58 protein-coding genes, 1 tRNA gene and 1 pseudogene (1 of these 60 running past the window's edge) are annotated in these 57,671 nt (G+C 42.9%); 20 read left to right on the top strand and 40 right to left on the bottom strand.

Going from position 1 to position 57,671, the window contains the following annotated elements; genetic code table 11:
• Window positions 1–93 precede the first annotated feature (93 nt).
• The gene (locus OV592_RS03970; RefSeq protein ID WP_406610475.1) at window positions 94–1,335 is read left to right on the top strand and encodes a multifunctional CCA addition/repair protein; all 1,242 of its coding nucleotides are present in this window, start codon (window positions 94–96) and stop codon (window positions 1,333–1,335) included.
• Window positions 1,336–1,424: 89 nt separating this feature from the next.
• Here the strand turns inward: OV592_RS03970 and OV592_RS03965 are convergent, their stop codons facing one another.
• From OV592_RS03965 to folB, 3 genes are read right to left on the bottom strand one after another with little or no spacing between them, the layout of a single operon-like run.
• On the bottom strand, window positions 1,425–2,225 hold the full coding sequence (locus OV592_RS03965) for an undecaprenyl-diphosphate phosphatase (protein ID WP_406610474.1): 801 nt from the start codon (window positions 2,223–2,225) through the stop codon (window positions 1,425–1,427).
• A 24-nt stretch (window positions 2,226–2,249) separates the two neighbouring features.
• A complete protein-coding gene (folK, locus tag OV592_RS03960; protein WP_016403349.1) occupies window positions 2,250–2,738 on the bottom strand; it encodes a 2-amino-4-hydroxy-6-hydroxymethyldihydropteridine diphosphokinase in 489 nt (162 codons plus the stop codon).
• Window positions 2,738–3,103, bottom strand: a complete 366-nt coding sequence (gene folB, locus OV592_RS03955; RefSeq protein ID WP_406610473.1) for a dihydroneopterin aldolase — start codon at window positions 3,101–3,103, stop codon at window positions 2,738–2,740. The genes folK and folB overlap by 1 nt, the downstream gene beginning before the upstream one ends.
• Window positions 3,104–3,226: 123 nt before the next feature.
• Here folB and plsY point away from each other — a divergent pair, with 123 nt between their 5' ends.
• A complete protein-coding gene (plsY, locus tag OV592_RS03950) occupies window positions 3,227–3,820 on the top strand; it encodes a glycerol-3-phosphate 1-O-acyltransferase PlsY (protein ID WP_406610472.1) in 594 nt (197 codons plus the stop codon).
• 32 nt (window positions 3,821–3,852) lie between these two features.
• Here the strand turns inward: plsY and tsaD are convergent, their stop codons facing one another.
• Window positions 3,853–4,875, bottom strand: coding sequence for a tRNA (adenosine(37)-N6)-threonylcarbamoyltransferase complex transferase subunit TsaD (tsaD, locus tag OV592_RS03945; protein WP_406610471.1), 1,023 nt, complete (start codon window positions 4,873–4,875; stop codon window positions 3,853–3,855).
• 221 nt (window positions 4,876–5,096) lie between these two features.
• Here tsaD and rpsU point away from each other — a divergent pair, with 221 nt between their 5' ends.
• From rpsU to OV592_RS03910, 7 genes are all read left to right on the top strand, one after another.
• On the top strand, window positions 5,097–5,312 hold the full coding sequence (rpsU, locus tag OV592_RS03940) for a 30S ribosomal protein S21 (protein ID WP_016403353.1): 216 nt from the start codon (window positions 5,097–5,099) through the stop codon (window positions 5,310–5,312).
• A 16-nt stretch (window positions 5,313–5,328) separates the two neighbouring features.
• Window positions 5,329–5,772, top strand: coding sequence for a GatB/YqeY domain-containing protein (locus tag OV592_RS03935; RefSeq protein ID WP_406610470.1), 444 nt, complete (start codon window positions 5,329–5,331; stop codon window positions 5,770–5,772).
• Between the two features lie 87 nt (window positions 5,773–5,859).
• Window positions 5,860–7,620, top strand: a complete 1,761-nt coding sequence (dnaG, locus tag OV592_RS03930) for a DNA primase (protein ID WP_406610469.1) — start codon at window positions 5,860–5,862, stop codon at window positions 7,618–7,620.
• Window positions 7,621–7,767: 147 nt separating this feature from the next.
• Complete coding sequence (rpoD, locus tag OV592_RS03925) at window positions 7,768–9,591, top strand: RNA polymerase sigma factor RpoD (RefSeq protein WP_016403356.1); 1,824 nt, start codon at window positions 7,768–7,770, stop codon at window positions 9,589–9,591.
• Between the two features lie 112 nt (window positions 9,592–9,703).
• A tRNA-Ile gene (locus tag OV592_RS03920) sits at window positions 9,704–9,780 on the top strand.
• 258 nt (window positions 9,781–10,038) lie between these two features.
• Window positions 10,039–10,263: a helix-turn-helix domain-containing protein gene (locus OV592_RS03915; protein ID WP_338624039.1), complete on the top strand. Its 225-nt coding sequence runs from the start codon at window positions 10,039–10,041 to the stop codon at window positions 10,261–10,263.
• 232 nt (window positions 10,264–10,495) lie between these two features.
• Window positions 10,496–10,720: a helix-turn-helix domain-containing protein gene (locus tag OV592_RS03910; RefSeq protein WP_084681974.1), complete on the top strand. Its 225-nt coding sequence runs from the start codon at window positions 10,496–10,498 to the stop codon at window positions 10,718–10,720.
• 709 nt (window positions 10,721–11,429) lie between these two features.
• Here the strand turns inward: OV592_RS03910 and OV592_RS03905 are convergent.
• The 3 genes from OV592_RS03905 to OV592_RS03895 all read right to left on the bottom strand — a co-directional run bounded on the left by OV592_RS03905 (window position 11,430) and on the right by OV592_RS03895 (window position 13,640).
• Entirely contained in the window at window positions 11,430–12,671 is a 1,242-nt protein-coding gene (locus OV592_RS03905) for a type II toxin-antitoxin system HipA family toxin (protein WP_338624037.1), read from the bottom strand.
• Window positions 12,664–12,939, bottom strand: a complete 276-nt coding sequence (locus OV592_RS03900; protein WP_338624035.1) for a helix-turn-helix transcriptional regulator — start codon at window positions 12,937–12,939, stop codon at window positions 12,664–12,666. Before OV592_RS03900 ends, OV592_RS03905 begins: the two co-directional genes overlap by 8 nt.
• Window positions 12,940–13,250: 311 nt before the next feature.
• The gene (locus tag OV592_RS03895) at window positions 13,251–13,640 is read right to left on the bottom strand and encodes a helix-turn-helix transcriptional regulator (protein ID WP_406610468.1); all 390 of its coding nucleotides are present in this window, start codon (window positions 13,638–13,640) and stop codon (window positions 13,251–13,253) included.
• Between the two features lie 448 nt (window positions 13,641–14,088).
• Here OV592_RS03895 and OV592_RS03890 point away from each other — a divergent pair.
• Window positions 14,089–14,673 (top strand): annotated as a pseudogene (locus tag OV592_RS03890) (recombinase family protein).
• Window positions 14,674–14,810: 137 nt separating this feature from the next.
• On the opposite strand, the gene OV592_RS03885 reads toward OV592_RS03890, so the two are convergent.
• The 6 genes from OV592_RS03885 to dpdA (OV592_RS03860) form a co-directional block, all read right to left on the bottom strand.
• Window positions 14,811–15,011, bottom strand: coding sequence for a hypothetical protein (locus OV592_RS03885; protein ID WP_338624031.1), 201 nt, complete (start codon window positions 15,009–15,011; stop codon window positions 14,811–14,813).
• A 156-nt stretch (window positions 15,012–15,167) separates the two neighbouring features.
• Window positions 15,168–15,797, bottom strand: a complete 630-nt coding sequence (gene folE, locus OV592_RS03880) for a GTP cyclohydrolase I FolE (protein ID WP_338624029.1) — start codon at window positions 15,795–15,797, stop codon at window positions 15,168–15,170.
• A 5-nt stretch (window positions 15,798–15,802) separates the two neighbouring features.
• Complete coding sequence (gene queC, locus OV592_RS03875; protein ID WP_338624027.1) at window positions 15,803–16,486, bottom strand: 7-cyano-7-deazaguanine synthase QueC; 684 nt, start codon at window positions 16,484–16,486, stop codon at window positions 15,803–15,805.
• A gap of 9 nt (window positions 16,487–16,495) precedes the next feature.
• A complete protein-coding gene (gene queE / locus OV592_RS03870; RefSeq protein WP_338624025.1) occupies window positions 16,496–17,161 on the bottom strand; it encodes a 7-carboxy-7-deazaguanine synthase QueE in 666 nt (221 codons plus the stop codon).
• Window positions 17,148–18,260 (bottom strand): DGQHR domain-containing protein DpdB, encoded by a 1,113-nt coding sequence (dbpB, locus tag OV592_RS03865; protein ID WP_338624022.1) that lies wholly within the window; start codon window positions 18,258–18,260, stop codon window positions 17,148–17,150. Before dbpB ends, queE begins: the two co-directional genes overlap by 14 nt.
• Window positions 18,257–19,474 (bottom strand): tRNA-guanine transglycosylase DpdA, encoded by a 1,218-nt coding sequence (dpdA, locus tag OV592_RS03860; RefSeq protein WP_406610467.1) that lies wholly within the window; start codon window positions 19,472–19,474, stop codon window positions 18,257–18,259. The genes dbpB and dpdA (OV592_RS03860) overlap by 4 nt, the downstream gene beginning before the upstream one ends.
• 114 nt (window positions 19,475–19,588) lie before the next feature.
• On the opposite strand from dpdA (OV592_RS03860), the gene OV592_RS03855 reads away from it, so the two are divergent.
• The 4 genes from OV592_RS03855 (at window position 19,589) to OV592_RS03840 (ending at window position 24,254) form a co-directional block, all read left to right on the top strand.
• Complete coding sequence (locus OV592_RS03855) at window positions 19,589–20,521, top strand: DUF6884 domain-containing protein (protein WP_338624018.1); 933 nt, start codon at window positions 19,589–19,591, stop codon at window positions 20,519–20,521.
• Window positions 20,514–21,914 (top strand): tRNA-guanine transglycosylase DpdA, encoded by a 1,401-nt coding sequence (gene dpdA / locus OV592_RS03850; protein ID WP_406610466.1) that lies wholly within the window; start codon window positions 20,514–20,516, stop codon window positions 21,912–21,914. The genes OV592_RS03855 and dpdA (OV592_RS03850) overlap by 8 nt, the downstream gene beginning before the upstream one ends.
• A 5-nt stretch (window positions 21,915–21,919) precedes the next feature.
• Window positions 21,920–23,119: a DGQHR domain-containing protein gene (locus tag OV592_RS03845; RefSeq protein ID WP_338624014.1), complete on the top strand. Its 1,200-nt coding sequence runs from the start codon at window positions 21,920–21,922 to the stop codon at window positions 23,117–23,119.
• Between the two features lie 250 nt (window positions 23,120–23,369).
• The gene (locus tag OV592_RS03840) at window positions 23,370–24,254 is read left to right on the top strand and encodes a 6-carboxytetrahydropterin synthase (protein WP_338624012.1); all 885 of its coding nucleotides are present in this window, start codon (window positions 23,370–23,372) and stop codon (window positions 24,252–24,254) included.
• A 589-nt stretch (window positions 24,255–24,843) separates the two neighbouring features.
• Here OV592_RS03840 and OV592_RS03835 read toward each other — a convergent pair.
• Together OV592_RS03835 and OV592_RS03830 are read right to left on the bottom strand one after the other, a co-directional pair.
• Window positions 24,844–25,758: a hypothetical protein gene (locus OV592_RS03835; RefSeq protein ID WP_406610465.1), complete on the bottom strand. Its 915-nt coding sequence runs from the start codon at window positions 25,756–25,758 to the stop codon at window positions 24,844–24,846.
• A gap of 28 nt (window positions 25,759–25,786) precedes the next feature.
• Window positions 25,787–26,080 (bottom strand): Lrp/AsnC family transcriptional regulator, encoded by a 294-nt coding sequence (locus OV592_RS03830; RefSeq protein ID WP_406610464.1) that lies wholly within the window; start codon window positions 26,078–26,080, stop codon window positions 25,787–25,789.
• 141 nt (window positions 26,081–26,221) lie between these two features.
• Between OV592_RS03830 and OV592_RS03825 the strand changes: the two genes are divergently transcribed.
• From OV592_RS03825 to OV592_RS03815, 3 genes are all read left to right on the top strand, one after another.
• Window positions 26,222–27,193, top strand: a complete 972-nt coding sequence (locus tag OV592_RS03825; RefSeq protein ID WP_406610463.1) for a DMT family transporter — start codon at window positions 26,222–26,224, stop codon at window positions 27,191–27,193.
• A gap of 2 nt (window positions 27,194–27,195) precedes the next feature.
• The gene (locus OV592_RS03820; RefSeq protein WP_406610462.1) at window positions 27,196–28,380 is read left to right on the top strand and encodes an aromatic amino acid transaminase; all 1,185 of its coding nucleotides are present in this window, start codon (window positions 27,196–27,198) and stop codon (window positions 28,378–28,380) included.
• Between the two features lie 127 nt (window positions 28,381–28,507).
• Complete coding sequence (locus tag OV592_RS03815) at window positions 28,508–29,383, top strand: alpha/beta hydrolase (RefSeq protein ID WP_406610461.1); 876 nt, start codon at window positions 28,508–28,510, stop codon at window positions 29,381–29,383.
• Here the strand turns inward: OV592_RS03815 and OV592_RS03810 are convergent.
• From OV592_RS03810 to OV592_RS03705, 22 genes are all read right to left on the bottom strand, one after another.
• Window positions 29,354–29,821: an acyloxyacyl hydrolase gene (locus OV592_RS03810; RefSeq protein ID WP_406610460.1), complete on the bottom strand. Its 468-nt coding sequence runs from the start codon at window positions 29,819–29,821 to the stop codon at window positions 29,354–29,356. The genes OV592_RS03815 and OV592_RS03810 overlap by 30 nt on opposite strands.
• Window positions 29,822–29,955: 134 nt before the next feature.
• On the bottom strand, window positions 29,956–30,375 hold the full coding sequence (locus tag OV592_RS03805; protein ID WP_406610459.1) for a hypothetical protein: 420 nt from the start codon (window positions 30,373–30,375) through the stop codon (window positions 29,956–29,958).
• Window positions 30,376–30,404: 29 nt separating this feature from the next.
• Window positions 30,405–31,484 carry a methyltransferase gene (locus OV592_RS03800; protein WP_406610458.1) on the bottom strand — a complete coding sequence of 360 codons (1,080 nt, stop codon included), beginning with the start codon at window positions 31,482–31,484 and terminating at the stop codon, window positions 30,405–30,407.
• A gap of 21 nt (window positions 31,485–31,505) precedes the next feature.
• Window positions 31,506–32,735 (bottom strand): beta-ketoacyl-ACP synthase, encoded by a 1,230-nt coding sequence (locus tag OV592_RS03795; RefSeq protein WP_406610457.1) that lies wholly within the window; start codon window positions 32,733–32,735, stop codon window positions 31,506–31,508.
• Complete coding sequence (gene fabG, locus OV592_RS03790; protein ID WP_406610456.1) at window positions 32,732–33,463, bottom strand: 3-oxoacyl-ACP reductase FabG; 732 nt, start codon at window positions 33,461–33,463, stop codon at window positions 32,732–32,734. The genes OV592_RS03795 and fabG overlap by 4 nt, the downstream gene beginning before the upstream one ends.
• A gap of 1 nt (window position 33,464) precedes the next feature.
• Window positions 33,465–33,926 (bottom strand): hotdog family protein, encoded by a 462-nt coding sequence (locus tag OV592_RS03785; protein WP_221074790.1) that lies wholly within the window; start codon window positions 33,924–33,926, stop codon window positions 33,465–33,467.
• On the bottom strand, window positions 33,919–35,127 hold the full coding sequence (locus OV592_RS03780) for a beta-ketoacyl-[acyl-carrier-protein] synthase family protein (protein ID WP_406610455.1): 1,209 nt from the start codon (window positions 35,125–35,127) through the stop codon (window positions 33,919–33,921). Before OV592_RS03780 ends, OV592_RS03785 begins: the two co-directional genes overlap by 8 nt.
• A complete protein-coding gene (locus tag OV592_RS03775; RefSeq protein ID WP_406610454.1) occupies window positions 35,120–35,692 on the bottom strand; it encodes a DUF3261 domain-containing protein in 573 nt (190 codons plus the stop codon). Before OV592_RS03775 ends, OV592_RS03780 begins: the two co-directional genes overlap by 8 nt.
• Window positions 35,689–37,965 (bottom strand): MMPL family transporter, encoded by a 2,277-nt coding sequence (locus OV592_RS03770; protein WP_406610453.1) that lies wholly within the window; start codon window positions 37,963–37,965, stop codon window positions 35,689–35,691. Before OV592_RS03770 ends, OV592_RS03775 begins: the two co-directional genes overlap by 4 nt.
• Window positions 37,958–38,605, bottom strand: coding sequence for a LolA family protein (locus tag OV592_RS03765; protein WP_406610452.1), 648 nt, complete (start codon window positions 38,603–38,605; stop codon window positions 37,958–37,960). Before OV592_RS03765 ends, OV592_RS03770 begins: the two co-directional genes overlap by 8 nt.
• A complete protein-coding gene (locus OV592_RS03760; protein ID WP_406610451.1) occupies window positions 38,605–39,030 on the bottom strand; it encodes an acyl-CoA thioesterase in 426 nt (141 codons plus the stop codon). Before OV592_RS03760 ends, OV592_RS03765 begins: the two co-directional genes overlap by 1 nt.
• Window positions 39,030–40,622: a histidine ammonia-lyase gene (gene hutH / locus OV592_RS03755; RefSeq protein WP_406610450.1), complete on the bottom strand. Its 1,593-nt coding sequence runs from the start codon at window positions 40,620–40,622 to the stop codon at window positions 39,030–39,032. The genes OV592_RS03760 and hutH overlap by 1 nt, the downstream gene beginning before the upstream one ends.
• Window positions 40,619–42,298, bottom strand: coding sequence for a glycosyltransferase (locus tag OV592_RS03750; protein ID WP_406610449.1), 1,680 nt, complete (start codon window positions 42,296–42,298; stop codon window positions 40,619–40,621). Before OV592_RS03750 ends, hutH begins: the two co-directional genes overlap by 4 nt.
• The gene (locus OV592_RS03745; protein ID WP_406610448.1) at window positions 42,291–42,650 is read right to left on the bottom strand and encodes a thioester dehydrase; all 360 of its coding nucleotides are present in this window, start codon (window positions 42,648–42,650) and stop codon (window positions 42,291–42,293) included. The genes OV592_RS03750 and OV592_RS03745 overlap by 8 nt, the downstream gene beginning before the upstream one ends.
• On the bottom strand, window positions 42,647–43,981 hold the full coding sequence (locus OV592_RS03740; RefSeq protein ID WP_406610447.1) for an AMP-binding protein: 1,335 nt from the start codon (window positions 43,979–43,981) through the stop codon (window positions 42,647–42,649). The genes OV592_RS03745 and OV592_RS03740 overlap by 4 nt, the downstream gene beginning before the upstream one ends.
• Window positions 43,974–44,543 carry a hypothetical protein gene (locus OV592_RS03735; protein WP_406610446.1) on the bottom strand — a complete coding sequence of 190 codons (570 nt, stop codon included), beginning with the start codon at window positions 44,541–44,543 and terminating at the stop codon, window positions 43,974–43,976. Before OV592_RS03735 ends, OV592_RS03740 begins: the two co-directional genes overlap by 8 nt.
• A gap of 6 nt (window positions 44,544–44,549) precedes the next feature.
• On the bottom strand, window positions 44,550–44,801 hold the full coding sequence (locus tag OV592_RS03730; RefSeq protein ID WP_221074801.1) for an acyl carrier protein: 252 nt from the start codon (window positions 44,799–44,801) through the stop codon (window positions 44,550–44,552).
• Between the two features lie 6 nt (window positions 44,802–44,807).
• Window positions 44,808–45,071, bottom strand: coding sequence for a phosphopantetheine-binding protein (locus OV592_RS03725; RefSeq protein WP_221074802.1), 264 nt, complete (start codon window positions 45,069–45,071; stop codon window positions 44,808–44,810).
• Window positions 45,068–45,838, bottom strand: coding sequence for a lysophospholipid acyltransferase family protein (locus OV592_RS03720; protein ID WP_406610445.1), 771 nt, complete (start codon window positions 45,836–45,838; stop codon window positions 45,068–45,070). The genes OV592_RS03725 and OV592_RS03720 overlap by 4 nt, the downstream gene beginning before the upstream one ends.
• Window positions 45,831–46,514, bottom strand: a complete 684-nt coding sequence (locus OV592_RS03715; protein WP_406610444.1) for a beta-ketoacyl synthase chain length factor — start codon at window positions 46,512–46,514, stop codon at window positions 45,831–45,833. Before OV592_RS03715 ends, OV592_RS03720 begins: the two co-directional genes overlap by 8 nt.
• A 151-nt stretch (window positions 46,515–46,665) precedes the next feature.
• Window positions 46,666–47,181 carry a 4'-phosphopantetheinyl transferase family protein gene (locus OV592_RS03710; RefSeq protein ID WP_406610443.1) on the bottom strand — a complete coding sequence of 172 codons (516 nt, stop codon included), beginning with the start codon at window positions 47,179–47,181 and terminating at the stop codon, window positions 46,666–46,668.
• Window positions 47,182–47,258: 77 nt separating this feature from the next.
• Window positions 47,259–49,064 (bottom strand): hypothetical protein, encoded by a 1,806-nt coding sequence (locus OV592_RS03705; protein ID WP_406610442.1) that lies wholly within the window; start codon window positions 49,062–49,064, stop codon window positions 47,259–47,261.
• 341 nt (window positions 49,065–49,405) lie between these two features.
• Between OV592_RS03705 and OV592_RS03700 the strand changes: the two genes are divergently transcribed.
• Window positions 49,406–50,620, top strand: coding sequence for a hypothetical protein (locus tag OV592_RS03700; protein ID WP_406610441.1), 1,215 nt, complete (start codon window positions 49,406–49,408; stop codon window positions 50,618–50,620).
• A 163-nt stretch (window positions 50,621–50,783) separates the two neighbouring features.
• The gene (locus OV592_RS03695; protein ID WP_406610440.1) at window positions 50,784–52,676 is read left to right on the top strand and encodes a RimK/LysX family protein; all 1,893 of its coding nucleotides are present in this window, start codon (window positions 50,784–50,786) and stop codon (window positions 52,674–52,676) included.
• 45 nt (window positions 52,677–52,721) lie between these two features.
• Here OV592_RS03695 and OV592_RS03690 read toward each other — a convergent pair whose 3' ends face one another.
• Window positions 52,722–54,485, bottom strand: coding sequence for a phospholipase D-like domain-containing protein (locus OV592_RS03690; RefSeq protein WP_406610439.1), 1,764 nt, complete (start codon window positions 54,483–54,485; stop codon window positions 52,722–52,724).
• A 204-nt stretch (window positions 54,486–54,689) separates the two neighbouring features.
• Between OV592_RS03690 and OV592_RS03685 the strand changes: the two genes are divergently transcribed.
• Window positions 54,690–55,418, top strand: coding sequence for an ABC transporter substrate-binding protein (locus tag OV592_RS03685; RefSeq protein WP_152784198.1), 729 nt, complete (start codon window positions 54,690–54,692; stop codon window positions 55,416–55,418).
• Between the two features lie 25 nt (window positions 55,419–55,443).
• Here the strand turns inward: OV592_RS03685 and OV592_RS03680 are convergent, their stop codons facing one another.
• Both OV592_RS03680 and OV592_RS03675 read right to left on the bottom strand, forming a co-directional pair.
• On the bottom strand, window positions 55,444–56,715 hold the full coding sequence (locus OV592_RS03680) for a cation:proton antiporter (protein ID WP_406610437.1): 1,272 nt from the start codon (window positions 56,713–56,715) through the stop codon (window positions 55,444–55,446).
• A 222-nt stretch (window positions 56,716–56,937) separates the two neighbouring features.
• Window positions 56,938–57,671, bottom strand: partial view of an AGE family epimerase/isomerase gene (locus OV592_RS03675; RefSeq protein WP_406610436.1) — the 3' portion only. Its footprint extends 451 nt past the window's final position; only the last 734 of its 1,185 coding nucleotides appear in the window; its start codon lies beyond the right edge, outside the window; its stop codon occupies window positions 56,938–56,940.

Here is a 57,671-nt window from a genome sequence, read left to right as displayed (position 1 = left end):
TACAAGTCGCAATCCAAGCCCTATTGAGCATTGATAGGTGTATAATACCCCCACGCAAGGCGTTTGTGGATATTAGTTAACGAGGAGTGATAAGTGGAAACCTATTTAGTCGGCGGAGCAGTACGAGATCAACTACTAGGTTTACAGGTAAAAGACCGCGATCACGTTGTGGTTGGCGCCACTCCCGAGCAAATGCTGCAACTTGGCTACAGCCAAGTTGGCAAAGATTTCCCAGTATTTTTGCATCCTCACAGCCAAGAAGAATATGCATTGGCGCGCACCGAACGCAAACAAGGTACAGGTTATACCGGCTTTAGTTGTGATTTTTCCGATGATATTCGCTTAGAAGACGACCTCTTACGACGCGACCTTACCGTAAATGCCATTGCCCGCGCAGAAAATGGTGAGCTAATTGACCCTTACGGTGGACAACGCGACTTAGATGCGAAGCTACTACGCCATGTATCGCCCGCCTTTGTAGAAGATCCGCTGCGAGTATTGCGAGTAGCCCGCTTTGCCGCGCGTTTTCATCACCTAGGATTTATAGTTGCCGATGAAACCATCGAGTTAATGCGAGAAATTGCTCACTCGGGCGAATTAGCGAGCTTAACCCCAGAGCGTATTTGGCGAGAACTCGAAAAGGCACTTAGCAGCCAATCACCACAAGTATTTTTTGCAGTATTGCGAGAAGCGGACGCACTGGCGGCCTTAATACCAGAACTGGATGATTTATTTGGAGTACCAGCCAGTCCCAAATGGCACCCAGAAATAGACACCGGCATTCACACCTTAATGGTCATTGAGCAAAGTGCTAAGCATGGCTATAGCGACCTAGTGCGCTTTGCAGCCTTGTGCCACGACTTTGGCAAAGCCTTAACCCCCGAAGAAAAGCTGCCTTCTCATCCAGGCCACGGACCTAAGGGGGTAAAGTTAATTAAAGCCTTTTGCCAACGCATCAAAGTACCTAACGAATACCGAGATTTAGCGCTACTTGTCGCTGAGCATCACATTACCATTCACAGCGCTTTGGAACTTCGTCCCGAAACCGTATTAAAGCTGTTTAACCGCTGCGATGCTTGGCGCAAGCCAGAGCGTTTTACCCAAATACTAGAAGCTGGCGTGGCCGATATTCGTGGTCGTTTAGGTTTTGAACAAAACGATTACCCTGCTTACAACTATTTGTTATCGCAACTCGAGGTAGCCAACAGCGTGAATATTCAAGCCATTGTGCAACAAGGCTATAAAGGTGAGGCGATTCGTGAACAGGTGCACCTGGCGCGGCTTAAGCTAATTAAGCAAGAAAAGCAGCGTTATTTACAGCAACTTGAACAATAAACTGATTGAACAGTAACGAAGCCAAGCAGTTTATTACAATAAAAAAGCACGCCCATTGGCGTGCTTTTTTTGTTCGAACTTAAGGTCGTTTAACTTAAGACTAAAAAGGCAAACAAAGTAATTCCCAGTAGCATGCGATAGATAACAAACGGCTTCATACCTACCTTGTTAACCCACTTAATAAACAAGTGAATACAAGAATAAGCACTGATAAACGACACCAATATACCCAGCGACATCGCCGACCAATCGATATCCACCTGATTATCAGCCATATCTTTGCCCATAAGAACACAAGCGCCAACAATTACCGGTATAGACATTAAAAATGAAAAACGCGCCGCGGCTTCACGGGTTAAGCCCAACATTAAGCCTGCTGTAATTGTTATACCACTCCGCGAAGTACCAGGAATAATCGCTATCGCTTGTGCAACACCCACAAACAGCGCTTGTTTCCAGCCAATTTTGTACTCGTCGTGCACTAACTTAGCTTGCGAATCGGCCCACCATAACAAAGCACCAAATACGATGGTGGTAGTTGCAATTACATACGCAGAGCGCAAGTACTCTTCAATCAACGATTTAAACAAGCCGCCAAACAGTACCGCAGGAATAGTGGCTAAGATAATTAACCAAGCAAGCACAGCCTCGGGGCTGCGGTTACCAGTAAACGAGCTTAACCACGCTTTAAGCATGGCCCATACTTCTTTTCTAAAGTAACCCAATACGGCAAACAAACTACCTACGTGCACCGCTACATCAAAGGCAATCCCTTGATCATCCCAACCAAAAATCTGCGAGGGCAAAATTAAATGGGCAGAACTGGAAATAGGTAAAAACTCGGTCAAACCTTGGATCAAAGCCAAAAAAATGGTCTCAAATGTACTCATTCTTGGTTCCTTGCTGCTAAAAAATTAAAAGTTGAAACTCTCTACAAGAGTGAGCACTTGGCTACTATGATCAAAATCTTGCCATAGTTGCGTGTAAGTTTGATGAAGCGTTGGATGTACCAACTCGCCAGCAATATCTGCCAGCGGCTTTAATACAAAAGCACTTTTACTTATCTCGGCTCTGGGTAATACACAGGGTGAATCTACCACTAAGTGGTTATATAAAAGAATATCGATATCTAAGGTACGTGACGAGTACTTTTGCGCATCCATTGCCCGCCCGTGTTCAAATTCAATCCTTTTAATCGCTTCAAACACCGCTTGCAAAGATAAAGGGCTAGTAAATTTAGCCACCAAATTGTAGAACTCGGGTCCATCAAAACCCAAGGCAGGGCTTTCATAAACAGGGCTTAAAGTTAACTCGCCAAACTGTGCGCGTAATGCAGCCACACCTTGTTGGATGTATTGCTCACGCTCAATGTTACTGCCAATGCCTACAAAAATATCGGCCATTACGAAGCGTAATCCTTTTGCTCACGTTCAATCTGCACACCCACGTTGCTAGCAAATGGAACGGCTCCGGGTTTATTGATAGTGACCTTAATCCACGACACAGAAAACTGCTGAATCACTAAGCTCGCCACTTTTTCGGCCACGGTTTCAACTAACTCGTGGGCTTGCCCAGTAACGAGATCACTCACCGCTTGACTCACCGAGGCGTAATCTAGCGCTAGCGATAAATCATCATTTTGGGCGGCAGGTTTGTTATCCCACGCCATTTCTAAATCGATAAGCAACTTTTGCTTAATCTCTTTTTCCCACTCATAAGCACCGATGGTGGCTAATACGGTGAGATCTTTAATAAATACTTTATCCATAGTTCTGGCTGCTGTGCTGCAAACGTGCTTATTAGCCTTAGCTAAAAAAACAGCGTATGATTTGACCTTTGAGAGAGCGCGATAATACCGCAATTCGGCAATTGGTGGAATGCTTCTAAGCTAATGGGTTTACTCGGTTTATTTTTTATTACGGCAGCTTATTTGCTGGGTTCTATATCCAGTGCCGTACTAATATGTCGAATTTTTCGCTTACCCGACCCTCGCCAACATGGCTCAAACAACCCAGGCGCCACCAACGTTTACCGCATCGGCGGCAAAATTCCTGCAGCATTGGTATTAGTATGTGACCTATTAAAAGGTATGGTGCCAGTTTGGGTGGGTTACTACGCAGGGTTAGCACCAGTTGTATTAGGATTTGTGGGTATAGCTGCATGCTTAGGCCACATGTACCCCATCTTCTTTCATTTTGAAGGTGGCAAAGGTGTCGCAACAGCCTTAGGTGGCGTACTGCCAATTGGCTTAGACTTAGCAGCTTTACTGATAGTAACTTGGATTATTACCTTAAAACTGCGCGGCTATTCATCGTTAGCCGCTATAGTGAGTGTGAGTTTAGCGCCTTTATACACTTGGCTAATAAAACCTGAATACACTCTCCCCGTTGCGATGCTAGCCTGCCTTATTATTATTCGCCACCAAGGCAACATTACTCGCCTGCGCAATCACACCGAAAGCAAAGTAGTCAATAAAGACCAATAAAAAAGCGCCTATTTAAGGCGCTTTTTTAACATCTAAATCACTTTAGCAGGCGGTAACTCATCAAGCGGCCAACGAGGCATTGCTTTTACTGATAAACCTTCGGTTTGCCCTGCTTTAAAACGCTGCATACCTGCGTAAGCAATCATAGCGCCATTGTCGGTACAAAATGCTGGCCGCGGGTAATACACTTTACCCCCACGCGACTCTAGTAACTCACCGAGCTGCTCACGCAATGATTTATTGGCGCTTACACCACCGGCAATCACTAAGCGTTTTAAGCCAGTTTGCTTTAAGGCGCGACGGCACTTAATGATTAAGGTTTCAACCAAGGCTTGTTGGAATGCTAAGGCAATATCTGCTTGGGTTTGTTCATCTTTACCTTCAGCATCAATGGTATTTTTAGCAAAGGTTTTAAGGCCTGAAAAGCTCATATCTAAACCAGGACGGTCAGTCATTGGCCTAGGAAAAGTAAAGCGGCCTGGTGTGCCCTTTTCAGCCAAACGGCTTAGAGCTGGGCCACCTGGATAATCTAAACCTAATAACTTGGCGGTTTTATCAAAGGCTTCACCGGCTGCATCATCAATAGATTCACCAAGAATTTGATATTCACCAATGCCGTCCACTTCTACCAATAGAGTGTGGCCACCCGATACTAACAAGGCTAAAAAAGGAAACTCTGGAGGGTTGTCTTCTAGCATTGGAGCTAACAAATGCCCTTCCATATGGTGCACTGGCACAGCAGGTTTGTTCCACGCCATGGCAATACTGCGTGCTGTTAGTGAGCCAACCAATAAAGCTCCTACTAAACCAGGGCCTGCGGTGTAAGTTACTGCATCAATATCATCTGCCGTGCAGTTGGCATTCGCCATCGCTTCTTTTATAAGAGGAATGGTTTTACGAACGTGGTCGCGCGAGGCCAACTCTGGCACTACTCCACCATAATCGGCATGTAATTTAACCTGGCTGTAAAGAACGTCGGCCAATAAACCTTGTTGGTCATCATAAATGGCCACGCCCGTTTCATCACACGACGTTTCAATACCTAGTACACGCATAATCTTGCTTTTCCTGCTTAGTTACTGGCTTAAAAATTGGTGTTTTTAATGCTTAAGCCCGCTTAAAATCGCAGCTATATTACTTGCTAGCGGCTTATTTCACCAGAGGATTACAAATAGGCTTTACATTGCCCCCTAGTTCGGCTTAAAATTCCGCACCATTTTTAAACACTCAGGCTGATTTTTGTTCGGCCGTTAATAAACCGGAAGGTGATAGGCATATGCCAATCGTTAAAGTACGTGAAAACGAACCATTTGACGTAGCTCTACGTCGTTTCAAGCGCTCTTGCGAGAAAGCAGGTATTCTTTCTGAAGTTCGCCGTCGCGAGTTTTATGAAAAACCAACTACAGCTCGTAAACGTGCTAAAGCGTCTGCTGTTAAACGTCACGCTAAGAAATTGGCTCGTGAAAACGCACGTCGCGTTCGCTTGTACTAAGCGCTGTTAATAACCTATGTCATTAAAAGCAACCTTACAAGATGAGCAAAAAGCAGCAATGCGCGCCAAAGACAAGTTTCGTCTTGGCACACTGCGTATGTTGCTTGCGGCTGTTAAACAGGTAGAAATTGACGAGCGCATTACTTTAGATGATGACCAGATCCTGAGCATCATTGTTAAACAAGTAAAACAGCGTAAAGACGCAGCTGAACAATTTACAGCTGCCGAACGTCAAGACTTAGCTGATAAAGAACTTGCCGAGATTGAAATCTTGGAAGCGTTCCTTCCTCAAGCGCTTAGCGAACAAGAAGTAGCCTCATTAATCGAAGCTACTATTGCTCAAACAGGCGCTGCAGGAATGCAAGATATGGGTAAAGTGATGGGCATCCTGAAACCTCAGGTACAAGGCCGTGCAGACATGGGTGCTATTAGCGCCGCTGTCCGCAGTAAACTAGCCTAAGCTCGTCCCTTAGAATACTCGAACAAGCCGTGTTCTCATTGAGTTCACGGCTTGTTTGTTTTTAATTTTCGCTGAAGATGGTAGTGAATGGCTGGAAGAATACCGCAACAGTTTATCGATGATTTATTGGCACGTACCGATATCGTAAGCCTTATCGACCAACGTGTGCGTTTAAAAAAAGCCGGCAAAAACTACTCAGCGTGCTGCCCTTTTCATAATGAAAAATCCCCCTCTTTTACCGTAAGCCAAGATAAACAGTTTTATCACTGCTTTGGTTGTGGTGCCCACGGCAATGCCATCAGCTTTTTAATGGAATACGACAAACTGGAGTTTGTAGATGCCATTGAAGACTTAGCCAGCCAAATGGGTGTGGAAGTAGAGCGTGAAAACAGCAACAACAGTAAATTTGATAAAGAAAAAAGCCAACAACAACGCCAAGCCAGTAAAGACTTATACGAACTGATTGGCCACGTCAGCCGCTTTTTTCAGCAGCAACTACGTACTAACCCTAACAAGCAACAGGTTATCGACTACCTAAAAAGCCGTGGCTTAAGTGGCGAAGTGGTACAACGCTTCTCCATTGGGTATGCGCCCGATGAGTGGGATGCGTTAGGCAAAGCCCTTGGTGGCTCTAAACAGGCCAGCCAACAGCTAGTCGATGCCGGATTATCGATAGAAAACGACAAAGGCCGCCGCTACGATCGTTTTCGCGATAGAGTGATGTTTCCAATTCGTGATAAACGTGGCCGCTATATTGGCTTTGGCGGGCGAGTGTTTGGCGACGGCACACCAAAATATCTAAACTCACCAGAAACTAGCGTATTTCATAAAGGGCGTGAACTCTACGGCCTTTATGAAGTGCGCCAAGCGCATAAGCAAATACCACAAATATTGGTGGTAGAAGGCTATATGGATGTGGTGTCTTTAGCTCAATTTGAGATTGACTATGCGGTTGCCTCACTAGGTACCTCTACCACCCCAGAGCACCTACAAACGCTATTTAGAACCAGCAACCAAATTATTTGTTGCTACGATGGCGACCGTGCAGGCCGCGACGCAGCATGGCGCGCCCTAGAAAATGCCCTACCGCATTTACGCGACAACGTAGAACTAAAATTTATGTTTTTACCCGATGGGGAAGATCCGGATACCCTGGTTCGCCAAGAAGGTAAAGACGGCTTTGAACAACGCATGCGCGACGCCATGCCGCTATCGCGATTCTTATTTGAACGCTTAAGCCAAGAAATAGACGTCACTACAGATGCGGGGAAAAGCCATTTAGCAGCCCGCGCTTCTGAGCTAATTAAGCCGGTTCAAGCTGAATTTTATCGCGAAATGCTCAAGGGCGAATTGGCCAAATGGTTGCGCTGGGATAGTAACCGCTTAACCAAGTTTTTTGCCGCAAGCGACCCGAAGCCCCAAAACACGCAGGCCAACACACTCAAAATAACCCCAATGCGAAAAGCGATTGCGATGATTTTGCAACGGCCTGATATTGCTAATGAGTTGCCGCCTTCAGAGCAACTTAAGCAAGTTAACATTAAAGGCATGCCACTGTTATTGGCGCTCATTGGCGAAATACACAAGAAACCCGAGATAACCACTGGCCAGTTAATCGAACGTTGGCGCGAACAGCCTGAGCAAAAACATTTGAGTGCACTGGCAGGCTATAATTTAGAAATTGACGAATCAGGCTACCCAGACGAGCTGCAAGATATTATTGCCAGTTTTGTGGAGCAACTGCTGTTGCAGCGTTACGAGCAACTCAATGTTAAGTCACTGCAAGGTACACTTAGCGTAGAAGAGAAATACGAAATGCAGCAATTGGTAGTGGAATTAAAGCCTTAATTGGCTTGTTTAAGGAATAAACAAAAAGTTTTTGGTTAAATGCCCTTGATATAGAAATTTTAACCCATACTTGATATAATTCTTCGTTTGCGCTTGCAGCGCTTACGTTTATGGTTTTGCTAGCTTAATCTACTTCGGATGACATCTATGGAACAAACCCCACAGTCTCAACTCAAACTCCTTCTCGCAAAAGGTAAAGAGCAAGGCTACTTAACTTATGCAGAGGTAAACGACCATTTACCTGCTGATATCGTAGATTCCGATCAAGTTGAAGATATCATTCAAATGATCAACGACATGGGTATTCAGGTACATGAAAATGCACCCGATGCCGATGACTTATTGTTGGCCGAAAATACTACCGACGAAGACGCCGCCGAAGCGGCAGCCCAAGCACTTGCTACGGTAGAATCAGAATTAGGCCGCACCACCGACCCAGTGCGCATGTACATGCGTGAAATGGGTACCGTTGAACTACTTACCCGCGAAGGCGAAATCGACATTGCCAAGCGCATTGAAGAAGGTATTAACGAAGTTCAGCGCAGTGTTTCTGAGTATCCAGAAACCATTTCTATCTTGCTTGAAATGTACGACCAGTACCAAGCAGAAGAACTAAAAATTAGCGATATTGTAAACAGCTTCATCGACGAAGACGAAGTAGCCGAAGCCGCACCAACAGCGACACACATCGGCTCAGAGCTTGAAGAAAAAGATCTTGAAGACGAAGACGAAGATGAAGACGAGGAAGAAGAAGACACCGGTCTTGACCCAGAGTTGGTAAAAGAGCGCTTCGACACCTTACGTGAGCAGTACGAAAAAACTCACGCAGCTATCGAAAAGCACGGCCGTATGTCTGCCCGTGCCACCAAAGAAATTTTTGAGCTAAGCGAAATTTTCCATACTTTCCGCCTAGTACCAAAACTGTTCGACAAGCTGGTAGCCAGCATGCGTACCATGATGGAACGTGTGCGCACTCAAGAACGCCTAATTCTTAAGTTGTGTGTAGAGCAAGGCAAAATGCCAAAACAAGCATTTGTAAAAGCCTTCTCTAAAGACGAAACCAGTGAAGAATGGTTTAACGAGCACAAAACCTCTGCTAAAGATTACGCACCTGCGTTAATGGAAGTAGACGAAGAAGTGCGCCGTTGTATCTTCAAACTAAAAAGTGTTGAAGAAGAAACTGGCCTAACCATTAACAACATTAAAGACATCAACCGCCGTATGAGCATTGGTGAAGCAAAAGCTCGCCGTGCTAAGAAAGAAATGGTTGAAGCTAACCTACGTTTGGTAATTTCTATTGCGAAGAAATACACCAACCGTGGTTTGCAGTTCTTAGACCTTATCCAAGAAGGTAACATTGGCCTAATGAAGGCCGTAGATAAATTTGAATACCGTCGTGGTTACAAATTCTCTACTTACGCTACTTGGTGGATCCGTCAGGCAATTACTCGTTCTATTGCGGACCAGGCACGTACTATTCGTATTCCGGTTCACATGATCGAAACCATTAACAAACTAAACCGTATTAGCCGCCAAATGCTTCAGGAAATGGGTCGCGAGCCTACTCCAGAAGAGTTGGCAGAGCGCATGTTAATGCCAGAAGACAAGATCCGTAAGGTACTTAAAATTGCTAAAGAGCCAATCTCCATGGAAACACCAATTGGTGATGATGAAGATTCGCACTTAGGTGACTTTATTGAGGATACCACCCTGTCGATGCCAGTAGACGCAGCAACAGGCGAAAACCTCAAGTTTGCCACACAAGAAGTACTAGCAGGCCTAACCCCGCGTGAAGCTAAAGTACTGCGCATGCGTTTTGGTATTGGTATGAACACCGACCACACGCTAGAAGAAGTTGGCAAACAGTTTGACGTAACCCGTGAACGTATTCGTCAGATTGAAGCCAAAGCATTGCGCAAACTTCGTCACCCTTCTCGTTCTGAGCAGCTACGCAGCTTCTTAGACGAATAGGTGAGCTAAACGGCGAATAAATAAGCGCTTAGTTTCAAACGCATAGACAAGGCTGACATGATTTTTTATAATCCAGCCTCGTTGTTTGAGCTAAGCTCGCAACACCCAATTTGGCCCTTTAGCTCAGCTGGTTAGAGCACACGACTCATAATCGTTAGGTCCACAGTTCAAGTCTGTGAAGGGCCACCATATACAAAGGCGTAGAAGGTTAATACCTTCTACGCCTTTTTTCTGTGCCGGCCCTGTGCCGTACATCACCCGTAAAGACCTATTCTCAATACCAATACCCTAGTGAGATCATAGAGAGATTTTCCTTATTTTTCACTCGAAAAGCTCAAAACAAATACTTTCAACCTCTAGGCTAAAGTGTGATCAAAGTCACACTGTGTGCCAGATGAATTTACCCTTTTCATAAGCAAATCTTAAAAATCTATTGGAGAATTTGTTTTGAAAGAAAAATCATTCGGTACTCAAATATTGGCTAAAGCCGGTTATTCAGCTGGCGAAAAACTAACACCCTCACAGACTGCTGACATCTTATCTTTACAAGTGAGCACATTAGCAACTTGGCGCTGCAACAAACGTTATACGTTGCAGTACATGAAAGTTGGCGGACGCATCTACTACCCTGCAGAAGCGGTCATTGCTTATCTTGATAGCCAAATTAGGTAAGATTAATACCCAGGAGGGCTTATAGAGTTGATACGGCTCTATAAGCTTTATTTGCATTATTCCATTCAAGCCTAGATACACTAACCACCTCAGCAAAAACTAGTTAAGCCTGCGCCTCCACTAAATAAGCCAAAATAGTAAACAAACCAAAATTGTGATCAGTGTCACACCGAAGAACCCAAAACATTACCCCATGAGTTTTGACCTTATAAAAACAACCTAAGGACCACCCATGGAAAATAATACTTTCGGTACAAATGCATTACTCTCGGCAGGCTTTCATTCAGGAGACATTCTCACCCCCGCGCAGGCAGCTAGGGTTTTATCGGTTCGCATAAGCACCTTAGCCAATTGGCGATGTGCAAAACGCTATGACTTGCACTACTTAAAAGTGGGTTCGCGGATCTATTATCCCGCTGATGCATTGATCGCATTTCTGGATAGGCAAACTCGATGAAAGACGCATAAAATCTATCGAGCTTTTAGCTCGATAGATTTTATTCATTGAAGTATCACCCTGAGCACAATCTATCGATTCAAACTGTTTCTTGGCTTAATTCGAATAATTTTTTTTTGGGGCCTTGAAAAAGATAAATTTCCAGCTGAAAAATAGCCCTGCACAATCCCCCTGCACAATCCCCCCCAGGATTTAACTTGAGCACATTTTTCTCATTACTTGGGACTAATTTGACTGTGTTTTTCTCATGGGTGTGCAGGGGGGATTGTGCAAATCGGTTAGAACAGCGATAAAACTGTCGTCTATTTTTGTATCCAAAATCAATAAGGAATTTGCAGACAAAAAAGCTCGTTCAACAGATTAACGCTATTCAACGATTTACATGTGTTAGAGTTTGATTGTTGCTGTAAAAAGCTTTTTACTTAGAACTAAATCGTTCAATCGATATCAGTTCAATTTTCTAAATAATGAGATTTTAGTTAGTAATTGCGCGACTAAAAACTCAACTATTCGTATACCAGAATCAAAGCCTATTAGCGCAAACTGAATCCGTTATACTTTTTAATCTGATTTGCAAAACAGGCATAACATACTTTTGGACAAAAGCTTGTTACGAACTTTATATTACAAAGTTAGCTCGAATAACCTCGGCTACTGTACCCGCCCCCTCAAAATCGGCCCCAAAGCCATGGCAGATATGATTTATCCACTACACTGATAGCGCTTTAAATTTTTCTAACATATCCTTATCAATCTCTTTGATTAGATTAGGTGACAAGCCCAAATGTTTGGCCTCATGACTAAACGAACGTGTTGTTTCAAATATTTCCTCAGCCATAACCATAATTGCTTTCTTTGAAGATAATCCCGACTGAGCAGCTAACTGGTCTAATGCGCTCTTTGGCGTTCGCCCATTACCACCGAATGCCGTCATATGCTCTTTGTAAGAGTTAGGGCTGTAAACAATGTCGTAGAAAGGCGATAGAGTCCAGCTATCGGTGTCACTGGCAAGGAAGCTGAAGTTCTTGCTGTGATCATCTTGGTTAACAGTTAAATAGTTAAACATGCAGCGCTTAATGAGCTTCTGAGATTCAGTGACACTACACATGATGCGCGTAGCTTTAAGTAAATCCACATAGTCCAAAGAAGGCTCTCGAAACGGTGCATCTAACAACCCACACGCAGAAATCATATGGACTCGACCGTCTTGCTCGGTGCAATCAAATCGTTCCTGTTCTAGCCAAAATCGTCCATTACCCACATCTATCAAATCAAAGTTAGGAACTTCAATGCCGACGTCGCGGGCCATCTGCATGTAGCAATATTCGACTAATGATTCAGAGTGCTTCAAGTCAAACTTTTCAGATGTAAGCTTTACGATAAGCTTTGTTCCTGGTGAGTCATCTAATGTTGAATATTGCCCATTGAATAAACGTGTAACGTTCATTTTGGGCCTAGCACCACCCGAACCACCAGTCTTCATCAAGTGTTCAAGCAAAGCAGATTCGGTACCTTCAAACTCTTCAATCGCAGCTCGTCCAAGGGTAATGATATCAATCGACTGCTTTAACTCATCAAGTAAATCTAATTCTGGCTCATAGCTCAACGCCCCCATACATCTGTCCCCTAGGTAAGCCAAACGCTCTAGGGCGGTGACTTCCTTTGGGTTATGATCGTTCTTTCTAAATACACGATCCATGAGATAAAGGCCCCAACCATCAGGAAGACTATCCCCAAAAACTCCATGAATACCGTAATGCGGCCCTCTAGGCGCAACTTGCAGGCTTGTATCAGCCTTTAAATTGAATGGAGCCAAGGAGGTTGAGTGATTACTTAAATAAGACTCATCAAACTGAAAGAAGCTTTGCGTACTATTTTCAACGAGCTTTCCGACCAGTACCTTTTCACCTGTGCTAAGTGTTCGTTTTACGGTTAGGGCAGATTTAAGCATGTCGAAGCACATCCTCAATTGACTTAAATTCAGGCTCGGACGGTTTGGTCAGCTCTTTCACTTTTTTCAAGTCTCCGACTGCCTCATAAAGCATGAGGAACTGACGTAGTGAGATGTTGCCAGATGACTCAAACTTTCGGATCGTCGCGTAAGGTACGCCTGAGAGATCGGCCATCTTTTGAACACTGAGTTTATCTTTCTTCCGAGCAGACTTGATAAACTCTTTTAGCTCCATCTGCAAATCATAAGCGGTATAAAGAGATAACACACACACCTCAAAATTGTCACAATAATAGCAATTATAGCAAAATACATGACTTATTTGCTATCCTTGTAACAAACTAAAAGCACTAGTAGTCATTAATTCAGTAACACGAAGGATAAAAGCCAACAGATGGGCATTTATAGCTACCATAATGACAATTAAACATTGTTTTGGCATTAATTGCTATCATGGTAGCAAATCAATAAAGGCTGACATCCTTCAGATATACGTACTTTCCACAGCACTAATAGACTCCCTAATGATGCAATAGCAGATATGCTACAAGTCCCAGCCTTTCATGTTTACATTTAGTATCAGTCTTTTGGCTTGTATTTATTTAAAGGCGTAAGCAAGGCGTCGCGCAGAACATCCTGATGACGAGGGATAATCCCAACCTGTAGCCCCACCGGCCTAAACACTTTATTAAGGATCGAAAAAGAGAAATTCCCTTTATCATTTTCTATTTGCGATAGCACCTTACGACTCACCCCAACCATACTAGCGTATTGTTCTTGCTTTAGATTAAGCACCCTAAGGCGCAATTCTTTTAAAGCCTGTCCTTGGGTTAGATGTCCCTCTAACAAACCGGAAGTCACTTGTTTGAGAAAAAGATCACGCCCAGCGGCATCAACTTCAGGTCTACCTTTAGTAGGCTTAACACGTTCTGAAGTAATCTTTGCTTTTTTAATCTGAGTGTTTGCCATTACATACTCCTATCAAAAACTAACTTGGAACAATTCAACTGTTAACTCTTCCCCGGTCATATGTAATAAACCACATTAATGAGTCTATATTGGCCACATTAATCAAAAAAACCCACATTAACGTACCTTATATTACACATAAATTAACTCAGGTTTATTTGCAAATTCGCGCGTCTAAAATGCAAAGCGATACATTGGAGAGTACTCCCTCGAATGAAAGTATCAAAAATCAAAGGAGCTATATAAGGCAGCCTATGCAAGTGGCTAAATTATCCGGTAGAACAACATTTGTTTGCTCTAATCTGTTCCTAAACATTCACCTTAAAAGCCTATCACTTGGGCATGGTCTTAGAAGAGAACACCAGAAAGCTATCATATGACTCATTAGTCAGCCTAAAAGATAGGATTATCATATAAGCCCCTAAATGATAGATCTGGAGTACCTGCGATGAAGTACATTTATGCTAGAACCTCTACAAAGGAACAAAATGTTGACCAACAAGCGGAACACTTACTAACACTTCACGGAGATGCTGAAGTATTTAAAGAGAAGACGAGTGGAAAAACTCTCGATAGGCCAATACTCAATAAACTCACTAACAAAGTCTCGGCCGGAGATATCATCATTGTTTTGTCGGTGAGCCGACTTGGTCGTAATACTGAAGAAATGTTGGCTTTCATCTGATTAATGAAAACTAAGAGTGTATCAGTGCTTGTGGAAGACTTAGGCGGTATTGATGTTACCAGCTCAATGGGCAAGCTAGTACTAACTACGCTTGCTGCAGTGGCTGAAATGCAACGTGAAGATACCCTTGATAAACAACGTATCGGTATTGATCGCGCTAAAGCTGAGGGTAAATACAAAGGCAAACAGCAATCATTAGAAACGATTCAAAAGTGTAAAGAAGCAATTACCTATGTTGAAAAAGGACTAAGTAAAGAAAAAGCAGCTAAGGCTGTGGGGATTGGTGTTGCAACGCTGTATAGGCATATTAAACAAGGAAATAGTACTGGAATGAATAACTCTGATTAAATGTACTTAATTCTCACAATGCCCGCGCGGAGACAAATACACGGCCACCTTAATGAACTAAAGTGGAAACTATCTAGTTTTCAAGTAGAGTTATCAGATCTAGTCAAAACCAATAAACTGAAACGATCAGAAGAGGATTAATCTCCTAGCAAAGCGACAATTCTTTGAATATCGTGCTCACTAATGCTATTCATCATCTCTCTCAAGTCATTGTGTTGAAAATCAATACCAAGTGCACTTTTTGCTATATTGCAAGCTTCTTGCTTACAACCATGATGATCATTCTCAAGTGTCAGTATAATTTTTATCAATACTTCCTTTATATTTTGCTCATACATAATGATCTCCTTACCAAGGTTAACTTTCTCCGCCCATTAAATTTAAAAGTCTTTATACTCTATCTATATACACTTATCCGACTAATTAAGGTAGAGACTAACTCAGTAACTTTCTCCGAACAAGGCTATATTGAAATGCTGCCGCTCCCCCAACAATTATATATTTGAAGGTTCCAATTTAAACCTTCCCCCTGACTTCACTGTAGTCGTCAAACTAGTTGAATCTTGTATGCCTCTACTTTTTACACAATAGTGCGTTGCTTTTAATTTCACATAAATATCGTCCACATCGAGTAGCGCTCTTAATGCAACGTGAATTTGGGCTGTTAACCTCTCTTGTACTTGAGGTCTTTGCGCAAAAAACTGTACGAGACGATTTATCTTAGATAACCCAATCACCTTAACCCCCGGTACATAACCAACTGTTGCCATGCCATCGATGACAACCATGTGATGTTCACAGGTACTAGTGAATGAGATGTCTTTCACCACAATTGGTTCGTCGATATTCATCTTATTTTCAATCGTTGTTATTTTGGGAAAGTTCACATAGTTCAAACCAGAAAAAATTTCATCTACGTACATTTTAGCAATTCGGTTTGGCGTCCCAGCGAGGCTGTCATCATTTAAGTCCAGTGACAAAGTAGTCAGTATATCTCTAGTTGCATTGGCTATAGTAGCTAGCTGGTCACTGCGTTTTATATTTTGCGCATTAATAGGCGTTTCGATACCTTGTTCTTTTAGGGCTCGCATAACAGTGCGGGCTTCGTCAGAAAGTGTGACCATAATACTTACTGACCTAACCTAAGTGATTCTAAGTAATGTTCTTTATTGTTTAGGTACTGCGCCAAGCCAGCACTTCTTAGTTTACAAGACGGGCAGTCTCCACAACCGCTGCCAATTACCCCGTTGTAGCAAGTTAGTGTTTTATTCTTAACAAACTCTAACTTACCGTATTGATCCGCAAGGCCCCATGTTTGCGCTTTGTCTAACCACATTAACGGCGTTACTATCTTTTGTTCGCAATCCATACCTAGCTTTACAGCCTCTTGCATAGCTTTAATAAAATCGTTTCTACAATCGGGGTAGCCTGAAAAGTCAGTTTCACACACGCCAGTAATTACCGCGGTTGCGCCGATTTGATAAGCATAGATACTCGCTAGCGTAAGAAACAGAATATTGCGGCCGGGCACGAACGAGTTTGGCAAGCCGTTACTTTGTAGTTGATGTGATACTGGAATTTCATCTCTTGTGAGTGAACTAATGGCTAATTCATTGAGTAAAGAGACGTCCATTACTTTGTGAGTCACAATGCCAAGATCTTTGCAAAGCGATTTTGCCACTTCAATCTCGAGCCTGTGACGCTGGCCGTAATCAAAAGTTATAGCATGTACTTCATTGTACTGAGTTAACGCTTGCACTAAACACGTAGTCGAATCCTGACCTCCACTGAAAACCACAACAGCTTTTTCCATGTTGACTCCTTAAGCAATATGTAAATATTTATGAGTTTGAACTGACAAACGCCAATTATTTTTGATACAGGCGTCTATACACAACTTTGTCGCTCTTTGTTTCTGACTAATAGGTTGAAGACCAACAATAAGACCTTCGCTAGTTGCAAAATCATCTAATAATTCAATGAGGTCAACGATATCTTTTTGAGTTCCCACAGGATGCTTAATTTCATTAGCGCGCACAATAGCTTGTGCCTTCAAACCATATCCACCTTTCATCCCCACTTTAGGAGATACTGTTACCCAGGTATTGTCACTCGCTTTAACTTCGAATGTACCACTTGTTTCAATTTGGCACTTAAACCCTTCTCTTTCTAAAGCAGTCGTCAAAGAAGTTAAATCGTACATACAGGGTTCGCCGCCAGTAATCACAACATGCTTGGCCTTGTATCGATTAAGACACTCCTCTATGACCTCATCCGTCAATGTTGTGCTCCATTGCTCACTATCAGTCAATTTCGCTTTCACTGTTTCGAATGATACCTGATGCTCTAAGTTAATATCCCATGTATGCTTTGTGTCACACCACGCGCAACCAACAGGGCAACCTTGCAATCTCAAAAAGATTGATGGAACTCCTGTAAATACACCTTCACCTTGTATCGTTTCGAAAATCTCATTAATCCTTAACAATCGCTCCTCCCCTTTCTAATTTGTCGTATATTGAGACCAAATAACGAGTCACCATCGATATATCTTGACTTAAGTTCTGCAATTGGTTCCATTTTCGTACCACTCTTTCTCCATCTGAATCGGTCATAAACTCCCAATAACCATTGCTCCATGAGCAGTATGGTTTTATACGGAACAATTGTTTAACGCAATACTCAAAAAACACATCCTGATGCTTGATTCTCTTATAGGAATAATGAATCTCATCAAAGAGTTGCCCCAAAGCAATGATTCCAACACCATGAAATAAACGCGACTCTTTAGGTTTTTTCCCCCAATCATCATAAAAGACCTCTCGAACAGCTCTAAAAAATAGACTCAATAACTCGACTGCTTTTTCGCAATGAATGGTATAGCGTGCATCCTCTTTTATCTCACAAACATCATACAATGCTCCCTCTCTAAGACTATTATCAATCATCTTCATTAGAGAATTATCAGCAATTAATCCTTCTGGATTAGTTGTTAATTTAACTAAGCCATTTAGCGAAGAGCTTGGTTCATAGTTCAGTAGTTGAGTTATCAACGATGGTAAACGTTTCCTTGTGAGCTCTTCATTAAATACGCCGCTTGCATGGGGAAGTAATTCGTAAATAAGGCTACGAGATAGCGGTTTGGCGGAGTTAATCAACAAAAATTGCTGTCGTTCAAACTCTGTATCCCTAGAAGCTAAAATACAGACTGAATAGTAAAAGTCTTGTCGCCCTGATTGCTTCAATGCAGCTACTCGTTGTTGTCCATCAACCAGCACCGCACTATTAGACTCATTGGGAATCATTAATTCATATGAACCATTGCTTTTTAGTTTGACCTCCGTTCTTGACCTAAGGCACATAATAATTGAATTAGGAATCACTGAATTATCAGACTCAATGTACGCGGTTATATTATCTACGTGCTGACTTAGTTCTGGTCGCTGATACCCCCCTAGTGAGTTATCCTCTGTTCGGAATATTCTTGAAATGGTACAAATTGACTCTATTTCAGTTATATTCATAGTCGTAACAAATAAGGATACATCACTGCCTTGCTCTACTTTTAACGCTATCTTCTTGATCATTGAGTATTCCTAAGTAGATTGTTATAAAAGTCATAAAGATTATGAAATCCTCGGCGTTTATTTCTTTCCGCCCCCCTATAGATCATAACTTCAATCCCAAGTGTCTGGCATATAGCACACCTACATAACCTCCAAGGCTTTTCCTTTAATGTTCTTTTGTATTCAGAATAGGACGTTTCTCGGTGGTTCATTAATAGACTTTCATATGTCAATACTCTTTTTAGAGTCGTCTCTATATCAATACTATTCATATCGTAATCACGTAAAGCTTGCATTGCTTGCTTTTCTAGAGCTCTGACCTGTAGTTGATCGAGTCGACCAGATGAAATTGCGCGTTTGACCATCTGGTTGCCACTCGATTGGGGGACACGCAATGCGCTGTATGTTTTAGCGCCCATCCGGTAGTTTTTCTTTCGATTCATAAAGGCTTGCTTAAGTGGTGTTGTGGTATCAATGCTAAACACATTCAATGATTTCAACTTATTTACCAACTCAAGCCTACCGATACCCAATAAATGGATTTTCGTGTCACGCTTTAAGTAGATGTTAATCTGTTCTAACAACATACAGATTTGTGTGGATTCAAGAGTAACTAAACCACCAAGGGTAATGAATTTATAGCCAATTTTTTGCAAACCGATAACGGAACTAACATAACTATTTATGTCCCACCCTTGTGCAACTCCATAAGGTGTAAAGTTTTGCCCTTTGGCATACTTATTAAAAATGTACGCATTTTCTAGGGTCATTTCGACACGCGCTTCCTTATCTTTCGGTAGAGACTTTTTATCCCTACTATTTTCATCGCGATACCCAAATACTACATGGTCAAGGGAAACTCCCTGGCTAACCTCTGCTTTTACATAGAATTCAATCAGATCATCTACCGAGTATGGAGGCTCTGCCTCTTTAAAATAAGAAAATGCTCCGCTATCTCCCATAACTTGGTAACTACTACCCATGCGGAAAAAACTATGTGCACCTTCGCGAAAAAGCCGATACTTTTGGCCCTCGCTATACTTAGCAGTATTAGGCCAGCCAGGTATTCCTTCCACGATAGCTTTTGAAATTAATAATCCATCATAAGGACGTTTAAAAATTTCATGTGCGTACAGGTCATCTCGCTGCCTCACATGACAACTGTTTTTGCTTTCTGAAACAAAATCGAATGTTGGATTTACGAAATCTTGACTATCTGGAAAGAAAAGCTTCATATGAGCACCCCCGAATCTAAAGCATATACGAATTCACCACCATCAGCTAGTCGCGTTAGAGTGGAGAATAGAGCGAGCAGAAGATAGAATTCCGTTTGCTAGTAGGAGAGACTCATGCCAGACATACATTTATTGGTGCCTTGTAGTGCACAAAAAACTAACCCAGCATCGAAGAAGATGTGTATCAGTACCCATAAGACTCCTGATTTAAATCAGTCTCTTAATGCTTGGTCAATAGCATTCAACCAAACTCCTGAGAGGTACTCATCTTCTAGTCTATACACTGGTCAGGCATTCAAGTTTGCCAAAAAACTTGCCAAAGAAAATGAATTCAAGCTAAGTATTTTATCCGCAGGGTTCGGGTTGGTAGAAAGTAACACCAACTTGCCCTGTTATAATGCTACATTCGCATCGAACGTCAACCGAGTTCCTAGCCCTCATCCTGTTTGGTGGTCTTCGGTGTGTGACACCCATTTACCAGGGATATCCATTAGCAAATATGTGGCAGCCCACCCTGAAGAGCGATTTGTGTTTTGTCTCAGTAAAGAGTACATAAATGCGGTTCAAGAAGATTTGAGACATACCTTAGATAGTCAGGCCTTAAATAGTGAAAAAATCATTATTATTACCTCTAGCATACCTAGGACACTACAACCGTTTAAGTCTCAGTTTGTTAAAGTATCTCGAAACATACTGAACCATCCCAAAGCTAAAGAATGTGGTCTAGCATTGACTGACAGAAACATTATTTACATTGCAACCTATTTGTTTGTTGAGCAATTAAGACTTACAAAAGCTTCTTTCAATGGTATTATCCAGACCCTAACTAAAGATTTACGCAGTTTGTCCGCTCCGAAGCGTCCAATTCGAGTCAAACGTGATAATAGCTTCATCCTTACATTTATTGAAAAAGAACTCGATAAGCACCATGACGCCAGTCAAACTCTTCTATTCAAACTCTATAAAGAAGAAGGCAACGCTTGTGCTGATACCCGCTTTCGTTCTCTTTACCACAAAATAAAACTAACAAAGGCTCAACGTGACTAAGTTCCGCTTTTACTTTCCTGACAATAAAGATTTCGTTGACCCAAACTTCGACGGTCGCTCAAACAATCGCACAAAGTATCATCGCCAGTATGATGATGATCACTACCCACATCAGATTCTGGCCGAACTTCCTTATGATGGTATGCTTGTCTCGCTTGCTGGCGTGGGTACAATGCAAAAACGTGGTAAATACTACGATCAAGAATTGACCGAGGACTTCTACTTCAGCGGCGCACGTAAATTCCTTCGTCTCGATTCTTCAGAATATGAAAGGATAAGACTAATGGGCGATTGTGGTGCTTTCGACTACCACAATGAATACGAACCACCTTTTACAGTCGACGAACTTATAGAATTCTATGATAGAGGTGGATTTGATTACGGTATTTCGCTTGACCACATCGTTTTCCCATATTTTAAAGATGAAGAAGCAAAGGATGTTGCGGCTGAGAAATGTGACCTGCACGAGTTGATTGCAGAAAGCGAACGTCGCATTGACATCACCTTGAAAAATGCAAAAGAGTTTTATGTAAAATCCCAAAATTATCAATTTGAGGCTTATGGTGTTGCGCATGGGTATGACAAGAATTCATTTATTCGTTCAGTCAAAGAGTTGCAAGAAATAGGATACCGACGAATAACCATCGGCGGAATGATAAAATCTAAGACAGATGAGTTACTCGAACTCCTTGAGTGCTTAAACAGAATCCGAGAATCTGACACGCAGTTTCACTTACTTGGTATATGCCGTTTTGAAAACATTCCAGCTTACATAAATGCCGGAGTGACAAGTGCGGATAGTACCTCACCGCTTATGCAAGGGCTGAAGGCAGGTAAGTACTATTCAGTCAATCCAAACTCTATTCGTTTTAGTGAATCTTTGATGATCCGAGTCAGACAGTATGATCATGATAATGTCCAAAAGCACATCGATAAGTATAGAGATGAGTTACGTCAGTACATCTCTGAACTTCAAGACAACAACGGTTTTGATATTGACCTATCAAGTGCGGCATTATCGGTGAATGAATGTGTTAAACGATTAGAAATAGACTGCCTTAAAAAACTTCAACAATATGATGAAACCGGGCTTGATCTTGATGTAACCTTAAAAGCATTAATTGCCTACGAAAGAGTAACGAACGAAAATTATCTTCCGTCCAAATCAACAGAATCTAAGCAAACGCAGTTAAAACGCAATGAAGATAAATACCATCAGTTTCTTTTGGCAAGAGAGTGGCGCCAATGCACCTGTGGAATTTGTAAAGGTGGATTGATGAACATCATATTTCGTTCGAACCAATCTAATCGACGCCGAGGTATACACAACTTGGCTATCGTTACTAAACATAAAAACAATGTGCTAAAAAGCATCAACCCTGCAGCTAAGTAGAAACTATGTCAGAAGTTTTAAAAATTAAAGCTATTCAAGAAGTCGTAAATGGTGTGACTGTATACACTGGTTGGGTGGAAGGGAAAAAGGTCCGAGACATAGCAAAGATTGTACACATTACTCGGGATGGTGAATATATTCACGGATACCAACGCAACGAATTACCTAAACACATAGATTCCATAACTGATTATGTTGAATCAAAAAACTCGACAATTTTGGCAAACTTAGTTATTGGATTCAATAAGTCGGTGAGGTTTGAGCCAATAATGCCAGGCTCAGAGTTTGGCTACTTGCAAGTACCCTACGATCCAGAGAAACCATCCAGTGAACTGCCTGGCGCTATTGTAGATGGTCAACAACGTTCAGGAGGTGTAAAGAACTGTCATCATAAGAGTTACCCACTACCTGTTACTGTTTTCATATCGGAAAATCAAGCTGACTATATTCAGCAATTCTTGATCTTGAACTTAGGTAAACCGCTCACATCAGTGCAACTCAATGCTTTAGCCTTATATGATGATATCTATAAGCCTCCAGCTTTGGCCGAGAAAGCCTTCCCTCTTTCAATGTGCGAAGAGTTAGGCTTTCGTAATCCTAACTCCCCCCTATTTGGACTCATCAAATCCAACGGCAATAAAGATGGTATTATTGCTGAGTCATCCATGACAGAATTTGTAACCAACGTACGGCGCCAAATTCTAAGTACCCTCGACGTGCGTGTTTATCAAGACTTGGATGACAAGACAAGGGTAGAGTTTATACAGATCCTTAATAACTTTTGGCAAGCAGTTTCAGAAGTTTTTAAAGTCGATTGGGCGAATAAGTCTCGTGACATGAAACGTTCTTACATTACTCACGGTACCTCTATTATCGGTCTATCTTACTTATGCCGTCACATGTTACGTGTATTTCAAACCGAAACTAGAAAAATAAGGAATAATTCTAATCCTTCAGAAAGACTCCCTTCGCCTGATTTCTTTGTCAACGAGCTGTTGCTTGTTAAAGATCATTGCCACTTCAATAACGGGTATTGGACTCTAGGTCTAGCCCGCAATCCTGATGTCAAAGACTTACCTTACAGTAGGCGTTGGAATGATTTCCAAAACACCACTTCTGAGAAGCAGTTATTTGCTACTAATATATTGCGTCTATATGAAATTCAGAAAGGTTGGCGTAAGGATTACCCAATCTACATTGACTAAATAAAAGAGAAGTCTTTTTCTCTTTTCTTTATTAGATTTTAAACGATATATCAACAAGATGAAGGCTGAATGTGCTTAGCTATGATAATAGACTGATACCCCCAACCGCATCGTGGATAAGCAAATGACTACTGACTTGGTTAGCAACGCCCTGATAAATTTCGAGAGTTAGCCTATTCTTCATGCATGTTTATAAGGTTTGAGTATAATGTCTTTTAAAAATGATAATTAATACCATTAAGGTTTTATTTTGAATCTATTTGTCAAAGCACTAACCGTCATCGATGCTTCGTATCTATCAGATAAACGTGGGATGGTGGGGGAAAGTTGGATTTTAGATGTGGCCCTTTCTGGCCAACTTAATGAAATGAGTATGGTTCTCGATTTTGGTAGGGTTAAATCAAAAATCAAGAATCTTGTTGACCAATTTCTCGACCATCGGTTACTTGTTCCAAAACGCAATCCACAAATCCGCTCAGCAACAACTAAACCTGGCTACACCAGTGTAGATTTGATGCGCGGAGATAAAAGCCTCCACTTAAACTGTCCAGATGAAGCGTACTGTTTTATAAATACCGATGAAGTCACGATACAAAGTGTAACAGAGCATCTTTATCTTCTGCTCAGAGGACATTTACCAGAAAATATCGAAGGGTTAGATCTTACACTTCGCACTGAAAAAATTGACGGCGCGTATTACCACTATTCGCACGGCTTGAAAAAGCATGATGGGAATTGCCAGCGTATAGCTCACGGACACCGCTCATCAATTGAGTTGATTATTGATGGTAAACGAGATCACGTACGTGAACATGCTTTTGCTAAGCGATGGGAAGACATTTATCTCGCTTCATTAGAAGACAAAATAGAAATAGGGAACTTAGCACTGAGTCAACATTCAAACGCAATCACAGATGAAACTCATTGTGGGTTCAGTTATGTTTCGGAACAAGGTAAATTCGAACTCGCTATTGCTCAAGCAGAAACAGAGATCATAGACTCCGATACGACAGTAGAATTGTTGGCAAATCACATAGCAAATGAAGTTCTAAAGACACTTAGCAGTGCACAAACCTTGAAAGTAGTTGCCTATGAAGGTGTTGGAAAAGGTGCGGTAGCCCACCGCACTATGTAAGCGCTAGTTGCAAAATATATAATGAAATTATACACACAGTTCTGTTATTACAGCATCACTATACAAAAAGTGAATTTAAAAACCCTTAAAATCATAAAAAGAGCTCCAGATAATGTAATCAGTGTTTCTGAAACTCATGCATATTGTTGAACTTACCACAATGAGTGGCTTAGTAGACTAACTTTTCACCTATAAACGCAGAGAACACTGCAATTATAAAGAGTAAAGCTTGGTGAGGCCTTGCCAGGTGTACGTAAAAACTACCTTATCTACCCTGCACCTTTTTATAGCTATAACCAGAATCAATATAAACGGACACAATTCCTTGTACCGGCCTAAACAACCGATAAAACAGCATTAACAATGCTAGAAGTACCCTTACCAGTAGGATATATGAACTCAGATCTCTGCTTTTTCACTGCAAAATAGGCCTGATGCTTGGAACTGCCCCATGCGAACACAAAGTGATCTGCTCGTTTCGCTAGGTTGGCCAATGCCGCGGTGTTTTCATGATCGTGATTCAGTTCAATGGTTAACTCACTGAACATCTCTTCCAGGATCTGCTTGGCCCGGCGGGCAGTCCCTTCAGTCAACGAGTAGATGGCAAGCAACTTGCCATTGAGATCCGGCAGATGGGCCTTTTCCTCTTCGCTCTCCTGTTCGTGAACAGGGAAACCTGGTCGCCGGCGTCGCCCAGCAATTGATTGGCTAGCAACCTTGCAAAGTGTTGCTGACGCAGCGTCAATCGACTCCACTTATCTAACGCCTCAGCTTGCAAAAACTGCCAATGTTCCCGGCGAGCATCGGTATCTGGGCACTTGGATTCCAGCAGTAACTCTACAATGTCTAGGGCATAGTCGAAAGTTTTCGACGAGACCCCGTCGGCGATCAGACTGAGGGCGTCCAACGACTTTGCGTAACTCTCTCGGGTGAAGGAGTGCTGTACTAACTGTTCGAGAAGCATATAAGCCAAACGCAGATCTTGATCGGATACGGCATTGTCCAACGCCAGCAATTCAAGCACTGCGCACCAGAACCCGTGGCCACAGCGCAATTCATGCTCTTTTAGCCACTCAAGCAGCGTGGGGAGCGAGTTGCGTAGTACAGTGCCCGCTTCCTCAGGCAACTCTTGGCCTAGCAGTGCCTCGATCGCCTCCGCATCAAAGCTGTCACCATGCCAGCTGGCATTGTGCTCAAGAGATTCGTGATACAATGACTGGTAGTTGCTAGGCGCTTGTTCAAGCGTGAACAGCCGCTCAAACCAGTTGTTCCAGCCCAACTGTTCCACTTTCAGGAACTCCTCTTTCAACACTACCCAAGCTGAATTCAGACGCGGTTGCAGGGCCAATTCGGCAGCGGTCTGCTCCGGCATAGCCAGCAGTGTTTCAACGATCTCGTTAACCTCGGCCGGCTCGACGTCCGTTGTCAAAGTCTTTTGCAGCAGTGCAGCGATATCCTCGAGGGACAGGGCAACCGCCGGCAGCGGTGGTGTTCGTACCGGCACCGGCGGGTCCTGTGCAGGTGTCTTGTCTTCACCGTTTAGACCTGACCACTTCCGGCATGTCTTTTACTGCCGCTTCAAAGGCCATTACCGGTGCATCTTGGTGCTCCTTTAAACGAACGTGCACAAAGGTGGTAATTTGCAGGCCTAGCTTGGCCTTGTTGAGGTGAGCGCGATAAGCCTCAATATAGCCTTGCTGCTCAAGTAAGCGTAAACGCCTAGCTACCGGAGACGCCGACAAGCCTACCTGTTCCGCCAATTCTGCTGTAGTAAGCCGACAGTCACGCTGAATCAAATGTAATAACTCTCTATCAACTTTATTCATCCCACTCCACCAGCATTCAAAACCAATATTTAATTAAAGAATAGCAATCTGAGCTAGCAATAAGGCCAAGCCTCATGAATTAAGCCTCCTTTAACCAGCCATCATTAGCAACAATACCTTATCTCCATAAGGATAGAAATCATGGCTACAACAAGCACCCCAGCAAGCTTAGCTAATTTGCAGGTTATTCCGCTCTCATGCTCCCGCCAGCAAAGGTGCTCAGGCTTTATTGCAGCGATTGCTACCATTGTTATTTGGTCCACTTACTTTCTATCCTTGCGTAGTAGCGCTCTTTCACCGCTTAGCGTGCTTGAAATAAGCCTGTTTCGTTATGTCATTCCAGCAGTCCTACTATGCCCACTGTTGATAAAACGTTGGTCTAAAATCACTGGGGTAGCTTGGCCTTATTTGTTGGGAATGATTGCCGGAGCCGGACTGCCATTTTTCTTGTGCTCCGCCGTTGCGATGTCTTATACGCCAGTAGCTCAAGGCAGCACACTTGTGCCAGGTGTTGCTCCACTTTTTGTTACCGCCATTGCGGTATTGGTATTTAAGCAGCCCTTCGAGCGTTATAAGAAAATGGGTTTAACCGCCATCTTTGTTGGAGTATTGCTGCTGTTAGCTAACAGCTTTAGCCAATCCAGCAGCCAGCAGCTGCTTGGACAAGCAATGTTTTTATGCGCGAGCTTGTTGTGGGCAATTTTTACTTTGTCTGCCCGCCAAAGTGGCCTTAGCCCACTAGAGACAGCAGCGGTAATTACCGTTCCTAATGCCCTCATATTAATTATTTATACCTGGCTAAACCCAAACCATCACTGGGGTGCAGGGCTCGTTCCTATTTCCGAGTTGCTCAGTCACATGCTGATTCAAGGTATTATTGTTGGGCTACTCGCCAGCTGTTGTTATAGCTTTGCCATTAGCCGCTTAGGCGCAGAGTTAAGCTCGGCCTTGGGCTCACTCACCCCGGTATTAGCATCACTGCTGGCCTTTTGGCTGTTTACTGAAAACCTCGACCCTCTAACAATATTCGGTATCATAAGCTCAGTCATTGGCGTTGTGATTGCCAGTGGATATAAGCTAAGCAAAGCGCCTGCTTTACACTTAAAGGAATAACCATGTTTGCTAATCTTCCAGCCGCAAAAGATGACCCTATTTTGTCATTAGGCTTAGCCTTTAAAGATGACCCTCGCAGCGACAAAATTGATCTAGGCATCGGGGTTTACCGTAACGAACACGGCGCTACGCCGGTAATGAAAGCGGTAAGTATTGCTCAACAACGTTTATTGGGTCAGCAAACCACTCAGGCCTATATCGGCTTAGCGGGGAACGCCAGTTACAACCAAGCCATGTTAGGCTTATTGCTCAAGAGCACCGACGCTTTTTCACGATCGATAGCCATGCAAACCCCAGGGGCCAGTGGCGCGTTACGTTTACTGGCCGATCTTATCGCCAGCGCTAAACCGAACGCCAAAGTATGGCTGTCTAACCCCAGCTATGTGAACCACCAACCCATTATGCAAGCGGCAGGTTTGGATGTGGGCTTTTACCCCTATTTCGACCCTGTTAGCAAGCAAGTTGACGAGCCAGCGATGTTAGAGCAAATCGCTAGGCTAGGGCCTAATGACGTATTGCTATTGCATGGCTGCTGTCACAACCCCACTGGCGCTGACATCTCTTTTTCAGCTTGGCAAAGCATTACTGAACTTGCACTCAAAAATGGCTTTTTGCCTTTTGTTGATTTGGCTTACCAAGGCTTTGGCCAAGGTTTAATGGACGATATCCTAGGCTTACAACATCTCGCTCAACAAGTCCCGGAGCTGCTGATTGCCAGCTCAAACTCAAAAAGCTTTGGTTTGTATCGTGAACGCAGTGGTGTAGCCATAGTGGTGGGAGAAACCTTACAACAAGCCACCAATGCCCGCGGAAAACTATTTGAGCTAGCACGTCGCAGCTACACCATGCCACCCAACTGGGGCGCAGCTATTGTGGCCGAGATCCTAAACGATGCTCAGCTAGGCCAACAATGGCAGCAAGAGCTAAATCAAATGAGCCAACGCATGCGTGATTTGCGCCAATGCTTAGCGCAGGAGTTTGCCCTGCAATCCGGCAGCGATCGCTTTAGTTATCTAACCCAGCATCAAGGCATGTTTTCACTCACCGGTTTTAACCAGCTACAACTTGAAGAACTGCGCGAGCAGCACGCTATTTACATAGTGAGTGGTGGCAGAATAAACTTAGCAGGTTTAGCCAAAACCTTTATCCCGCGTTTAGTGGAGTCCTGTTTAGCGGTGGGTGTTTAACCATGGACTCACCACGCTAATAAGCTAGACGACAACTCAGAAGCAAATTAACTACTTCACCAAACTGATCTATCCGTAAGTATCTCGAGTAATTAATACAGAGACTTACGGAGATGATGGTGAGAGCATGAAAAGTTTTCTGATTGTAATTGCAGCTTGTTTAGGCTTAATCGGTTGTAGCCATTCTCCGTACTACAACCCCAAGTTAGGCGGTGAAATTAATCTGCCTGGCAAAGAATATGACAGTTTCTTTATTGAGTCAGACTCGGGTAACCAGCTACATACAGTACTTGTTTCCGCCGACTCATTGAACAGCCAAGGCATTGTTGTTCACTTTCACGGAAACTCTGGCAACCTTAGCGAAACAGTAGAAAAGTACCTTTGGGTAACCGAACAAAACTACGACTTGCTGCTGTTTGATTACTCTGGCTACGGCAACTCAAGCGGAGTACCCAACTTCGATAACCTAAAGTCAGACGCGAAAACTATATTCCGCTTTGTAGAACAACAGTTTTCAGCAATTCAAAATTATCAACTTATCTCAATAGGCACTTCTCTGGGGGGGGCTGTAATGCTTGATGGTTTATTGGACTCTCAACAACGCGAGTTGTTTGACCTCGTAGTTGTTGACTCATCTTTCCACAGCTTTCCTGAAGTGGCTAAGCACGTGGTAGAGCAGAGCAGTTTAGGGTTTCTTGGCTCTTGGTTAATACCATTAGTTATTGATACCTCTCACGACCCATTACCAAGACTTCATCTATTAAGTGATACTCAGATTCTATTTGTGCACTGCGAAAGCGACGCGTTAATTCCCTGGCAGTTTAGTGAAAAGATGTATCAAGGTAGTAAAGTAGAAAAGTCATTCGAGCTGTTAGAAGGCTGCAACCACGCTAGAACATTTACACCGGAATCGGCTTCAAACAGACCACTATTATTGAGTTACTTTGATGAGATATCGGATGTAAACACCCCGTCAGAATCTCTTTCCAAAGTTGAAAACTAAGGGGATATCAATTCCATCGTTAGGTTGATAAAGATTAGCATTGGAGAAGTGCTTGTAAGAGAAAGCCAAGTTCCACTTACTAGGCTGATGACTTAGCCCTAAACCAACCTGAGCTTGAAATGCAAAATGCTTAGCTTGGGTTCGAGTCCCTAAATTCTTCTCACTAAGATAGGTAGGTGCTAGCGCCCTAACAAAAAACCAAGGTTGCCACTCACCATAAGGGGTCGTCAATAAAGTTAACTGAGGATATAAAGAGACTGCATGTAAAGAGCGATCATGTTCATAGTCTGTCCCCACATAGCTGTATCCAACACCTAGGCTTAACCATTGCTTTTCACTACGCTTATAACGATAGAACTCATAGTCTAGCCCGACCGTGTAGTTGCGCTGACTAACTTCTGCACTTGGTTGAGGCCCATAGCCAACATTAACACTCATGAAATTTGTGTCCTTAGCTGTCACTTTCATACTGAAGATTAACAGTAGTACTGCGCGAAAATAGAGCTGTGTCATCCATGATTCTCTTATGGGAAGAGCTAAGGGGTCGACATATTCCTCAACCCCGCTAAGGCTTATTTTTGAATAGAGGCTTTACCTAGTTCTGTTTGAATATCACCGCTAAGGTTTTTTACCCACCCCTTATATTTGCGATGAATATATCCAGAGGCTGGGTTGTATTTCATGTTGTCACTATCACGATATAAAATGTCATACTGCCCATCGTGCAACTTAATATCTACCGCAACGTAGTGCGATCGCACATAAATCTCTGCAAACATTAAATCTGCTTGCTCTTCTTTAATGACCCAATTACGTTTTAGGCCAGCCTTTACCATAAGTGATTTTACTTCATCTTGTGTCAGGTTATCCGGAATAGGCTGATTCAATAAAGGCTTAGGCGCAACAGCCTTTTCGTTAGATTCAGCCATGACAGCTAGAGGGGTGAGTAATAGCGTTGCCACTATAGATAACATACTAATTGCGCGTATCATTTTTCGTCCTTGTTGTAGATCATTTAGGGTTATTCTGTTGGTAACTGGCACTTGATTAAGCTGTGTCCCCAGCCAATATTGTCTATCTGTTCGGCTATCTCTAAACCTGCTTCGTGAATACACTCAACAAAATCTTGTGCTCTATAGAAGCGACTGTTGCCATTGGCTAAACAAGTAAAATAAAGAGAAGTTGCATTTAAACTATGAGCACCGGCCTCATGGCTTTGTCTATCGGGAAATAATTCCAAAATATAGATACTGCTAGAGGTACTCATCGCCGATTTAACCCGGCTCAAAATAGAAACAATTTCCTTTGGTGAGAAGCAATCTAAAAACTGGCTCATCCAATAAACATCTGCATGCTTAGGTAATTCACAGCTAGGATTCAGCATATTGCACGCCACACCTTCTATGCGGTCAGCAAAGCCGTGTTCAGCTGCATTTACTTTTGCCATTGCCAATTGCTGAGGTAAATCAACAATAGTCATAGAGACATCGGCATTGTAATCACAACACTTAATCGCCCACTTACCGGTATTTCCACCGATATCTACTATCTTTGAAGGTTGATTCGCAAACACAATTTCAAGCAACTTAGGGAATGCTTTATCGGAATAAAAGTGATCAAAGTTGAACCAGCTCTGCTTTGCAGGCTCCGGCAAGGTCGATAGGCCTTCGTATATAGTGTCCCATTCGCCAAGTTCTTTTAATCCCGCGGGGGTACCTTCGCTAATGGCTTCAGTAAGGTGTTGTAAGCCGGCATAACAAACATCAGCAGTGAAATCCATGTTTGCCCTAGTCATACCGTCATGCTCGATAAAGTAGCCCATTTTAGTTAGAGCATAAATTTGCTTATCTGCACTCCAGGTCACCAAACCTGCACTTAAGCCCATATCAAGTAAAACCTTAACGCCGTAAGTACTCACACCTGATAGTTGAGTAATATCTTCTGCATTTAAGCCTTTATCCCCAGCATCATCCAGTGCACTAAGAATTCCCAAATCTCGCAGGCTTCGTGCAGTGTGAAAGGCGACAGGAGCAAAAGCCAAGCGCTGCGCCTGCTCAATAGCATCCACTGCTTTTAACTTATCTTTTGTATAAAAATCCACGTACTACTTCCTAATGTTTTCTTAACACATCCAGCGTTTGAATATGAGAGAGGTGTTTATTCCGCCGAAAGCAAAGTTATTACTCATAACAAAGTCGGTCTTTATGTTTCGTCCTGAGCCAGTAATGTAATCCAAGCTGGCACACTCAGGGTCAACGGTATTGAGATTAACGGTGGGGGCAAACCAGCCATTGTTCATCATTTCAATAGCAAACCACGCTTCAAGGGCTCCACAAGCCCCTAAGGTATGCCCAAAAAAGCTTTTCATTGAACTAATGGGTACCTGCTTATTTAAGGCCTGATGCGTTGCATAACTCTCTGCAATATCACCTTTATCAGTTGCTGTACCGTGGGCGCTTACATACCCAATCTGCTCACCACTCACTCCAGCATCTTGCATTGCCATCTCCATCGCAATCTTCATGGTCGCGCTTTGAGGTTGAGTAACATGAGTCCCATCAGAATTAGTACCAAACCCCACCAACTCAGCATATATTTTGGCGCCACGTGCTTTAGCGTGTTCCAAGTTCTCCAAAATTAGTGTTCCTGCACCTTCGCCAATCACTAAACCGTCACGATTTTTTTCAAATGGGCGAGGAGTGTTTTTAGGGCTTTGATTTTGAGTGCTAGTTGCAAAAAGAGTATCAAACACTACTGCTTCTGAGGGGCATAACTCTTCAGCTCCTCCAGCTACCATAAGTTGCTGGGCTCCTGACTTAATGGCTTCGTAGGCATAGCCAATTCCTTGGCTGCCTGAGGTACAAGCACTCGAACTAGTAATAACTCGACCTTTTAGCTCAAAGAACACCCCTAAGTTTACCGGAGCGGTATGACTCATCATTTGGATGTAAGTTGTTGAAGATATTCCCTTGCTGTTACCATTTTTAAGCATATCGCCAAAATGCATAATCGGTGTTGTGCTGCCAATTGACGAACCATAAGAGACGCCCATTCGCCCGTCTTTAATCCTCTCATCATCTAGCAAGCCAGCCTGAGTTAATGCTAACTCTGTCGCTCTTGTTGCCAATAACGAAACACGCCCCATGCTTCTAACTTTCTTTCTTGGGTATTTGGGTAACTCATAGTCGTCAATAGGCGCAGCTAGCTTAGTATGCATATCTGAGAAGCGCTCCCACTCGGGCATATAACGCACTGCATTTTCGCCTAACTTAAGCTTCTCCTGAATGTCATCCCAACTTTCACCAAAAGCAGTAACTCCGCCCATACCAGTAACAACAACTCGATGGCTCACGCGATGCCTCCATTTACTGAAATGACCTGACGAGTAATGTAAGCGGCATCTTTGGACATAAGAAACGCCACGGTACCGGCGACTTCTTCCACATCACCTAGGCGACGCAGAGGAATTTGCTTCTTCAGCTCGTCCAGTGGCAAATCGGCCATCATGTCGGTATCAATTAAGCCTGGAGCCACACAGTTTACGGTGATTTTTCTTTTGGCCACTTCTAAGGCTAAGGCTTTAGTAGCTCCAATAATGCCTGCTTTAGCTGCACTATAATTAACCTGCCCCCGATTACCCACTTCGCCAGACAGTGACGACAAAGTAATGATTCGACCACCTTTTCGAGTTTGAATCATCGGCATAAGCAATGGGTGTAACACGTTATACAAGCCATCTAAGTTGGTATGTATAACACCATCCCACTCTTGCTCGGTCATTGCTGGAAACGCATTGTCTCGAGCAATTCCCGCATTCAGTACTACCCCAAAATAGGCGCCGTTTTCCGCAATATCATCATCGATAGATTGTTTAGATAACTCTCGTTGGCTGATGTCGAAAGGAAGTAAGTAGCTGGTAGCCGAGAACTCGCTAACAGCGCTTAAGGCTTGCTTTGCGGCTTCATGGTTGCCCCGATAGTTGATAACAACTTGGTAGCCCTCTTTAGCCAGTCGCATTGCAATTGCCCTTCCTATACCCCGGCTTGCTCCCGTAACCAATACGCGCGGTTTATCACTCATATTAACTTCCCTTAACAAACTCAACCGCATTTTTGGGTTGATAAACATTCAAATGTGCGCTGGTCAACATTGAGCCATCTTGGTCAATAACTTCGCATGCACAGACCGCTAATCCATCTTCTTCGGCGTATATTCTTTCTGCTGATATGGTCAGCTTTGTACCCAGTAAAAACTCACTACGTTTAAGCTGACATTTTCGAGTACCGATAAGAAACCCAACCTCAACTTCTTGCTGTTTAGCTTTAGCCTCTAAACCAGCCAACGCTGCAACAGCTTGAGCCATATATTCTATTGATACATAGCTAGGAACAGCTTGCTTCAAATCATTGAAAAGGTGACTATTTTCGCCGATCTCAACTTCACAAGAAATTTTATCCGCCTGCCAGCTTACTACTCTATCGAGAAGAATCATCGGTGCTGTGTGAGGTAATACTTCAGCAATGCTTGGTAAGGGTTCACTCATTTTCAATATCCTTAAGACCTAGACATACCACGGCATTGCTCCCACCAAACGCAAACGAATGGCTTAGAGTCGTACTTATTTTTTTGCTTTCTACGGTAAGGGTTTGCTCAAAAACCAAATTAATTGAAGGCAGCTGAGGGTCTATAGCATAATCAGCATGCATTGCTGGTATTTGCGATTTACCATTAAACGTCGAATTTAACAGCAGCCAGCATAAAGCGTTTTCTATAGCGCCCGCAGCTCCCAAGGTGTGACCAGTTTGATGCTTAGTCGAAGAACAATATGTAGCATTGCCAAAAACTCGCTCTACCGCTAAAGACTCCATTCGGTCATTCAACGGAGTCGCTGTGCCATGCAAGTTAATATAATCAATTTGAGAGGGCTCAAGCTCGGCCTCTTGCAATGCCGCCAGCATGGCGCTTTCAGCTCCAAAACCTTCGGGCTGAGGGGCCGACATATGATGAGCATCTGAGCTCTCTCCTACTCCCAATAAATTCACCTTTGCAGCTGCTTTAGTCATGATGAATAATGCCGCACCTTCACCAATGTTAATTCCATCTCTAGCTTCACCAAAGGGTTGAGCATCATTCTTAGCCACTGACTCTAGGGCAAAAAAACCATTCAAGGTTAATTTGCACAAGCTATCAACTCCTCCCAAAATAACCGCGTCGGTCATACCACTAGCTAAAAGGTTTTTAGCTGAAGAAAATACCTTCGCACTTGATGAACAGGCAGTTGAAATACAATAAGCAGGCCCCGTTAAACCAAGCCTCTTGCTTAGATAGAGAGACGGTGTACCCATTTCTTGCTGGGCATAATGAAAGGAGTCAGGAAATTGCCCATTTAATCGCTCAGATAAAGCGCGCTCGCCTTCGGCAACGCCTGAGGTGCTAGTTCCCAATACCACCGCTATTCGTGAGCGGCCATATTGCTCAATAAGTTGTTCTACTTCATCCTCAATCTGCTGCAAGGCAGCTTCAAGTAACTGATTATTTCTACTAGCAAGCTGCGGAAAACGAACATCACAATCTGGCAACTCAGCTTGCACCGCACCAACAAGTACTTGTTCACCCGGAACTAAATCGCTACGCAGTTGGCTTGTATCTTTTTTCCCAGATAACCAATTCTCCCAAACTTGCTGTTTATTGTTACCCAATGCACATATCACTGCCATTGCAGGTAAACCATACGCTTTACTCATGGTGATGCACCTTAAGTGTAGAAATTTCAATCTGATAGTTTGCAGTAAGGTTATTAATACTCACATCGCTATGCCATTGCTTATCACTTTGATAAAGCACTACCGCGACAAGCTCATCATCTAGATACAACTTTCTACAAGATAAACCTTGCTGGCATATTGTTTGCTCAACCATCCAGCCTCCACTAGCAAGTTGTTGGTTTAAACGAGGCACCGGCCAGTAAACCAATTGCATATCTGCCAGTATTCTTTTAGCTATTCCATCATCAACTAAGGGAATGTAGTTCTCTTTTACAAGCTTTTTTCCGTCGTATTCAAGTTTAAATAGAGGTGTAGAGAATCCGTCAAAAGCCAACAGTTCTAGAGCGTATGGCTTTATGTCCATGTGAACTAACATTTGTTGCTTCTTTTCATTAAAAGCGAAGCTCACAAGTTGTTCTACTGCGACTGATTCACCAAGTTCGGCTGGGGCAAGCAAGTCACGAGAGATATTGCTTGTGGGGGGCGTATTGATAGAGCACCCCGTTAGAAATACAAGCAAGCCTAGCAGAACGACTTTTATCATCTTTCTGACTCCTTTGCAGACTCGACAAATAGAGGCGCAAGTAAGTAACTACAGGCGATACCACTCAATACCACCACACCAAAACCCGACAATGCGGGAGTGGTGCTTAAAGCCAGCAGACCAAAAGCCAGTAAGGTTGAACAAGCCGCCAAGCTAGTGGCCATAACAATTCGATAACTAGGTTTAGTACTAAGTTGATAAAATAAGGAATAATCCAAGCCCACTCCAAACACCAACAATAAGGCCAAAATATGAAATAGACTGACTCCCTGCCCTAACCAGCCCACAGTTGATAAAGCAAAGAGTACAGCTAGTGTAGGAGTAGCCAAACAACGTAAAGCTTTTAACTTTGGTAAACGGATAAGTAATAACGTACTAATGACCACTAACACAACCAACAAAAGGGTTGAAGCTTGGCTTCTTAACACATTTAAAGAGAGCGAAATTTCTGCCACAGGGTCGACAAATTCAACTCCCTCAATAGATTGGGCCAGCTCTTCTAATTGACTCAGATTTTGAACATCAAAAAGGCTTACTATTGATGCTTGCTGTTTTCCATCGCTAAGCCAAAAATCTTTAAAAACATGGTTGGCAGGTGCCGCCAAAAATAGCTCAGGCGTTAAAACCATAGCGTCACTTACCTCAAACTTTCCTTGAGCTTTTTCCACTAGCGCTTCGCTATAACCCATTTGTTCAAATAGACTTGGTAGCTGCTGATAAAACTGCTGAACCAGCCGCCAATTTTGCAGCTGCTCATCCACTGCTGGAATAATTTCACTTAAGCCCCACGCCTTACCCAAACCTTTTTGTTCAATCACAGTGCTTAAACGCTCAAGTAACCGCTGTTCTGTTTGTAAAACCTGTTCGGCACTTTGTCCTCTCACCAAGAAAAACTGGTTCGCTTGACCGTTTTGATACATCTCCATTAACTGCTTTTGCTGACGCTCTACCTCAGGAAAGCTTCCTCTTAACTGCCTGAGATCATTTTCGGCTCTAAGCTGAAGTAACCCGCTAGCAATCAAAGCCGCCAATGCAACCCAAAACCACGCTTTAACGCTTAACTGTGTAACATTCCGGGACCATCTAGCCTTTGGCATTTGCGCGCATATCACAGGTGCTAACAAATATAACGATAGAGCAGCACCAAACAAGCCTGCGGCGCAAAACACTGCCATCTGCTGAATACCCTGCATGTTGACAAATAGCATCGATAAATAAGCAAGCACACTACTACAAGCACTTAAGCCTAAAGCAGGTGAGATTCGTGTTAAGGTTGTTAGCGCAGATACTTGCTTACCAGCATGCTCCGCAGAAAAGTGAAAAGAATAATCAATAGCTATACCTATTAAACTGGCGCCAAATACTAAGGTAAGCAAATGTAGCTGCTCAAAGAACAGACTTACCATAGCTAACGCCAACAATAAGCCGCCTAACAGACTTAGACAGGCAAGAGCTAAGGGCTTGATAGAACGAAAAAACATAAGAATGATTAAGCAAATAACAAGCATTGACGACCCGCCAATAGCGCTCATTTCAAATCTTGCTTGTTGAGTTGCTGCATTCGCATGAAATAACAAACCAGCTTTGAGCAACGAGGCACCTTCAAATTCCCTCTCAAGACTTTTACTGCTGTTATCTATCGCACTTATTAACTTATCTTGTTGAGAAGGTGAAAAGACGTTTTTGCTTACCAACAGCTCTATCAAGACCCAATATTCGCCTGCTGATTGAGTAAGTAAATAGCCATTATCATTAGAGAAGGACAAACTGGCAAAACCATCTAATTGTTCGAGGAATAGAAAAAACGGATCTTCAATAATTGTTGAAGAAGTAACCAAGCTTGCGGGAGACCACAACTGGCTCTGCGCTTTTGCAATAAGGGCAGCATAATCACCACCACTCAAAGCTTGCTTTTGCTGCGGACTAAGACGTGAAAACCTATACGGGTATAAGCTTTTGGAGATCTTTGCTCCTTGGTCTAGCCGTTGGAAAATAACCTTATCAAAAGCTTCAGTTTGCTCAACCTTGCTTGAGAATGCCTTGGCAGCTTGTATCGCGGTAGCTTTGTTCTCATGCCCAACAGCAATAAAGTTAAGCCCTTCTAACTTAGTCTCTAGCTGCTGCCTAGCCACCAGACCAAGAGGATCTGCCATAGAGTCTGGCAGCATTGCCCTAATATCACTATTTACGCTAATCCCGTCACTTTGATGAACAATAACCAAAGTACTTACAGCAATAAGAACCAGCCAAATCAGCAAAAACCGTTTATTCATTTAGCCAACTTAGCTCCTGTTCGGAAAGCGATCGCTCTTCCGATTTAACTAAATGAATAGTTAGCTGGTCGTCATTTGCTTGATGCATCTGGATACTATTTAAAAAAGCAGAACCACGTAATTCAATGTCGATTAAAGCACCCTGCATTTTGGAGTCTTTGGGCATCAATTTAATCTGCCAACTACTTACACTTGAGCCTTCTAGCAGCAACACCTCAAACTGCTTAGATACGGCTTGCCATTGACCAAGAATAACTTGTTGCATCATCGGAGCCCAAGCACTGAGCATGTGCTCGGCTGCTTCTGGGAGTTCTATCAGCTCCCCTTCATTATCAAGCTGTTGTACTTTTTTTGGGGTTACAATTAGAGTTTGTTTGATTGGGAAGTGTTGTTGCCAAAGTACACCATTTTGCAAAGTGAGCAATAACTCGCCATGACTTTCTAGCGGCTTGTTCATTATCTTTAGCTGTCTTAACTGGGTGTAACTAGCGCGATACTGCTCGCCACCTGACAGTGATATTTGTTGCAAAAACTCAGAGTCTGAATGAATAGGTAACCAGTTTTTCTCACTAGCCTGAAGGCATGAAATACTAAAACTACACACTACAAGCAGCGTTAAATAACTGTACCTAAGAAGCATTACGAACATATTCCCAACCTAGCCAATCGAGAGAGCAAAGCTTCTGGCGAGACAAAACACATTTCTTGATTGCTTAGATCGACCGCAACTTGAATGGTGTACCCTTTAGTCAATACCGCATTGGTGAGCTTATCTACAATCCGGTACTCTATCTTTAAGCGATTTTCAAATTCTGTAAGCCCCGCTTCTACCACCAATACTTGTTCAAAAGTACTGGTTTTTACATATTTAAGACGTGTATCAACAATAGGCCAAACGTAACCTGAAGCTTCCATCTCACGATAGCTATAGCCAATTTTTTCCAACAAGGCACAACGTGCCTGCTCAAAGTATCTGAGGTAATTCCCATGCCAAGTCACTCCCATGGGATCAGCATCATGAAACGGCACTGTTACTTCCACTTGGGCGCTGATTAACGCTTCCACTAGCAATACAACTCCCACTTACGTTGCTGTAACTGCTCAACAGTCTTGCGAAGTTCTGTTTCTAAAGGTCGATCTTCTTTTACCAAATTGAAGCCTTCCATTACTTGCTGGTAATTGGCACGAACTTCATCGTTCAAACTTTCCAGATCCAGCTCACCTTGTTGCATGCGGATAGTGACAGCTTGGTGCACCGCCAACCAACCGGCTGCAATAACTTGCTCTGTAAGTTCGAGTACTCGTAAGCAATCTCTTGCAGCAATAGTTCCCATACTGACTTTATCTTGATTATGACACTCGGTTGAACGTGAAAAAACACTGGCAGGCATGGTTTGCTTGAGTGCCTCAGCTGTCCATGCAGAAGCGCCGATTTGTACCGCTTTAAAACCATGATTGATACAAGCCCGCTCTTTAGATGCAGCACTTAAATTTCTTGGTAGCCCATTGTTAAATTTCTCATCCATTAACAAGGCAAGCTGGCGGTCAACTAGATCCGCCAAGTTAGCGACAGCATTCTTCATGCTGTCCATGGCAAAAGCTATGTGCCCACCATAAAAGTGGCCACCATGTAGTACATGTTCACCATCGCCATCAATAATCGGGTTGTCATTGGCACTGTTTAGCTCAGTTTCTATAAACTGGCGCATAAAAGGCAGGGCATCCCTTAGCACACCAATAATGTGCGGAGCACAACGTATAGAGTAGCGGTCTTGCAGTCGCTCTGAGTTTCTAGGATGTTCATGATGATTTAAATCATTGCGGATCCATTCAGCCACTTGGTTTTGGCCCGGGTGAGGTTTAACCGCAAACAGTAGCTCATCAAAGTGATTAGAATTACCTTTTAATGCTAGCGATGCCAGCGCGGTTATTCGACTAGAAACTTGGGTAAGGTACTCCGCCCGACGATAAGCCAAACAGGCAAGTCCCGTCATCACCGCTGTACCATTCATAATGGCTAAGCCTTCTTTCGGCCTTAAGCGAATCGCTTCTATACCCAGCTCGGCAAATACTTCATAGCTTGCTCGGCGCTGCCCCTTATAATAAACCTCTCGCTCTCCCATCAAGACAGCGGCGACATAAGATAGAGGAGTAAGATCGCCAGAGGCCCCCACAGAACCTTCAGAAGGAATGACAGGCATTATGTCGTGTTTCATCAACAATTCGAGTTGCTGCAACAAACGATAGCTAACACCGGACTTAGCTAAGGAAAGAGAACTTAAACGGCTAGCCACCACTGCTCTAGCCTCATTAGGTTTTAACTCTTTCCCCATTCCACAACCATGAAAACGGGTTAAATGCAGTGGCAGCTCTTCTACTAAATCCAGTGGAACAACAACGGTACAACTATCGCCATAACCAGTAGTTACGCCGTATATTGCACCATCTTCCTCAAGTAGGCGGTCTAAAAACTCAGCTCCCCGCTCTACTTTTGCGACATAGTCAGGACGAGTGTTTAAGCAAGCCAATCGCGGCCTTCTGCTCAACAACTCTACTTGCTCTATAGTGATGGATTGTTGCCCAAACACCACTTTGGCATCAGAGTTTACTAATTGTTCAGCATGTTGCTGCGACGACGCGATATCAGCCTGAGTCATCGAATTTGTCCTTTAGTCACTGTGTCCTTGGAATCTGGACACCAAAAATCAAAAAAATTAAACCATTGATGGGGGTAACGTGCGGCAAGTGTTTCTAAGCGACTCGCATAAAGCTCACTAGCTTGCTCTATTCGCTGCTTGCGTTCTTTCCTGTTTGCCCCCAAATTATCACTCACTTTGTCAAAGTACATATGGTAGCGACCACTTTGCTGTTGCATGCAAAACAAACTAAATACTGGGCAGCGCAATAGGGCAGCAATAATAAAGGGTCCCTGTGGGAAAGGTGCCAGCTCACCTAGAAACGAATGGTAATTCACTCTGCCGTAACTATCTGCCGGGGTTCTATCTGCTGCGATGGCTACTAGTTCACCATTCTCCACATATTCAACTAAGCGGATACCAAGGTCTGGTGTGAACTCTGAAATATGAATTAAATTCAGTTGAGAATCTGGATTAAGCTCTGAAAGAACCTTGTTAAATTTATTAGCATTTTCTGTAAGCACCACAACATTAATTCGAGTTCGATATTCAGTCTCAGCTAGGGCTCTGCACATTTCTATGTGACCTAAATGAGAAGTTAGTAATACCGCGCCCTGCCGGCTTTGTAATAGCTCTACCAAGATATCTTTATTTGGGAAATCGACTTCAGCTCGCGAGGCTTTTTGCGCCCACGCGTCTAAACGATTTAGAGAGGCATTACCAAAACTTAAAAAGTGAGCAAAGCTATTTACCCAAGTGACTTTATCGCTCATCGCACTATCTTGATGTTTAGCCACTTTTTGCAGAAATGCTTGTGAAGCATTACGTGTCGCCCTGCCACTCACAAAAAAATATGCAATGGCTGGATACAACAATAACTTAGCGAGATAACGTCCACCCAAGCGATAACCTTTAAGCGTTAGCTTTAGCCCCCACAAACTGCCCCTTTCTGCCATAGAGGACCAGTGAGCTTGTTTGCGTTTACGCCAAATAAGCCTAGGTAAACGAAATAACATGCCAAAAAACAACTTGGTATGCATCTTACTAATCAGCCAATTGTCTTCCCAGGGCTTAAAATGACTAAGCCCTTGTTCAGGGTAAATCACTTTAGTTGGCACTTGAATAATTGGTGTTGCTTGCCAGTAATGTCTCACAAGAACTTCAATATCAAAATCCATGCGTTTGCCTAGATTTACCGAGTTAAGTAGCTTAACTGTTGAATCAAGAGGATAAACTCTAAAGCCACACATACTGTCTTGCAGCTCTAGGCTTAAAGTTTCTATCCATACCCATACATGAGTGATATATCTGGCGTAGTAACGTGCTTTAGGCACAGAGGCATCATACTCAGGCACTCCCGTAACCAACGCAAACGGGCTTGACTTAGCTAAGTCTAAAAATCGATTTATGTCTGCCAAGTTATGCTGGCCATCGGCATCAATTTGTAAAGCATGGCTGTAACCCAGATTAGCAGCTTGACGCAAACCAGTCATAACCGCTCCACCTTTACCTTGGTTCTGCTCATGCCTAAACAATTGAACATGTTCAAATTGATTAGCTAATTGAGATAAGTAATCTGCAACGCTTGCATCGCTATAATCATCAACTAAAACAATAGGCAAAGAGATACTAGCGATTGTTTCCGCAATTGCATTGGTGTGGTTGTAGTTTGGGATAACCACACAGGGCTTAAACATCAACAGCCCCTAGAACTACTCTTCCACTGCTATACTTGTTGTCTTCATCAAAGTAGTTAAAGTAAAGTTTACTTTTCTTTTCATCAAAACGAAGAGACAGTTGAATGCTGCGATCTGGTTGCATTACATGTTGATATTTCAGCACTTCTAAGGCAGAAACTTCATTACTAACACCCAAGTAACTTGCAGCGAACTCAACAGCCCAGTGAAGTTGAGCCACGCCAGGAACAACAGGCAGATTGGGGAAATGACCTTGTAAACAAGGTAGCTCAGAAGCAATATTCAAGCTTAAGGTAAAAGTGTCATCAGTTTGCTGAACAAGTTCAACACTCGGCCTACCAAAGTCCTTCATGTAAACAACGACCTCATTTTTGCTAATTGACGCTTACCTTGTGAGTTAACCATCAAATTGTCTATATAACGCCACTTTCTAGGCAATGTCACCGTCTCAAAATAATCAGCTAAATACATACGTAGTGTTTTGTTCACCGCGTGTTTGCTCGCCTTTAATTGCTTTAAACCACAGTTGTTTAGAACAACAACAGCTGCAATACAATCGCGAGAAGAAGATAGTGTTAGTAAATCACACTCTATTACCCATTGGTGTTTTTCCAAGAGTCGAGACATCTGATCCAAACAAACACGCTTTTCAGCAATTTTAACAATTCGGTCTAAGCGCCCTAAGAGCTTAAATCCATCGCCACTTTCTTCAACCGCATCATCCATCTCATACCATCGTTCTAGATCAACTAAGTATGGAGATCTAATTTGCAAAGCATTGTTTGCAGATATTCGCCATTTAATACACTGAAATACCGACCAGTGTTGTTGAATGAGCTGATTTCTATAGGCTACCCCCCCTGTTTCACTGGAACCAAAAACTTCAGTCGGCGCTAGCTGCCATTGTTGAGCAAGCAACTTAACCGTCTCATCTTTTAGAGCACCACCAGAACTGAAACAGTATTTCGGGCTGTTTTCTAATGGCGCTATTTGGCGGCTTAAGTGTTCTAAAAAAGAAGGGCTCGATACAAAGCTAATGTTTTCTTTTACTGCAAAACGGTAGTCTTCGATATATTTAATCGGGCGAACTTGCCATACTCGTTGTGAAAGCAAAGGCCAGAGAACAGTAAATAGTAAGCCGTAAATATGCTGATGGGAAACGCTGCCACAAATGGTGGTTTTATCTACGTCTTCGCCAAAGCAGCTTTCCAGTGTTTCGACCTCAGCTTGCAATTGTCGCCATTTTTTTACCACTAGTTTAGGTTCGCCAGTACTTCCCGAGGTATACAAAAATATCTCTTGCTCAGAGCCTACATCTCTATAGATATCTTTATAATCTTTTGTTTCAGATAGGCTTTTATAGTCGGTATACACATCTGGTTCATGCTGGCCTACATTTCTGTCTGCACATACCGCATCGAGCTCTTGCGCGAGCTTCTTAAGAGTTTCAACTTGAAGATTTGGCGGTAATACTGGTGTTTTACCGGCCAGTAATAAGGCAAAAAAGCAACAAGAAAAATCAAAGCTGTCATCAGCAAACAATAACCAATGTTGATAAGGCAAGGCTTCTATTTGTTTATACTTACTGTAAACCTGTTCCCACCAATCCTGATTCGAGAGTTCAGTATCGCGGATTGCGGTGGTGTAAGTGATAGAAAGAGGAGGGAGGCTAATCTTATTCATTGTATTGTTCTAGTTTCGAAAGCTTTCTATAAAGCCATTCTCCAATTAACAAACAGCCCATCAAAATGTAACTAATGAATCCGTTGTATAAAGTCCATGCCTCGATGCTGCCCATGAAAATAGTCCAAGCACTCACCGTGGCATTTAACATAAAAAATGCCATCCAAAGTTTGGTCAGTTGCATGAAATAAGGCTTAGCCGCAGCTGGAATGTTTTTTCTTCCAAGTCGGGCAAACTTTTCAATCATTGGCTGCTCACTGCGAAGACTAAGAGCAAACACTGCCAACAAAACTAAATTAACCAGTAAAGGGTATAACTTAAACCAAGTTTGCTCTTTTGATAAAAGCGCAACAGCTATGAGAACGATACCCACCATAGCTAACACCTTTTGTTGTTGAAACACTCCTTTAGACCGCCATGTCAGCAGTAGCCTTAAACAAAAAGCGCCGAGTAACAAACCGCCAATCATTTGGAAGGAGTATAAGCTTAAGCCAAAATAAACAATCAGAGGGTAAACCGCTAATGCGATAATAACCAAGGCTCTAACAATGCGACTTACCATCAGTTTTTAAGCAGCATTACTAACTAACTGCTCTAAAGCGTCAATGACATCAGCCACTGTTCTAGCAGACTTAAACTCATTCGGTTGTATTTTCTTACCAGTTAGTTGCTGCAGTTTCACAACTAAGTCGACTGCATCAATACTATCCAAATCTAAATCTTGATAAAGGTTAGCTTCCAAAGAAATATCTTCCTCAGCTACCTCAAACTCGCTGGTCAAGATGTCTTGTAGCGCTTGATAAATTTGTTCTCTATTCATAGTAACTTACGCCGCTTTTTTTTCTTGTTCAATAAACTCAGCCAGAGCCTTTACACTGGAAAAGTGTCTTTTTGTATCTTCAGAGTTGGCATCCAATTTAATTTGGTACTTTTTCTTTATCGCTAGTCCAAGTTCTAAAGCATCTATTGAATCTAAGCCTAAACCCTCTACAAATAGTGGTTCATCGGTTTCAATATCAGAGATCTCAACATCTTCTAGTTCTAGTGCTTCAATAATTAGTTGTTTAAGTTCCTGCTCTAATAAATTCATTGGCAGTTAAGTTCCTTGTAAAAATGTTGCTGTAAGTATCTAGTTAACGCTCTTGCTTTCCGTGAATCACTGTTTTCGTCTTCACAAACATCTTGGGCGAAAATCGTATCCCCTATATCCAACGAAAAATGCGGTTTTTGTGCTGGTATTGAATACCAAGGCTCTGACTTAGTTAAAGTAGTAGGTGACACACGAATCGTCACAGGTAAGAAATCAACGGCACAGCGCAACGCTATATTTGCCGCACCTCGTTGCATATTTAGGTCTTCACCTGGGGTAGTTCGAGTCCCTTCGGGAAAAATAATAAGACTTGCCCCCTTGGCGAAGCTACGTTGACAAGCACTTAAAACTAGTTCGGGCTCGGCTCCATTTTTAATGTAGCCCGCAGCAGAGATAATCATTGACATACATGGATTTCTCCACAAGCTTTGCTTAACAATACAACTAGTCTCTGGTAAATGGGCAATTAACAACACTACGTCGATAAGCGATGGGTGATTAGCAATCACCAGCTTCCCAGCAGAGTGCTTTAGCTTCTCTCTGTTTGAAACCGAAACACTAAGCACTCCCAAAAATTGCATCATTTTTACAAATGACTTAAAAATGAAATGCACGACGAGTTGATTACGAGCTGTTTTATCTTTTGAAGGCAAGATGTACAATAGCGGAAATAAGGTAATAGAGAATAAAACGCCCAAAGCACCAAAGCTGAAGAATGAAAAAGCAGTCATTACTAAACGCCAATAATACCCCACTTGCTTACTCATCCTTCAAATCCCAAATCCACTTTTGAGCTTCTAACTCTAACTCAAAGTAATCTTCTGATTTAGATAGTGCAGCTATAAGCTGACTAGCTAAATGCCTAGGTGATTTTAACGAGCTATCGTCATCCGCAATTAACTTAGCATGCCAGCCAAATTCAGCAGCGGAGAGAATACAAGCAAACGCCGCAAGCTCTTCTTGCTCGTCAGCGTACGCTTTATAAATTTCCGGTAAAGGCTCATCGACATAAACCAACAAAACCTTTTCTTGGTAGCAAATTGATTGACTAATAGCTTCAACAAAAGCCATTGCTAGGGAATTTCGTCCACTAGTGACTACCGTCGATGGCGCAGTATTCTTCTGGTTGATCGAATACAACCCGCTTGAAGTATTATAAACAGACTGACTAAATTTAGCGGGGGACAGGGGTGAGCCTTGAGTTAGCTCTAATAGTAAATCTAAAGTGCGGTGAAGCTCACCATGGCGAGAAGAAAAAACGCTTCGAATCGCTCGGGGATTTGGAAGTATGTCTAAAATAACCCTCAATGCCATTTTACTTAAAAAACTAAAGCGTCTTCTTTGCATAGGGGGGATTTCAGGTAACTGGGGGGTAGCTGCTACACCATCGTTAATAGTGGAATTCCAACTAGTCCAATTTTCAATTTTAAAAACAGCGTCCATACTACAACTTAAAAAATAAAATTAACGACAACGTTAAGTCACTCCATGTGACTTAATATTTACAACTTTTACTTCAATTAAAACCAGTCTAATTATTTCGATTAATTGTATCGTTTAAGCCATAAAAAAGCACTAAGTTTGGATGAAAACCTTAGACGTGAGCGATGGTTAAAGCATAACCTATTGGAGCTATTGAGTTTTTCAACATAAGTCCCTTATACACTCTCTGTTTACAGCAAACCACCGGTAAAGACTTCATATCGGATGGTGTTTGACAGGAGAACACCTTCCAAGCTGCTTCTTTTCTTGTCCACCATTGGTAAAACTCAGCTAAACTTGTCGGCTCAATAGGTTCTATAGAATGGCGTATTTCGAGCCACATTTCAGCATATGGCCGAGGTTTAATTCTTTCAATATCTATTCCACAAGGCACAAGGCAAGCCATAGCAGCAACATACTCACCACTATGACTTAAACTTAAATAAGCCTTTTCGTTTATTTCTTTATCAATAAAAGGCTGCCCGAATTTATTTCTTTTAATACTTCCATAAGAAATAGACTCATCAAGTAACACACTCGCACAGTCAGCCAAGCTCTGATTACAAAATTGTTTAAACTCAATACGCGTTAAATCATTAGGCACTTCGCTAATGATTACTTCATTCATAGTCAAAATAATATTTTTGCATTAACAATTGGCATATATATACCCACCAAGAAACACTCGCGTAACAATTATAAAAACTAAGCAGGAGATTTAGCCTTGGCTTTTAAGGCTAACTCCAACTTATCATTGAGTGTTACGTTCGCTTGGCTTAGTTGACTAATATCTTGATGCGCTTCAGCTATTTCTCGTTGTAGCTGACGATTAGCTAACTCACCGGCTTTTAGCTTGTCTTCCAGCTCGTTTAGTTGCCCCTGCAAGTTACCACTGTCAATTTGAGCATCAAGGATTTGCTCATCTAGCTGGCTCAAGGCTTGCTTAGTTAACGAGTGCCCTTGTTGCTCTTTTCGGTAGTTAGATTCGAGCGTTACCAATTGCTGCTTGAGCTCTTTAAGTTGATGCTCCTTATCCAATAAGCGGCTATCCGTATCTGCCATGCTATTGCTTAATTCAAGCTGAGAGTTAGCTGCTGCAAGTTGCTTACGAATTTGATCTAACTCGGAAGTAGCTTCTAGGTATTTAGATTCTACTTTTTCTACTCGCTCACGCAGCTCTTGTTCTTGTTGCTGCGTTTTCTCTAGTTCTGGGAGTACTTGCTCTAGCTGAGCTTCTGCGCTTCGACTCACAGTATCTAAAGCCTGTTTATCACCACGCAACTCTTCTAGCTCTTGGTTCACAATCTGTTGTTGCTGAGTTAACTCTTGAATTGTTTGGGCATCTTCTAAACAACGCTGCTCTAATGCAATCAGCTTTTGAGAAAGCTCTTCTTCACGTTCCGCTGCGGCTGCTAATTCAGTGCCATCGGCAGCTTGTTCTTGCAGCTCAGAATGAGCTTGCTTAGCTGCGGCTAACTCTTGGCTTAGTTGCTCGACTTGTTCTGCTAGTTGCTGCTGCTCTTCACGCTGTTGGTCACTTTGCTGCTGTAATGTTTGGCTTTGCGTATCCTGCTCTTGCAATTCTTTCTGTTGTTGCTCAAGCCTTGTTTGTAGCTCTTGATTAGTCGCCTCTAAGCCTTGCTTAGTTTTCACCAAGCTAGTCATTCGCTCACTTACATCACAGTGTTCTTCGGTAAGCTGTTTGGTTAGCGCTAACTCTTTGTCTAGAGCTTCACTCATTTCTCCCAATTGCTTGCGCAAAGCCTGTTCCACTTCAGTTTGCTGTTGCTGGGCTTCTTTACCATTTTGCTGGTAAGCCTCTAGCTCTTGTTGATTCTCTTGTAGCTGCTGCTCAAGTTCTAGCTTTGCTACCTGCAAGGTCTGTAAGGTTTGTTGGTCATTTTCGGCTGCTTGTAGCTCAGCTTGAAGGCTTTGAACTTGTTGCTCAAGCTGTTGATACTGCTCCTGGTAGCTTTGAGTGCTTTGTTCACTATCATGTAGGGCTCGCTGCGCGTCTTTAAGCTGCTGAACCTGCTCTTCACTTTGTTGTTTAGATTTATCTAGCTCACCAAAAAGCTCGCTAGTTTTGCCGGCCGCTTGCTCTAATTTTTCACGCAGTTCTTGACACTCTTGCTCGGCACTTTTTTGTAGCTTTGCGGCTTCATCAAGTTGCTGGCGGTGCGCAACAATAAGGGCCTCGCGGCCTTCTTCCCAGCTTTGCTGTTTTTCTTGAGTAAGCCGTTCGATTCTTGCTTCTGTTGATTGCGCCAACTGCACAAACCAATCATTTAGTGAATTAGCGAAACCATTCGGCAATTGCGCAATGGCATGTTGCTGCTGATAAGTTTTAGTGAGCTGTTTTTGAGCACTGGCTTTAGCCTGCTCAATAAGCTGCTGAGAGGGGGGCTCTCCATTATGCTCGGTTAAAAAATCCACCAAGAATGCTTCATCAAATGAGCCGCCTTCAGCGAGCATTTGGTGAACCAAGAAATCTATATTTTCAGCGTCCATGACCTTTCCCTTTGAGCTTGTTCGCAACAAACCCAACACTGCTATGTTGGTGGCAATCATAACCACCTATCACTATTGATTAGCGGCACTATACCAATCAGCCAATCTAAGGTGCAATCAACAGGCATTAAAACAGTTAAGGTAATCATACTATTGTGGTACTAACTGAGCTAAATCATGCTCAACCCGCAAAAAGCACGTCTTCAAAACAACTTAAAAGCGCAGCAATTATTTGTATTTACATATCCATCACCTAATATTTAAGCTGAAAGGTTTATATTGAGTTATTCATTTAGAAATAAGATCAACAGTTAAGCTAAAGGTGACTCTATGGTGTTGGTATGACTGATAAAGATCTCATAAAGCAATTACAGGGCTTTCCTCTCGCCTGGCACTGGATTCGAAACAGCAGCCAAGTACATTGCGATAGACCTTTAATTGATGCCTTAGCTTACCCCAGCGAACAGCAATTAAGCTTAAAACAGCTAATTAGCCGTTTAGAAGCCGAGCAAATCACTTATTTGCAGCGGGCGATTTTTGATTCTCAGAACCAGCAACAAACTTTAGAGCTAAACCTGATTTTTAACATCAAAGGTAAACGCTATATTGGCCAAGTATTAATTTGGCGAGAACAAATAAACCAAGTAAACGGCTCCATCGAATTTATTCTGCCCTTACTGAGTAAAACTGAAGAACGAGAGTTAATTAACGAACACCTAAGTGCAGAATTCATTCCAGCAGTGATCTGCAATCAAAATGATACGATTATTTGGCTCAACCAAGCAGCTTGCACCTCGTTACAACAAACCAGTTACCAATTGCTTGCCAGTAAAGTGGTTCACTCTGATGCCGATGAAAGCGGCGAGGTTAAGCACTACATTAAAAGCCTTGATGGACAACGAGTACCGCTAGATGCTCGTTTAAAAAGCATCCATACTAACGCCCCTAAACGACGCTTTACCCTTTATCAACTGGTTGCCGAATTAGCCCCTCAACAACAGCAGGTTTGGAATAGCGAGGCTAAATTTGCTCAACAACTGGCACTGGCTCAAAAGAAACTATCAAGGCAAGAAACATTAATCGTTTTTGCGCTAAAACTAGAACATCAAAATGAAGAAGCAAGCCTACGCCTTAAACAGCTATTGCTGGGTAATCTAAAAAAACTCAACCAAGCCATATCAATAGGTTTTTTAGGCAAAGGAGCCATTTCTGGCTTCTTAAGTGCGCCCAAAAAGCTACAACTTATTCAACAACGTTTAAATCAAGCTATCACCCAATTGTTGAAACCCAACGACCAAGCCAGCTTGGGGGCTATGCAAAGCCAAATGGGGGTATCGGTAATGGGTATCGATGCCAGCAATAGCCAACAGGCTATCAATCATGCACAAAAAGCAATGATAAACGCTAAGCCAAAACCGCTAGATCAACTTGCCCAACAAGCCAGCTTTTTTGATTCACGCCTAAACCAAGCTCGAGACAAGCTCAATCAATCTGCAATTCCGAAGCATAGTAAGCCAAGTAATAAAGGCGACCTATACATCGATCTTAGTGACTAATCTTAGCCGCACGCACTCTACTTTTGATGATCCTGAACCTACCAAATAGTTTGCTATCTAAATACGGCAACTTATTAAAAAAACTCACTTTATTTGCTACATGGCGCTATGATTAGAGACATTAAGTGCTATAACAAATATATCTTTATTGAAAGAAAGGCCAATGATGAAATTTATTTCCAGAACTCTCATCTCTTTGCTGTGTATATTCGCTGCTCAATCTCACAGCTTAGCTACCTCTCTAGAACAAAGTCCTTTCTACAATAATGGACCGCATTACCATCTAGACGACAAACTAGTAATGGGTCGAATCGAGTTCATTTACTATGCTGATGTGGACTCGCTCAAGGGAGTGGGAGTACCCGCTAAAATTGACACAGGTGCCGATACCACCTCGATTCATGCACTTAACATTAGTATTCAAAGTAGCAACCCCAAATTTGCCGATTTACAAGGCGAAGCCTTACTTAAAAGCATCGCAGAAAGCTTTGGCGATCCAGATAGTGAATGGTGGCTAGACAGTTTTGATACGCCTGAGCGCAATATCAATGCCACAGTAAAGTTTGATTTAATTCACCCGCATACTGGTGAAGCCATTACTTTAGAACGACCACTTGCTAGGCTCAGTGGTATTCAAGGGCGCGGAGACCACGGCATACTCTACCGCCCGGTGATTGAGCTTGCTTTGTCGTCGGGTGATATTACGGTAAACACAGCGGTAAACCTTACCGATCGCAGCGCCTTCTCCTACCCCATCTTAATTGGCAAAACCTTTTTGCGAGAGCAAGCTTGGGTTGACTCGAGTTATGACTACTTGCAGCAAGAACCTGAAGCAAAAATCATCAGCAATAAAGAAACCGCCTATTTAGACGACCTTCCTTTAGCAATAAGTGTATCTTTGGCTAATCGACGCACCAGCCTAAATGCGGCGAATATAAAGGTAGATGAAGACAAGAAGCAAGTGAGCTTTGAGGCAGTAGGCAAAAACAACAAATCCAAAGCATATACGCTACCACTACTTAAAATGTTGAAAATTGGCGATAAACATCACCCAATGGTGAACATGCCTATTAGTATTGGCCAAGAACTAAAACATATAGAGTTACTACTGCGTGATCGTTCTAAACGCTCTACTCAGCTGCGTCTTGGCACCGAAGCACTAAACCAGTACTTCCTCATTGATTTAAGTGCTGAGTTTTTAGCTGATAAAGCGCTTAAATCTGCAATGGACTTTGCAAATAAGCCACCTTTAATGATGAGCCCAGAAGAGCGGATCACCATTGATGATGTTACTTTTAAAGCCGAACCCTCTTTTGCTGTTAATACTTCTCTAATGAGGGTGAAAAGCTTAAAAACGCTAGAACGAAGCGAGCAAAATAAACCAATAGCAGCGTTTTCAGCCACTGACATCTACAACAAGGTTTATGTATTTGAACAGCCCATTGACCGCAACATTGTTGTTGGTGAAGTTACTCGCCCAGTAATCACTCCCAAAATTGCCCTAGCCGGCAAAAACTACCAAACTGATATTGCACTAGAGCTAGCCAGTAAAGACGATCCTGAAGAACTGCTCATCGGCGAGAGTTTTGCTGATGGCCCGGTATGGGTGAATACACGTACCAACAATATTTTTGATAAAAGAGCGGTAATTCGCACCGGTTATGTAGAACAAGCCGAAGTAGAAGGCTTATCGATTTCAGTAAAACTGGATACTGGTGCCGATGTCAGTTCGATGCATGCTGAGCAAATAAAACGCTTTGAAAAAAATAGCAAACCCATGGTGACGTTCACCTATCGCAATAGCGACGGTTTAGAGCAGGAGTTCACCCGAGAAGTAGTTGACGAAATGACCATTAAGGCGCGGGTAGGCGAAAAAGCCAATTCTCGTCCGGTTGTAATGATGGAAGTTAAACTAGGAAACGTAACAGAGACAGTACGGGTTAACTTGCAAAACCGAGAGAACTTCAGCTATAGCATGATTTTAGGTAAGAACTACTTACGTAATGGCTTTGTAGTAAGCAGTGACGGCCGTTTTATTCTTACCAAACCACCATAACTTGCAGATTAAAAACGGCCCTTGGGGCCGTTTTTTTTGTTTCAACTAAAACTGATACTTGAGGCCAGTTTTATCCAAGGTTTTATAAATACCTCGCTGGCCTTTGGTGGTGGTTCCTTTCATGCCACCCTGGTCTCGTAGCTTCTGGCGAATTTCAAGCCATTCACTGCTTCCCCAACGAGAAGACTGCGACTTAAGTAGCTCAAACTCTTGATTTAAACGCTCTATCAGTTCTTCGCCTTGGAAGAAAAAGCCCACTTCGTTATTGTAAAGTAGCGAACGGAAATCAAGATTGGTGGTTCCTACAAAAGCAGACTCATCAACTACAATAAACTTCGCATGCAATTTGCCGTAATAGGTTTCCCCCCCCAACGACACCGCATCAGGTTTACCTAATTGATAAAAGAAAATTCGAGGGTGATTAACTAAGGCTTGCCATTCGGCCGAGGCGATAAATTCTGGGTTATTTTCGTGTAAATCTAAATTAGACTCTAACCAGGTTTGGCGCATCTCTTCACTCATTAAGATAGACGGCACAGTGTGCATATCAATCACTGCTTGAGTGAAGAAATTATCGCTACTTAGAACCGAGTTAGTAATGATTTCAATTTTGCGCTCAGGATCTTTATCCAACCACTCTAAGGCCGTATTTACATCTTCTTCTAACACCCCTTCATCTTTCAACAGATCAGACTGCAAAAACAGGTAGGGGGACACTACACGAATAGTCGTTAAGTCATTATCACCGTAAGCCGCGCGCGCCAAGATACCACTAATTGAATTAGCATTAGCCTTTTTGTTGGTACTGTAGTTGCTCACTAAATCCGTTGAGCTTAAGTTATCAAGTTCATGAGCAAAACGAGTATCAACCGGAGAGAACCCTTCCTGTAAATATTGGTCGATGGTTTGGTAGGCCGCCGCAAACTCGACGTTCCCTTTAAGCTCAGCTAGCGAATCCAAAGACTGCTGCATCCTCGCGCTATAAGGAAATGTAATTGATAGGCGTTTATTGCCAGGCTTTGAGAACAGCACCGAGTAATAATACTCGCTTAGTTGTGCAGGAGAATTCTTTATATGAGCGTCAGCTAACGGACGAATAAGCACTTCTAAATCTTTAAAAGCATTAGGGTCAAGCTCACCATGATGATCTAAACCGTAGTAATGCAGCGAAACATTACGGCCACCGGTCATTACCCAGGCTTTATCTGGATAAGCACCATCAGCAATGAGTAGTTTATCGTGAGAGCGACGATTTGCGTCTGAACCAAACTGGGTGAGAGCATTAAACACTACCGCCTGAACACGTGCTCGATTGGTGGTAACTTCACCATTGCGGGCCTTAACAAAGCCGGCACTTTTAGCACACTCAATAAGGCCTTTTAGATCGCCATGTTCCATACTTAGCGAGCCCAAACTGTCGACCATAATGCGCACATCAACACCGCGCTTTACTGCCTCGCATAACGCTCCCAAAATGGCATCACCAGAAAGGTCGGGAGTAAATATATAGTAAGCAAGATCTACACTATGTTGCGCTTGTTCAATCAGGTGGACTTTAATGGCTAAACTTTGAATGGCCTCTTCGGTCGTAGAGCCAACAACTTTCACTGTTGCCGGTTGGCTAGGTAACTCAGATTCTGAGGCGAGTTTTAAATAGTCTTTTTCTAGTTCATCTGCAGCACGCCAGCGCCTATCTTCTAGTTGTTGGCTTGTCCACGAGTCTTCAATCGCATAATCTGGAGCGGTAATTTGAGCCGAGCAGGCCTGCAGCATAAGTGCTACAAGTACCAAACATCCCTTTTTAGTCATTAGCAACATCCTGTTGTATCAAAACTTCAATTTAGCTAGCAAAAGCCGCGTTAACTTGCTTGGCAAGATTATACCCTAGTCCGGCAACTTAACACTGGCCGCTTCATCGCTTTAAAGAATACATAGAGCCTTAATAACTCGCTGTTTTTAAAAGCATAGGCTATTTTTATAAGAACATTTTTTAATCTTGAGAGACACCAATTAATGCGCCTTATGCTGGCATTGTTGCTATTGTTTAAAATCTTGCAAAGCCACAGCCTGCAGGCCGCTACCTATACTGTTTACAGCATCGATGCCCCACCACTTACCATGCTTGATGCGAAACAAGCTGGCATTGTAGGAGATGTGGTTATCGAAGCATTCACCCGCTTAGGACACCAAGTTTTACTGCAAGAAGTACCCTGGAAACGAGCCCAACGGATTACCCGCGAAGGCGAAAACATATTTATCATGCCTTTGGCTTTGCTACCTAGCCGCGAAGAGCACTTTACTTGGGTAGCTTATATAATGGATTTAGAGCGTAGCTTTGCCACCACTAAGCTGCGTATTAATGACTATCAACAAGCCAAAAAAACACTTAACAAGGTAGGGGTGGGTTTAGGTTCGGCGCAGGCTCAAATACTTAAAAACAAAAATTTTTTAGATAGCCAAATAGTGGAACTTAAAATAGGGCCAAGCACCGCCAAGATGCTGCAATTAGGCCGCATTGATGCTTGGTTTAATGGCACACCCGAGTCTATTTGGTATTGGAACCAGCTATTTCCCGAGCAGCCACTCATTATTGGCGATCCCGTTGTCACTAACTTGTTATTCTTAGCCGCTTCCAAAAATACCGATGTTAAGCTGGTTCAGCAAATCGCCATCCAAATCCAACTTTTACACGACGAAGGTTTTGTTGAAAAAACCAAACAGCGTTACTTAGCCCCGCAGTAAGCAACAGCAATAAATGCTGCGCCACTTAAGGCTCATAAGATTTAGACTTATTGATCAAAGGAACAATGCTAGCTCCTTGTACCAATATAGAAAAAACCACTACTGCATAAGTCATCACCAAAATCATCTCACGTACATCGATGTTCTTTTCCGGTAATACCATCACACCTGCAGGCACAGACATGGCCATAGCCAAAGCCAAACCACCACGTAATCCGCCCCAGGTTAAAATTGGTAGTGACATGGGGTTGTACTTTTTAAACAGTGAAAAGCCTAAATAAGGAAGGGCGACACTCACTAAACGGCTTAGCAATACCAAAGGGATGGCCAATAGCATTAACCACAAATCTTCTAGATGAAAAACAAAGCTGATCAACACTAAGCCAATCATCAAAAACAATAGGTTATTCAAGAACTCTTCAAGTACATGCCATAGGTGGTCAAAGCTTTGTTTACTAGCTTGGGTAAAATGCTGCTCGCGGGTGATATTGCCTATATAGATGCCCGCCACGACCATTGCTAAGGCGCCAGACACGCCCAATTGCTCAGCAAATACAAAGCCAGCGGTGGGAATAGCCAAACTCACCAACAGCTCCAATGAATCATCATTGGTATGTTTAATTAAATAATTGGCAACTAAACCCAAAACAAAACCATAGATTATGCCACCACCGGCTTCTTGCAAAAACAACCAAGATATAGCGGGAACACTCAAGGTATCATGGGAGAAAGCAATACCAAATACCGACACAAACATCACTAAGCCGAAGCCATCGTTAAACAAAGACTCACCCTCTACTTGAATCGCGATTTGCTGAGGTGCATGCATCTTCTTCACAATAGCCAGCACGGCGATGGGATCGGTGGGCGAAATAAGCGCGCCAAACAACAGGCAATAAATAAAATCCAAGGGTAAACCGATGTAAGGCAATAAGCACCAGAGCAAAGCAGCCACTAAGAAACTCGATAACAAGGTTGAAAATAGCGCCAAAACAGCAATCTCCACGCCTTGGCTCGCTAAGTGTTTTAAGTTTATGCCCAAGCCACCAGCAAATAGCAGAAATCCCAACATGCCATGCAACAACAGATTCTGAAAGTTGATCGCATTAATAGACGCTATAAGCTGCGGCAAGTTTTTTAGTACGTCAGTTTCTCCCAGCAACATCATCATCAAAGACAGGACAATAGAAGCAGCGGTTATGGTAATGGTTGATTGCACCGACCCCACTCGGCTATTGATATAAGCAATCAGCATAGCTAAGGCAGCCAAGTAACAAAGACTGTAATAGGTTTCCAAGACTTAAGTCCCTTTAGCGGAGCAGTGAGTACTGCCAAGAAGATGTGCCTTTAGTATAGGCAACACAGCTACTAAACAAGCAACTGTTTCCCCATGCTCACCTACACAAACAAAAGCTCTAACAGACGAAGCAATATTTCGAGAAATGAAAATATCCAGAAGTGAATGCCAATAGCCAACCTAGCGGTGTTGGCTATTGAAGATTGAGCGGATTGCCTAGGGTTAAGCTTGCATGGCACGTAGTACTTCTAAGCAGGCGCCTATGGTGTGGTAGTCAATCTTTGCTCCTGGTCTTGCAACAAGTGGATCTTGCACCTGCCCTTCTCTATTTAATACTCGCCACCATGGCTTATGTTGAGCCTCGCAGAAAAACTGCCAGCTATACTTCCACAGGCTGTCATAAGCGCTCCAATACTCCTGCTGGCCGGTTGCTGTTGCTAACAGTGCGGCGGCAGCAAAAGATTCAGCTTGAACCCAAAAGTATTTTTCATCATCACAAACACTGCCATCTGGGGCTATGCCGTAATATAAACCACCATATTGGTGATCCCAGGCTTTCTCCATGGCAAAGCCAAATAGTTTCTCTGCACAAGGAAGTAACCACGCTGCCTTATGATGACGAGATAACATCACCAACAATTTTGCCCACTCGGTTTGGTGGCCAGGCTGGAAGCCCCAAGGGCGATAAAGGTTTTTAGGATCGTCGCGATTAAAGTCCCAATCCACCTGCCAATCTGCTTGATAGTGCTCCCAAATCAAACCCTCCGTGGTGTAGCCTTGGCGTAAACAAATGTTTTGTGCAATCGTGATAGCGCGATGCAAATAAGGTTGTTCTTGAGTTGCCTCATACGCAGCAATCATCGCTTCACAAGCATGCATATTGGCATTTTGGCCACGATAATCGCTTAATTCGCGCCAATCGGCACTGGCTTCATCGGCGTACAAGCCCCATTCTG

Source organism: Agarivorans sp. JK6, from assembly GCF_045277145.1.
GTDB lineage: Bacteria > Pseudomonadota > Gammaproteobacteria > Enterobacterales > Celerinatantimonadaceae > Agarivorans > Agarivorans albus.
Note: the sequence above shows the minus strand (reverse complement) of the source record. Positions and strands in the feature narration are given on the sequence as shown.

Coding starts and splice junctions, on each gene's coding strand:
- OV592_RS03855 (WP_338624018.1), top strand. CDS start 19,589: ATGCCAGACATACATTTATTGGTGCCTTGTAGTGCACAAAAAACTAAC.
- tsaD (WP_406610471.1), bottom strand. CDS start 4,875: ATGCGTGTACTAGGTATTGAAACGTCGTGTGATGAAACGGGCGTGGCC.
- plsY (WP_406610472.1), top strand. CDS start 3,227: ATGGGTTTACTCGGTTTATTTTTTATTACGGCAGCTTATTTGCTGGGT.
- OV592_RS03810 (WP_406610460.1), bottom strand. CDS start 29,821: ATGAGTGTTAATGTTGGCTATGGGCCTCAACCAAGTGCAGAAGTTAGT.
- folB (WP_406610473.1), bottom strand. CDS start 3,103: ATGGATAAAGTATTTATTAAAGATCTCACCGTATTAGCCACCATCGGT.
- OV592_RS03725 (WP_221074802.1), bottom strand. CDS start 45,071: ATGAATTTATTAGAGCAGGAACTTAAACAACTAATTATTGAAGCACTA.
- folE (WP_338624029.1), bottom strand. CDS start 15,797: ATGGTCACACTTTCTGACGAAGCCCGCACTGTTATGCGAGCCCTAAAA.
- OV592_RS03750 (WP_406610449.1), bottom strand. CDS start 42,298: ATGTTTAAGCCCTGTGTGGTTATCCCAAACTACAACCACACCAATGCA.
- OV592_RS03695 (WP_406610440.1), top strand. CDS start 50,784: ATGATGAAATTTATTTCCAGAACTCTCATCTCTTTGCTGTGTATATTC.
- OV592_RS03765 (WP_406610452.1), bottom strand. CDS start 38,605: ATGCTTCTTAGGTACAGTTATTTAACGCTGCTTGTAGTGTGTAGTTTT.
- hutH (WP_406610450.1), bottom strand. CDS start 40,622: ATGACTCAGGCTGATATCGCGTCGTCGCAGCAACATGCTGAACAATTA.
- OV592_RS03825 (WP_406610463.1), top strand. CDS start 26,222: ATGGCTACAACAAGCACCCCAGCAAGCTTAGCTAATTTGCAGGTTATT.
- fabG (WP_406610456.1), bottom strand. CDS start 33,463: ATGAGTGATAAACCGCGCGTATTGGTTACGGGAGCAAGCCGGGGTATA.
- OV592_RS03735 (WP_406610446.1), bottom strand. CDS start 44,543: ATGGTAAGTCGCATTGTTAGAGCCTTGGTTATTATCGCATTAGCGGTT.
- OV592_RS03785 (WP_221074790.1), bottom strand. CDS start 33,926: ATGAGTGAACCCTTACCAAGCATTGCTGAAGTATTACCTCACACAGCA.
- OV592_RS03745 (WP_406610448.1), bottom strand. CDS start 42,650: ATGAAGGACTTTGGTAGGCCGAGTGTTGAACTTGTTCAGCAAACTGAT.
- rpoD (WP_016403356.1), top strand. CDS start 7,768: ATGGAACAAACCCCACAGTCTCAACTCAAACTCCTTCTCGCAAAAGGT.
- OV592_RS03685 (WP_152784198.1), top strand. CDS start 54,690: ATGCGCCTTATGCTGGCATTGTTGCTATTGTTTAAAATCTTGCAAAGC.
- OV592_RS03910 (WP_084681974.1), top strand. CDS start 10,496: ATGGAAAATAATACTTTCGGTACAAATGCATTACTCTCGGCAGGCTTT.
- OV592_RS03965 (WP_406610474.1), bottom strand. CDS start 2,225: ATGAGTACATTTGAGACCATTTTTTTGGCTTTGATCCAAGGTTTGACC.
- OV592_RS03895 (WP_406610468.1), bottom strand. CDS start 13,640: ATGGCAAACACTCAGATTAAAAAAGCAAAGATTACTTCAGAACGTGTT.
- OV592_RS03690 (WP_406610439.1), bottom strand. CDS start 54,485: ATGACTAAAAAGGGATGTTTGGTACTTGTAGCACTTATGCTGCAGGCC.
- folK (WP_016403349.1), bottom strand. CDS start 2,738: ATGGCCGATATTTTTGTAGGCATTGGCAGTAACATTGAGCGTGAGCAA.
- OV592_RS03720 (WP_406610445.1), bottom strand. CDS start 45,838: ATGAGTAAGCAAGTGGGGTATTATTGGCGTTTAGTAATGACTGCTTTT.
- dbpB (WP_338624022.1), bottom strand. CDS start 18,260: ATGATCAAGAAGATAGCGTTAAAAGTAGAGCAAGGCAGTGATGTATCC.
- OV592_RS03770 (WP_406610453.1), bottom strand. CDS start 37,965: ATGAATAAACGGTTTTTGCTGATTTGGCTGGTTCTTATTGCTGTAAGT.
- OV592_RS03845 (WP_338624014.1), top strand. CDS start 21,920: ATGTCAGAAGTTTTAAAAATTAAAGCTATTCAAGAAGTCGTAAATGGT.
- queC (WP_338624027.1), bottom strand. CDS start 16,486: ATGGAAAAAGCTGTTGTGGTTTTCAGTGGAGGTCAGGATTCGACTACG.
- OV592_RS03705 (WP_406610442.1), bottom strand. CDS start 49,064: ATGGACGCTGAAAATATAGATTTCTTGGTTCACCAAATGCTCGCTGAA.
- OV592_RS03815 (WP_406610461.1), top strand. CDS start 28,508: ATGAAAAGTTTTCTGATTGTAATTGCAGCTTGTTTAGGCTTAATCGGT.
- OV592_RS03780 (WP_406610455.1), bottom strand. CDS start 35,127: ATGAGTAAAGCGTATGGTTTACCTGCAATGGCAGTGATATGTGCATTG.
- OV592_RS03805 (WP_406610459.1), bottom strand. CDS start 30,375: ATGATACGCGCAATTAGTATGTTATCTATAGTGGCAACGCTATTACTC.
- rpsU (WP_016403353.1), top strand. CDS start 5,097: ATGCCAATCGTTAAAGTACGTGAAAACGAACCATTTGACGTAGCTCTA.
- OV592_RS03730 (WP_221074801.1), bottom strand. CDS start 44,801: ATGAATAGAGAACAAATTTATCAAGCGCTACAAGACATCTTGACCAGC.
- OV592_RS03710 (WP_406610443.1), bottom strand. CDS start 47,181: ATGAATGAAGTAATCATTAGCGAAGTGCCTAATGATTTAACGCGTATT.
- OV592_RS03740 (WP_406610447.1), bottom strand. CDS start 43,981: ATGAATAAGATTAGCCTCCCTCCTCTTTCTATCACTTACACCACCGCA.
- dnaG (WP_406610469.1), top strand. CDS start 5,860: ATGGCTGGAAGAATACCGCAACAGTTTATCGATGATTTATTGGCACGT.
- OV592_RS03700 (WP_406610441.1), top strand. CDS start 49,406: ATGACTGATAAAGATCTCATAAAGCAATTACAGGGCTTTCCTCTCGCC.
- dpdA (WP_406610467.1), bottom strand. CDS start 19,474: ATGAAGCTTTTCTTTCCAGATAGTCAAGATTTCGTAAATCCAACATTC.
- OV592_RS03905 (WP_338624037.1), bottom strand. CDS start 12,671: ATGCTTAAATCTGCCCTAACCGTAAAACGAACACTTAGCACAGGTGAA.
- OV592_RS03820 (WP_406610462.1), top strand. CDS start 27,196: ATGTTTGCTAATCTTCCAGCCGCAAAAGATGACCCTATTTTGTCATTA.
- OV592_RS03935 (WP_406610470.1), top strand. CDS start 5,329: ATGTCATTAAAAGCAACCTTACAAGATGAGCAAAAAGCAGCAATGCGC.
- OV592_RS03775 (WP_406610454.1), bottom strand. CDS start 35,692: ATGATAAAAGTCGTTCTGCTAGGCTTGCTTGTATTTCTAACGGGGTGC.
- OV592_RS03830 (WP_406610464.1), bottom strand. CDS start 26,080: ATGAATAAAGTTGATAGAGAGTTATTACATTTGATTCAGCGTGACTGT.
- OV592_RS03715 (WP_406610444.1), bottom strand. CDS start 46,514: ATGGACGCTGTTTTTAAAATTGAAAATTGGACTAGTTGGAATTCCACT.
- OV592_RS03885 (WP_338624031.1), bottom strand. CDS start 15,011: ATGTATGAGCAAAATATAAAGGAAGTATTGATAAAAATTATACTGACA.